General features: G+C 52.8%; 59 protein-coding genes, 2 pseudogenes and 1 riboswitch (2 of these 62 running past the window's edge). Of the genes and pseudogenes, 42 read left to right on the top strand and 19 right to left on the bottom strand.

What is annotated here, in order from left to right:
• Positions 1-872, top strand: the 3' portion of a protein-coding gene (locus tag J3482_RS00980) for a YheC/YheD family protein (protein ID WP_206921934.1). It extends 262 nt beyond the left edge of the window; the window shows 872 of its 1134 coding nt (coding positions 263-1134); the start codon falls outside the window, past its left edge; it ends in the stop codon at positions 870-872.
• A gap of 57 nt (positions 873-929) precedes the next feature.
• Positions 930-2039, top strand: coding sequence for a M24 family metallopeptidase (locus J3482_RS00975; protein WP_206921933.1), 1110 nt, complete (start codon positions 930-932; stop codon positions 2037-2039).
• Between the two features lie 12 nt (positions 2040-2051).
• Here the strand turns inward: J3482_RS00975 and J3482_RS00970 are convergent, their stop codons facing one another.
• From J3482_RS00970 to J3482_RS00960, 3 genes are read right to left on the bottom strand one after another with little or no spacing between them, the layout of a single operon-like run.
• Positions 2052-2372 (bottom strand): DUF1811 family protein, encoded by a 321-nt coding sequence (locus tag J3482_RS00970; protein WP_021297100.1) that lies wholly within the window; start codon positions 2370-2372, stop codon positions 2052-2054.
• Positions 2373-2397: 25 nt separating this feature from the next.
• Entirely contained in the window at positions 2398-2868 is a 471-nt protein-coding gene (locus J3482_RS00965) for a sporulation membrane protein YtrI (protein WP_146822448.1), read from the bottom strand.
• Positions 2865-3197, bottom strand: a complete 333-nt coding sequence (locus J3482_RS00960) for a YtrH family sporulation protein (RefSeq protein ID WP_223204086.1) — start codon at positions 3195-3197, stop codon at positions 2865-2867. The genes J3482_RS00965 and J3482_RS00960 overlap by 4 nt, the downstream gene beginning before the upstream one ends.
• A gap of 49 nt (positions 3198-3246) precedes the next feature.
• Here J3482_RS00960 and J3482_RS00955 point away from each other — a divergent pair, with 49 nt between their 5' ends.
• The 3 genes from J3482_RS00955 to J3482_RS00945 all read left to right on the top strand — a co-directional run bounded on the left by J3482_RS00955 (position 3247) and on the right by J3482_RS00945 (position 7620).
• Complete coding sequence (locus J3482_RS00955; protein WP_206916331.1) at positions 3247-3576, top strand: hypothetical protein; 330 nt, start codon at positions 3247-3249, stop codon at positions 3574-3576.
• 175 nt (positions 3577-3751) lie between these two features.
• Complete coding sequence (locus J3482_RS00950) at positions 3752-6895, top strand: DEAD/DEAH box helicase (protein WP_206921932.1); 3144 nt, start codon at positions 3752-3754, stop codon at positions 6893-6895.
• Complete coding sequence (locus J3482_RS00945) at positions 6892-7620, top strand: SWIM zinc finger family protein (protein WP_146822451.1); 729 nt, start codon at positions 6892-6894, stop codon at positions 7618-7620. The genes J3482_RS00950 and J3482_RS00945 overlap by 4 nt, the downstream gene beginning before the upstream one ends.
• Here J3482_RS00945 and J3482_RS00940 read toward each other — a convergent pair.
• Positions 7617-7817 carry a hypothetical protein gene (locus tag J3482_RS00940; RefSeq protein ID WP_146822452.1) on the bottom strand — a complete coding sequence of 67 codons (201 nt, stop codon included), beginning with the start codon at positions 7815-7817 and terminating at the stop codon, positions 7617-7619. The genes J3482_RS00945 and J3482_RS00940 overlap by 4 nt on opposite strands.
• A 102-nt stretch (positions 7818-7919) precedes the next feature.
• Positions 7920-8828: a LysR substrate-binding domain-containing protein gene (locus J3482_RS00935; RefSeq protein WP_146822453.1), complete on the bottom strand. Its 909-nt coding sequence runs from the start codon at positions 8826-8828 to the stop codon at positions 7920-7922.
• Between the two features lie 133 nt (positions 8829-8961).
• Here J3482_RS00935 and J3482_RS00930 point away from each other — a divergent pair, with 133 nt between their 5' ends.
• From J3482_RS00930 to J3482_RS00920, 3 genes are all read left to right on the top strand, one after another.
• Complete coding sequence (locus tag J3482_RS00930; protein WP_146822454.1) at positions 8962-10077, top strand: TDT family transporter; 1116 nt, start codon at positions 8962-8964, stop codon at positions 10075-10077.
• A 78-nt stretch (positions 10078-10155) separates the two neighbouring features.
• Positions 10156-10473: an iron-sulfur cluster biosynthesis family protein gene (locus J3482_RS00925; RefSeq protein ID WP_206921931.1), complete on the top strand. Its 318-nt coding sequence runs from the start codon at positions 10156-10158 to the stop codon at positions 10471-10473.
• Positions 10474-11005: 532 nt separating this feature from the next.
• On the top strand, positions 11006-11737 hold the full coding sequence (locus tag J3482_RS00920) for an MFS transporter (RefSeq protein ID WP_146822456.1): 732 nt from the start codon (positions 11006-11008) through the stop codon (positions 11735-11737).
• 65 nt (positions 11738-11802) lie between these two features.
• Here J3482_RS00920 and J3482_RS00915 read toward each other — a convergent pair whose 3' ends face one another.
• Positions 11803-12723 carry a carotenoid biosynthesis protein gene (locus J3482_RS00915; RefSeq protein ID WP_146822457.1) on the bottom strand — a complete coding sequence of 307 codons (921 nt, stop codon included), beginning with the start codon at positions 12721-12723 and terminating at the stop codon, positions 11803-11805.
• Positions 12724-12880: 157 nt separating this feature from the next.
• Between J3482_RS00915 and J3482_RS00910 the strand changes: the two genes are divergently transcribed.
• On the top strand, positions 12881-13486 hold the full coding sequence (locus tag J3482_RS00910; RefSeq protein ID WP_188332208.1) for a TetR/AcrR family transcriptional regulator: 606 nt from the start codon (positions 12881-12883) through the stop codon (positions 13484-13486).
• A gap of 11 nt (positions 13487-13497) precedes the next feature.
• Here the strand turns inward: J3482_RS00910 and J3482_RS00905 are convergent, their stop codons facing one another.
• Complete coding sequence (locus J3482_RS00905) at positions 13498-14760, bottom strand: cytochrome P450 (protein ID WP_146822459.1); 1263 nt, start codon at positions 14758-14760, stop codon at positions 13498-13500.
• A gap of 77 nt (positions 14761-14837) precedes the next feature.
• A complete protein-coding gene (locus J3482_RS00900) occupies positions 14838-15440 on the bottom strand; it encodes a TetR/AcrR family transcriptional regulator (protein WP_146822460.1) in 603 nt (200 codons plus the stop codon).
• A gap of 171 nt (positions 15441-15611) precedes the next feature.
• Between J3482_RS00900 and J3482_RS00895 the strand changes: the two genes are divergently transcribed.
• The 12 genes from J3482_RS00895 to J3482_RS00855 all read left to right on the top strand — a co-directional run bounded on the left by J3482_RS00895 (position 15612) and on the right by J3482_RS00855 (position 23201).
• Positions 15612-16229, top strand: coding sequence for a TetR/AcrR family transcriptional regulator (locus J3482_RS00895; RefSeq protein WP_206921930.1), 618 nt, complete (start codon positions 15612-15614; stop codon positions 16227-16229).
• A 117-nt stretch (positions 16230-16346) separates the two neighbouring features.
• Positions 16347-16658, top strand: coding sequence for an SDR family NAD(P)-dependent oxidoreductase (locus J3482_RS21750; RefSeq protein WP_369123476.1), 312 nt, complete (start codon positions 16347-16349; stop codon positions 16656-16658).
• Entirely contained in the window at positions 16570-16914 is a 345-nt protein-coding gene (locus tag J3482_RS00890; protein WP_223204088.1) for an SDR family NAD(P)-dependent oxidoreductase, read from the top strand. The genes J3482_RS21750 and J3482_RS00890 overlap by 89 nt, the downstream gene beginning before the upstream one ends.
• A gap of 135 nt (positions 16915-17049) precedes the next feature.
• Positions 17050-18300: a DNA polymerase Y subunit UmuC family protein gene (locus J3482_RS00885; RefSeq protein ID WP_206921929.1), complete on the top strand. Its 1251-nt coding sequence runs from the start codon at positions 17050-17052 to the stop codon at positions 18298-18300.
• Positions 18301-18304: 4 nt separating this feature from the next.
• Positions 18305-18547, top strand: coding sequence for a DUF6504 family protein (locus J3482_RS00880; protein ID WP_146822463.1), 243 nt, complete (start codon positions 18305-18307; stop codon positions 18545-18547).
• Positions 18548-18560: 13 nt separating this feature from the next.
• Complete coding sequence (locus J3482_RS20770) at positions 18561-19169, top strand: PHP domain-containing protein (protein ID WP_223204089.1); 609 nt, start codon at positions 18561-18563, stop codon at positions 19167-19169.
• Between the two features lie 9 nt (positions 19170-19178).
• Positions 19179-20015, top strand: a complete 837-nt coding sequence (locus tag J3482_RS20765) for a helix-hairpin-helix domain-containing protein (RefSeq protein WP_328702629.1) — start codon at positions 19179-19181, stop codon at positions 20013-20015.
• Positions 20016-20067: 52 nt separating this feature from the next.
• Entirely contained in the window at positions 20068-20448 is a 381-nt protein-coding gene (locus J3482_RS20760; protein ID WP_223204090.1) for an OB-fold nucleic acid binding domain-containing protein, read from the top strand.
• Positions 20449-20604: 156 nt separating this feature from the next.
• Positions 20605-21666 carry a phospholipase D-like domain-containing protein gene (locus J3482_RS00870; protein ID WP_328702628.1) on the top strand — a complete coding sequence of 354 codons (1062 nt, stop codon included), beginning with the start codon at positions 20605-20607 and terminating at the stop codon, positions 21664-21666.
• Complete coding sequence (locus J3482_RS00865; RefSeq protein ID WP_146822464.1) at positions 21657-22220, top strand: phosphatase PAP2 family protein; 564 nt, start codon at positions 21657-21659, stop codon at positions 22218-22220. Before J3482_RS00870 ends, J3482_RS00865 begins: the two co-directional genes overlap by 10 nt.
• A gap of 101 nt (positions 22221-22321) precedes the next feature.
• A complete protein-coding gene (locus J3482_RS00860) occupies positions 22322-22663 on the top strand; it encodes a cupredoxin domain-containing protein (protein ID WP_223204091.1) in 342 nt (113 codons plus the stop codon).
• 82 nt (positions 22664-22745) lie between these two features.
• A complete protein-coding gene (locus J3482_RS00855) occupies positions 22746-23201 on the top strand; it encodes an OsmC family protein (RefSeq protein WP_021295903.1) in 456 nt (151 codons plus the stop codon).
• Here J3482_RS00855 and J3482_RS00850 read toward each other — a convergent pair.
• On the bottom strand, positions 23198-23542 hold the full coding sequence (locus tag J3482_RS00850; RefSeq protein WP_146822523.1) for a histidine triad nucleotide-binding protein: 345 nt from the start codon (positions 23540-23542) through the stop codon (positions 23198-23200). The two genes, J3482_RS00855 and J3482_RS00850, sit on opposite strands and share 4 nt — an antisense overlap.
• Before the next feature lie 110 nt (positions 23543-23652).
• Between J3482_RS00850 and J3482_RS00845 the strand changes: the two genes are divergently transcribed.
• Complete coding sequence (locus tag J3482_RS00845; RefSeq protein ID WP_146822465.1) at positions 23653-24588, top strand: aminotransferase class IV; 936 nt, start codon at positions 23653-23655, stop codon at positions 24586-24588.
• 412 nt (positions 24589-25000) lie between these two features.
• Positions 25001-26962 (top strand): TOMM precursor leader peptide-binding protein, encoded by a 1962-nt coding sequence (locus J3482_RS00840; protein WP_206921928.1) that lies wholly within the window; start codon positions 25001-25003, stop codon positions 26960-26962.
• An 80-nt stretch (positions 26963-27042) separates the two neighbouring features.
• Here the strand turns inward: J3482_RS00840 and J3482_RS21205 are convergent, their stop codons facing one another.
• Positions 27043-27168 carry a hypothetical protein gene (locus J3482_RS21205; protein ID WP_262927003.1) on the bottom strand — a complete coding sequence of 42 codons (126 nt, stop codon included), beginning with the start codon at positions 27166-27168 and terminating at the stop codon, positions 27043-27045.
• 453 nt (positions 27169-27621) lie between these two features.
• Between J3482_RS21205 and J3482_RS00835 the strand changes: the two are divergent.
• A pseudogene (locus tag J3482_RS00835) lies at positions 27622-28143 on the top strand (cupin domain-containing protein); the annotation flags it as partial.
• A gap of 249 nt (positions 28144-28392) precedes the next feature.
• On the opposite strand, the pseudogene J3482_RS00830 reads toward J3482_RS00835, so the two are convergent.
• Positions 28393-28527, bottom strand: a pseudogene (locus J3482_RS00830) (LysR family transcriptional regulator); the annotation flags it as partial.
• Positions 28528-28651: 124 nt separating this feature from the next.
• Between J3482_RS00830 and J3482_RS20755 the strand changes: the two are divergent.
• Complete coding sequence (locus J3482_RS20755; protein ID WP_236017724.1) at positions 28652-28900, top strand: hypothetical protein; 249 nt, start codon at positions 28652-28654, stop codon at positions 28898-28900.
• 17 nt (positions 28901-28917) lie between these two features.
• The gene (locus J3482_RS00825) at positions 28918-29619 is read left to right on the top strand and encodes a cupin domain-containing protein (protein ID WP_236017723.1); all 702 of its coding nucleotides are present in this window, start codon (positions 28918-28920) and stop codon (positions 29617-29619) included.
• Positions 29620-29666: 47 nt separating this feature from the next.
• Here J3482_RS00825 and J3482_RS00820 read toward each other — a convergent pair whose 3' ends face one another.
• From J3482_RS00820 to J3482_RS00800, 5 genes are all read right to left on the bottom strand, one after another.
• Entirely contained in the window at positions 29667-29960 is a 294-nt protein-coding gene (locus J3482_RS00820; RefSeq protein ID WP_206921927.1) for a hypothetical protein, read from the bottom strand.
• A 263-nt stretch (positions 29961-30223) separates the two neighbouring features.
• The gene (locus J3482_RS00815) at positions 30224-31096 is read right to left on the bottom strand and encodes an aldose epimerase family protein (RefSeq protein ID WP_206921926.1); all 873 of its coding nucleotides are present in this window, start codon (positions 31094-31096) and stop codon (positions 30224-30226) included.
• A gap of 442 nt (positions 31097-31538) precedes the next feature.
• Entirely contained in the window at positions 31539-32150 is a 612-nt protein-coding gene (locus J3482_RS00810; RefSeq protein WP_328702623.1) for a DUF1003 domain-containing protein, read from the bottom strand.
• 201 nt (positions 32151-32351) lie between these two features.
• Positions 32352-32518: riboswitch (M-box (ykoK) riboswitch) on the bottom strand.
• 51 nt (positions 32519-32569) lie between these two features.
• On the bottom strand, positions 32570-33388 hold the full coding sequence (locus tag J3482_RS00805) for an MBL fold metallo-hydrolase (protein ID WP_146822471.1): 819 nt from the start codon (positions 33386-33388) through the stop codon (positions 32570-32572).
• Positions 33389-33460: 72 nt separating this feature from the next.
• Positions 33461-34693, bottom strand: a complete 1233-nt coding sequence (locus J3482_RS00800; RefSeq protein ID WP_206921925.1) for a glycosyltransferase — start codon at positions 34691-34693, stop codon at positions 33461-33463.
• A 245-nt stretch (positions 34694-34938) separates the two neighbouring features.
• On the opposite strand from J3482_RS00800, the gene J3482_RS00795 reads away from it, so the two are divergent.
• From J3482_RS00795 to J3482_RS00785, 3 genes are all read left to right on the top strand, one after another.
• On the top strand, positions 34939-37344 hold the full coding sequence (locus tag J3482_RS00795) for a 3-hydroxyacyl-CoA dehydrogenase/enoyl-CoA hydratase family protein (protein ID WP_206921924.1): 2406 nt from the start codon (positions 34939-34941) through the stop codon (positions 37342-37344).
• A 38-nt stretch (positions 37345-37382) separates the two neighbouring features.
• The gene (locus J3482_RS00790; protein WP_206921923.1) at positions 37383-38564 is read left to right on the top strand and encodes an acetyl-CoA C-acetyltransferase; all 1182 of its coding nucleotides are present in this window, start codon (positions 37383-37385) and stop codon (positions 38562-38564) included.
• 107 nt (positions 38565-38671) lie between these two features.
• Complete coding sequence (locus tag J3482_RS00785) at positions 38672-40444, top strand: acyl-CoA dehydrogenase FadE (protein WP_236017722.1); 1773 nt, start codon at positions 38672-38674, stop codon at positions 40442-40444.
• Between the two features lie 274 nt (positions 40445-40718).
• Here J3482_RS00785 and J3482_RS00780 read toward each other — a convergent pair whose 3' ends face one another.
• Positions 40719-41567 carry a deoxyribonuclease IV gene (locus J3482_RS00780; RefSeq protein ID WP_223204092.1) on the bottom strand — a complete coding sequence of 283 codons (849 nt, stop codon included), beginning with the start codon at positions 41565-41567 and terminating at the stop codon, positions 40719-40721.
• A gap of 173 nt (positions 41568-41740) precedes the next feature.
• On the opposite strand from J3482_RS00780, the gene J3482_RS00775 reads away from it, so the two are divergent.
• Both J3482_RS00775 and J3482_RS00770 read left to right on the top strand, forming a co-directional pair.
• The gene (locus J3482_RS00775; RefSeq protein WP_206921922.1) at positions 41741-43759 is read left to right on the top strand and encodes a peptidoglycan D,D-transpeptidase FtsI family protein; all 2019 of its coding nucleotides are present in this window, start codon (positions 41741-41743) and stop codon (positions 43757-43759) included.
• Positions 43760-43826: 67 nt separating this feature from the next.
• Positions 43827-45122: an MFS transporter gene (locus tag J3482_RS00770; protein ID WP_146822477.1), complete on the top strand. Its 1296-nt coding sequence runs from the start codon at positions 43827-43829 to the stop codon at positions 45120-45122.
• Positions 45123-45283: 161 nt separating this feature from the next.
• On the opposite strand, the gene fdxA is transcribed toward J3482_RS00770, so the two are convergent.
• Positions 45284-45520 (bottom strand): 4Fe-4S ferredoxin, encoded by a 237-nt coding sequence (fdxA, locus tag J3482_RS00765; protein WP_021295877.1) that lies wholly within the window; start codon positions 45518-45520, stop codon positions 45284-45286.
• Between the two features lie 96 nt (positions 45521-45616).
• The gene (locus J3482_RS00760; protein WP_188332210.1) at positions 45617-46627 is read right to left on the bottom strand and encodes a phosphatase PAP2 family protein; all 1011 of its coding nucleotides are present in this window, start codon (positions 46625-46627) and stop codon (positions 45617-45619) included.
• A 115-nt stretch (positions 46628-46742) separates the two neighbouring features.
• On the opposite strand from J3482_RS00760, the gene yfmF reads away from it, so the two are divergent.
• From yfmF to J3482_RS00705, 11 genes are all read left to right on the top strand, one after another.
• The gene (gene yfmF, locus J3482_RS00755) at positions 46743-48032 is read left to right on the top strand and encodes an EF-P 5-aminopentanol modification-associated protein YfmF (RefSeq protein WP_223204093.1); all 1290 of its coding nucleotides are present in this window, start codon (positions 46743-46745) and stop codon (positions 48030-48032) included.
• Positions 48029-49327 carry an EF-P 5-aminopentanol modification-associated protein YfmH gene (yfmH, locus tag J3482_RS00750; RefSeq protein WP_206921921.1) on the top strand — a complete coding sequence of 433 codons (1299 nt, stop codon included), beginning with the start codon at positions 48029-48031 and terminating at the stop codon, positions 49325-49327. Before yfmF ends, yfmH begins: the two co-directional genes overlap by 4 nt.
• A 168-nt stretch (positions 49328-49495) precedes the next feature.
• Positions 49496-50422, top strand: coding sequence for an MBL fold metallo-hydrolase (locus J3482_RS00745; RefSeq protein ID WP_146822480.1), 927 nt, complete (start codon positions 49496-49498; stop codon positions 50420-50422).
• 200 nt (positions 50423-50622) lie between these two features.
• Positions 50623-51696, top strand: coding sequence for a threonine synthase (gene thrC / locus J3482_RS00740; protein ID WP_206921920.1), 1074 nt, complete (start codon positions 50623-50625; stop codon positions 51694-51696).
• Positions 51693-52637: a homoserine kinase gene (thrB, locus tag J3482_RS00735; RefSeq protein WP_206921919.1), complete on the top strand. Its 945-nt coding sequence runs from the start codon at positions 51693-51695 to the stop codon at positions 52635-52637. Before thrC ends, thrB begins: the two co-directional genes overlap by 4 nt.
• A 113-nt stretch (positions 52638-52750) precedes the next feature.
• Complete coding sequence (locus J3482_RS00730) at positions 52751-53704, top strand: phosphotransferase (protein WP_206921918.1); 954 nt, start codon at positions 52751-52753, stop codon at positions 53702-53704.
• Between the two features lie 141 nt (positions 53705-53845).
• On the top strand, positions 53846-54244 hold the full coding sequence (locus J3482_RS00725) for a hotdog fold thioesterase (RefSeq protein ID WP_146822484.1): 399 nt from the start codon (positions 53846-53848) through the stop codon (positions 54242-54244).
• Positions 54245-54277: 33 nt separating this feature from the next.
• Positions 54278-54697 (top strand): acyl-CoA thioesterase, encoded by a 420-nt coding sequence (locus J3482_RS00720; protein WP_146822485.1) that lies wholly within the window; start codon positions 54278-54280, stop codon positions 54695-54697.
• The gene (locus J3482_RS00715; RefSeq protein ID WP_206921917.1) at positions 54687-55499 is read left to right on the top strand and encodes an SDR family NAD(P)-dependent oxidoreductase; all 813 of its coding nucleotides are present in this window, start codon (positions 54687-54689) and stop codon (positions 55497-55499) included. Before J3482_RS00720 ends, J3482_RS00715 begins: the two co-directional genes overlap by 11 nt.
• A gap of 14 nt (positions 55500-55513) precedes the next feature.
• The gene (locus J3482_RS00710; RefSeq protein ID WP_146822487.1) at positions 55514-56638 is read left to right on the top strand and encodes an NAD(P)/FAD-dependent oxidoreductase; all 1125 of its coding nucleotides are present in this window, start codon (positions 55514-55516) and stop codon (positions 56636-56638) included.
• A 265-nt stretch (positions 56639-56903) separates the two neighbouring features.
• A protein-coding gene (locus J3482_RS00705; protein ID WP_206921916.1) for an amidase family protein crosses the window boundary here: on the top strand, positions 56904-57671 show its 5' portion. Its footprint extends 507 nt past the window's final position; the window shows 768 of its 1275 coding nt (coding positions 1-768); it begins with the start codon at positions 56904-56906; its stop codon lies off the right edge, out of view.

The following is a 57671-nucleotide window of genomic DNA, read 5'->3' as shown; positions in this document are numbered from 1 at the left end:
AAGTACACCGCAAGGCATACAAAAAAGTCCTTGCGAGTGCGCAAAAACAAGGCTGCGTAGTCTTTAATCCCAAGCTTCCTGCGAAAGATGAATTGCTCCAATTGCTCACAGCGGTCGATAACGTTTCGGAAGGGCGCTTGTCGCGCGGGCTTGTTCCTGCATCGTACTTGCACGTGGATATCCGACAAATTAAGCATTTGCTGAGAAAGACAGAACAGTCGATGTGGTTGAAGCCAATACATGGGTCCGGTGGACGGAACATGTTATTGATTCAGCCGCTTTGTGATGGGCGATATCACGTGCGAGGAGACCGATTTTTTGATCGACATGTGTCGACCCAGTGGCGGGAGTCGGAATTGGTGCGCCACGTACAGCAAGCGTTGCGACGGCGGGATTACCTTCTACAAGAAGATATTGATTTGCTTCAGACGCCCGATGGACGGCGAGTTGACTTTCGCGTCACGCTGGCGCGTGGAGGCACGGGTGAATGGGAAATTACTGCCATCACGGCGCGTTATGCTCGTGCCGGAGGTGCACTCACAAACTTTCACGCAGGCGGCTCGATTCAGTCGTTGACCGAGGAGAACGAGGGGACGGCACAAGCGCTTCGGGAGTTGGGGTGCACTCGGCAGGAACTGACGCAAATCGCGAATTGTGCGAAAGAGGCCGCAGAGCGTATTTCCGCGGCATACCCTTTGGTTGGCGTCTTGGGGATTGATGTGGGGGTGCGGCGGCAGGATAAGGCGATGTACGTGTATGATTGCAATAGTCGCCCAGGGCGCGACATTTTAACGGATGCTGAAATTGCGAGGACGATGCGACAAATCGCGCATTTCGCTCAATTTTTACAGAGCCAGGGCAAGCGGGTATAGAGCTTTCCTGTATAATGAATGTGTGAATAGCGGCGATGCCGCAAAGGAGGCTCTGTGATGGCGACGGAGAGTTTGTATGAAGGACGCCGGGCGAGGCTTGCGGCGGATTTGCGTGAGCGCGCGGTGGATGCTGTGGTGCTCACACACCCTGCATGTTTCTACTATTTCATCGGCAGTTTTGTGGAGACTGGCGAGCGCGCGGCAGGGTTGATTGTGTCGCAGGACGGATTGGCGAGACTCATCGCGCATGAGATGTTTCAAATGCCATTTGAGACGGCTGGTGTGCCGATTTCTTTTTGGAAGGACGGCGAGTCTGCTTATCCGCTGTTTGCCCAGTACCTTCGCTTGGACAAGGGTACGGTGGCCATCGACGGCACGTGGCAGGCGCGTCATGTGATTGGCTTGCAGGCAGCACTGCCGAAGGACGTTCGCACGGTCAATGGTGATGCATTTATCGAGCGTGCGCGTGTGCGCAAGGACGAGGATGAGTTGAAGGCACTTGCGCACGCATCGTGGCAGGCTGACGAGGTGGTTCAGCAGTTGCGTGAACATCTCAAACCTGGGCTCACAGAGCGGGCGGTGTCGCGAAAAGTCAGCGAATTGTGGCAAGCGGTTGGCGCCGAGGGTGAGTCGTTTCCATCTATTATCGGGATCGGGAAAAACGGTGCGGAGCCGCATCACGAGCCAGATGACTCCGTTCTCTTTGGTGGGACGACCCTGATTGTCGACACAGGCGGTATCTATCAACATTACTGCAGTGATATCACGCGTACCTATATTCTCGGCGAACCGAGTGAAGAGATTGTCACCGTGTATAACCTTGTACTCGAAGCGAATCTCGCGGGGATTGCGGCGGCGAAGCCAGGTGTCACACTTGGCGAGGTGGATGATATCGTTCGCGCTGTGATTGTGAGGGGCGGATATGGTCAGTATTTTACGCACCGGACGGGGCACGGGGTCGGACTGGATATTCACGAAGCCCCGTATGTGATATCAGGTAATGAACAGGTTCTTGAACCAGGCATGGTGATGAGTATTGAACCTGGGATTTACTTGCCCGGAAAGTTTGGGGTGCGCATTGAGGATTTGATTGTCATTACGGAGGATGGCGCTAAGCCGTTGAATCATGCCCCAAAAACGCTGGATGCCGTCACGGTGCGCATATAATTTGTTATCGGTTTACGAGAAGTCGTCATCGTATTCGTCGAGGCGAGCGATGGGGATAGCGGTGGTTTCCCCGGTGGACTGACGAATGCCCCACGCCATTACGCCTTCGAGCCCTGTGACGGTCAATCGGTCGTACTCTTCCGCGATGCGGTAGGTGCGGCCGATTTCGATATGGGCGGTAGGGAGAATTTCGTAGCTTTTAGCCAAGTACCACTTTGTCATGTGAATCTCGTACTCTGTCCAGTTTTCCTCGTCAAACGCGCGTTGCCCTTTGCGTTGAAGTTCCTTCATCTCGGCCTGCAATTGTTCTTTGGTCATGTCGCTGTATAACACATTGGAACCCTCCTCGCGCAGGCAGTCATTCTTGTAACTGCCCATTGACGCGTACGTATAACTCATCGTTTGTAATTATAACAAGTGTGACGTGGAGCCGAAACTTCCGGTTCTCGACTGTGATTGATTGTGGGTCGATGATGCGGTTGGGGAGGTCCGGGTGATCTAATAGGATTTGTAGGGATCTGCCTTGAAGAAATGCGAGATTTTTCTGCACGCGCGATTTAATTGCCGTTTGCACGGGGACGTCGTCAGGGGTGTCGCAGTCGACGCGAATACTGCTGAGTATGGCTTCGGCATTGGGGTTTTGCACTTGTTCCGAGAGCAGCGTGTTTTCTGTTTCGAGCGCTTCATTTTCCTGTTGCTGTTCCAATAGCTGTTCGTGCATCGTCTTTAAATCGTGTCCAGCGTAAAGTGTCACACCTGTGGCTCCGAAGATCATTCCGATGATGAGCGCACCAAGGGTTTGTTTGACGCCGGATGACCGTATCATCATTTTTCCCCTCCGATGACCCATTGAATAATCACGTAGCCCACCTGACAGCCGATAAATGCGGCTACTAAGTAGAGAAATGTCCTGGCGATAGGCATAAAGGAAAAGTCAAACACGCCTCGGTGAATGACGCGCAACGTGTCCATGGTTCCACCTAGGGCGGCTGCCAGTGCCCAGATTTTCAAGTCGTCGGACAGAGTATTCATGGTTTGGAACGGATTGTGATGTGTGATAACTGCAGATAGGCCACCGAGTAGTGAGCCCCCGATGACCATGCCCATTGATACAAAGAAATCGAGAATACAGTTGCCGATGACGCCGGAAAACAGCATGCCAGTCCCCTCCGCATTGCTCGTCTACTCAAACATACGGGACAACGTGGTGGCATATGCGAAGAATGTGCTGTACCGCATATTCGTGTGTTTGTCGAAAGAGACTAACGCTATCGACAGCGATGTCGATGTACGTACAAAATCTGAGTGGAAAGCGGGGTTGATGCGGATGATGAAGGCAGAGAAGTCACCGAAGCGCAATCGAATGATTGACCAGTCGAAACGGACAATCATCGACGAAGAGACGCCTGATGATTTTTGTTATGAGGGTGGAACGTGTCGCGCAACAGGTGTGTCAGGCGTCACCGCTGGGGACCTTCGCACACTCGCGGCAAACGATAACCCGGATGATCTCGAGGGGGAACCGTATAAGCTGTAATGATGTTTGTGCGTGGCAGCATCCATTGGCAGAGGGCAATGCGCTCTCTGCCTCTTTGCTGTAAAAAACAGGAGAATGGATGCGGGTGTTTTCGTTCCTTGGTACCTAATGTTAAGATGGAAGAACAGTCATTTTTCAGTGACGTGGCTTTTACACATCGAGGAACCTGATAGGAATGAGCGGTGAGGACATGGACGACAACCAAAGAGCGACGTTACCCTTTTGCCTGGAATTCCTGGTCAGAGATACGGGCGACCAAGAAGATAAAGCTGTGTTCTCGTGGTCTGACGAATTGGCGCAGTCGGATGAAGCGCACTTGCGGGCAGCCGTCGAGCGCTTGCTTCTGCATGGATACATCACGGAATTTCATGAGGATACACGTACATTACACCTGAATGCGGCGGCACTCATTCAGTTGCTGACGAATTTGCGCGAGATGGATGAATCGTTGTTGACCCGTGCACCTTCGTCAGCAAAGGGCAGGTTGTTTCAGCAAGCTGTGGCGGCACTGAGTTTGGCCGAGGAAATTGTCCGCACGCGGGATATTTTTGCGGGAGCTTTCGTCGCGTCGTTCACCGTGGAGGCGTGTTTGCAGGTGCTACGGGAAGCTGCATCGGCGGCGGATGACGTGATGCCACAATGGGGTTCAGGCAATGGCACGTTTGTCGGAATGTGGGTGCCAGCGTGGTCAATTCCGGAGTTCTGTAGTCTGCGTTTGTCCATCTTGTCCGGTGTTCAGGGGTCATTGGATGGTTCTGCGACGCTGTCGCCAGATGCGTTGTTGTATTCGACGCTGGACTGGTGGATGTTAGTGTGCGTCGATACGCTTGTTCGCAAGCAGCTATTTGACGTCGCGGATGCAACGACTTCCAGCGGTCAGTCTTACCGCGTGATGTACCGTGGGGAAGCCGATGTCATTGAAGCGTGGTGTGTTGCTTTGAAGGGCGCGGTTGGGAAGACGTTTCCTGGTGATGGTTGGTTAGTTGCGCGGACGATGCGTCAGGCGTTGCAGAATTCCGGCTGGAAGGCGTCGAACATGGATGATTATTCGGGACGGAATTTTTACACGCTATCTTTTCAACTCATTCCGCCGCCGGTCGATTCGACGGTTGCAGATTGGCGATTAATCTATCGGGTGAAGCATCGGTATTTTGGTTGGACCAAACCGCTTGCAGATTGGTGGCGGCAGCCGGAGCGCGTGTGGATGGTTGGTCAAGACATGCTGGTGGAGCCCGATGTGTGGATGCTGCCGTTGTTGCGCGAAGCAGCAAAGGTCAGCCGTGAAATTCGCCAGTCTTTCGCGCTGTCAGCGCCTAGTGGATGCGAAATCGCTGCCGATGACGTCTACACGTTTTTGACGGAATCCGTGCCCAGCTTGCGGGCGCTCGGCTTTTCCATTGATGCGCCCAATGTCTTGCGAGAGAATGGCTCAAGTGTGCGCGTTCGAGTTCGTGTGAAGCGTCCCAAGTCCGAATCCAGACGCATGAATGGCATTTCGCAACAGTGGTTTGACGCGAATCGGCTGGTTGATTTTGATTGGTCGGTGGTGATTGACAACCAGGAGATCTCTCGTGAGGAATTTGCCAAACTCGTCGCAAATCAGACGCCGTTTGTCCAAGTAGAAGGGTCTTGGCGGCTGATTCCAGTCGATGAAATCCTGCGGCAGGTGGAGGAACTCGGGGGAATCGACAAGCCATTATCGACGCGCGTGTTAGATTTGTCCCGGGCCATTCTCATGTCGTCGGAGACGGCACAAGTGCCAGTTCAAGTGGAGTATCAGGAAGAGGCATTGCCTATCGAACATGTCATTCAGGTACTGACCCATGCATCAAATCCGCCGCTCGTGACCACGCCACCGACGTTTCGTGGTGAACTGCGCCATTATCAGCAGTTTGGATTCTCGTGGCTGATGCATTTGCGATCCATCGGTTGTGGCGCGTGCCTGGCAGACGACATGGGATTGGGTAAGACGGTACAGGTACTCGCATATCTTTTGGCGCTTCGGGAACGCGGGGAACAGCAAGGCACGCATTTGCTCATCTGTCCGACGTCGCTGTTGCCAAATTGGCGCGCAGAACTTGCAAAGTTTGCGCCGGACTTGTCGGTGTATGTGCATCACGGAAGTCATCGCGATTTATCTCCCCACGTACGGGCGGGTGAATCCGGTGTTCATCTGGTGATGACCACCTATGCCACACTTGTTCGCGACGTCGAGTTGCTCAAGGAGTTGAACGTGGACGCCTTAATCGTCGACGAGGCGCAGAATATCAAAAACGTCGATACGAAGCAGGCGCAGGCCATCCGGATGATTCAGGCGAATCATCGAATTGCACTGACGGGAACGCCAATTGAGAATCGACTGGAGGAACTGTGGGCGCTGATGGACTTTCTGAACCCTGGCTATCTCGGGTCTCCGTCGTGGTTCCGCAAGACCCTCATTGAAGGCACCTTGCAAAACCCCAGTGGCGATACAGCGACCAAGTTGCAAGTGCTCTTGCGACCTGTGCTGTTGCGGCGGAGAAAATCTGATCCGGAAATTCAAACCGAACTGCCAGAAAAATGGGAGGTCAGCGAACGGGCTTTGCTCACAGCCGAGCAAGCGGCCATGTACCAAGCGATGGTCGACCAACTGTTTACGGAAATTACGCCGCTGCAAGGCGGGGGGATGTCGCGTCGCGGGCAGATTCTCGCGACCCTCGTCCGCCTCAAGCAAATTTGCGATCACCCTTGTCTCGTCGCCGGCGGCCGACCTTCTGTCCAACGATCCGGCAAGCTCCGCCAGCTGCTGGAACTGTTGCAGACGGTCGTCGATGAGGGCGAGAGTGCATTGGTTTTCACGCAGTTCCGGGATATGGGCGAAATCTTGTGCGATACCATCGAAGCGTCATTGGGCGTGCGCCCGCAATTTCTACACGGTGGATTATCAGCGGCGACACGTGGCAAAATCGTCGATGACTTTCAGCAAGGGAAGGACCCGTCTCCGGTTTTGATCTTGTCTCTTCGCGCGGGTGGCGTCGGTCTCAACCTCACGCGCGCGAACCACGTTTTCCACTTTGACCGCTGGTGGAATCCTGCGGTCGAAGATCAGGCGACGGATCGCGCTTACCGCATTGGTCAGACGAAAGACGTGCAAGTGCACAAGATGATTTGTACTGGAACGCTTGAGGAACGGATTGACGATTTAATCACGAGTAAGCGCGAACTCTCACAGGCCATCGTCGGCGGCACAAATGAATGGGTCACGGAACTCGACGACGACGCGTTGCGTGAATTGTTTACGCTGAGTGAGCAGAACATCTGGGAGGAGGAAGAAGCGTGAATGTGAAGTCAAAAGGGCGCGCCTCTGTCGTTGAAAACGCATGGAAAGTAGTCCTTAAAGAAGCGGATAAATCGCGTGCTCGCAAGGGAAAACAGGATGCAAAATCCGGGGCGGTTTCGAATGTGCGCACACATGACGGCGGGATTGTGGCCTCCGTGAAAACGACTGGCCCGGAGCGCGGCACTTTTCAAGTGTTCCTTCCGTGGCTGGCCGATTACACGGGGCATCGTCTCGATGTCGCCAAATGGTTGGCTCGTCGCCCGGATTGGATTGCGGCGCATTTCACTGGAAGTTGGGATCTCGATTTTGTTCAGTTCGTGACGGATAATCAATTGAACTTGTTCCCGGATGAGACCACTTGGCAGAAGATTGAGCATGAGAGCAAGTGCACGTGCAGCGATTGGCAGCCGGTTTGTGCACACGTCTTGGCGCTCTTGTATCACTTGCTTGCCAGCGCTGATGCCAATCCGCTGAACATTTTTCAGTTCGTCGGTTTATCGGTGGACGAATTATTAGATGAGGCGCATCGCGAGAGTGCCCGGATGGTCATGGCGGAGCAATCAGAGGAGCGTGATGTGTCACTGACGGCGCACAGCTTGGACGATACCCAGGAAGCGTCGGCGCGGCGGGATTTGCGTGCGCTGATTGCACACGTGGAACCAGTCGCGCCGAACGGGCGTCTCGTTCCACAATTTATTGTCGAACGAGTGGGGGATGGCCGTTAACCGACATGAGCTTCATCGGTCGGTATTGCGGCGTGCTGCTCGGTGGTGTGGACAGATGGTTGTGAATTGGATGTTTCCCTCGGCGGTGTTGTTTGCATCGCCGAGGGCTGGGACTGCTCTACGGCCAGCGCTTGCTTGGCGAATAGTCCAAGTATGACGGCGAGTAAAATGATAGTGATAATAAACCCGATTGCCACGCGTATCCCCGTCCTTTGAATTGGCCTCTTACCTATATAGACGACAGATGTCTACAAAATGTTTCATGTTGTTTCAAATTTTTTCGGGATTTCTACACATTTTTACGCCTGGCCTATGTTCTGCAATTTTGGAGATTCCTCGATGAGGAACTCAGTGAACAATTGAATCGATTTTGGATAGAAATCGGATTTTCTTTGAACCATCGAAAATTGTCTGGTTATCGGACGCTTAGAAAATGGAATGATTTTAAGTGTTTGACAGGTTAGCTCCTTGCGTATCGTCCAGGTGGACAATAGGGTGATTCCGAGCCCTGCTTCTACCGATTCTTTAATGACTTGCGTGCTCCCGTATTCAATCATGGCGCTCGGGTGTATCCCGAACTCCTGAAATACCCTATCCGTCACTTCCCGCGTCCCAGACCCCTGTTCCCGGACAATCCAGCATTCTCGTTCAAGAGCCGCTGCGGTCGCCTGGGTGGCCGCTGCAAGCGGGTGGGAACTGGACGCGACGACGACGACGGTGTCCTCAGCAAACGCGGTGACTTCCACGCTCCCTTCGTGTCCCGCGTGCCCTTCCACAATGCCAATATCTAATTCTCCTCTGGAAACCTGTTCAACGACCGTGTGCGTGTTGGCGATTGTAATCGTCGGATCAATTTTTGGATATTGGCTTCGAAAGCGGGCGATGATGTGGGGGAGAACGTACTCGCCAAAAGTGAAACTGGCGCCAATCGCGAGTGTACCACTGGCCTCCTCTTTTAAGTCCTGAATTAAGCGAGTCATGTGACTGTACAAGCTGAGAATCTCCCTTGCATGGTGGTAAGCCACCTCACCGGCCCTGTTGAGGTGAACGTACTTGTTGGTTCTATCCAACAGTTTGATATCCAGGCGCTGTTCAAGCGCCTGGATATGTTGACTGATGGCGGGCTGACTGATGTGAAGCTTTTCCGCTGCCCGCGTGAAACTCTGTTCATCTGCGACAGTGACAAATGCAAGTAGTTGTTGATCCACCTTCACCGACCTCCTGATACCAACTAGATAATATGATAATAATATGGTTATCGTCATAATTGCAATTATGTATTTTACTTATCTTAAGAGAAGGAATACGATGTTCATGAAATGAATGACGGAGGTGAGCGTGGTGAGTGTCATTCGGCAATTTGGACCGAATTGGTTTACAACAGTCATGGGTGTGGGCATTGTTGCCGTATTAACTTATACGTCCCCATTTCCAATTCCACTCGGGCACAGTATAGGGATCGTGTTGTTTGGACTTCTGAATGTGATTTTTGTATTGGCGTTTCTCTTTTGGCTGTTTCGCTGGATCTTTCACACGGATGAGGCGATGAACGACTTTCGTCATCCGGCACGCGCGCTGTTTTATGGTGCGTTTGCCATGGGAATTAACGTGGTTGGCAATGATTATCTACTGATTGGCGCACACATCTTCAACAGCAGTGTGGCCATTGAGGTAAGCAAAGTGATCTGGGTAGCGGGTACAGTGGTTTCCATTTTTACGGTTATCGTCGTCCCGTATTTGTTGTTTGTTGAACATCAAGTAGAGCAACATCAAACCTTAGCGACGTGGTTGATTCCTGTCGTTCCACCGATTGTAGCGGCTGCTACTGGCACGAATCTCATTCCATTTTGGGGCGGTGCAACGGCACAGTTTACTATCACGGCGTTAATCCTGGCGATGTTTGGTACGACGTTCTTTCTCTTTATCATGATTAGCGCGCTCGTCTATTCGAGATTGGTGTATCACAAGCGACTAAGTGGAGAGGCGGCACCTAGCCTTTGGGTAGAGATTGGCCCAATCGGAATGTCGATGGCGACATTTAGTACATTGCCAATCAAGACGAATGCGATATTGGGTCCATATGCCAACCTGTTGCACGCACTTGGAATGGTATTCTCGATGGCGCTTTGGGGGATTGGTATCTGGTGGATTATCATTTCAGCAATGCATTCCATACTGCATCTGAGCAAACGTGGCGAGGGGCTGCCATTTCACATGGGATGGTGGAGTTACGTCTTCCCGATTGGCAGCTTTACCAACGGTACTTATGCCCTTGTTCATCTTGTGAATTATCCATTTTATACAATCGCCGGATTTGCCCAGCTCATCATTCTTTGGATCTGTTTTGTCGTGGTGTTTATCCGAACGGCTATCGGGGTGTGGAAAGGGAGTTTGCTTCAATGGAGAGCATCCCATATGAATCAGAAGCGACTTTTGAACGGAAAGACCACGGCATAACTCGCAAGTCCGTAGAGAAAAATGCGCGACGCCTATGGGCGCAATGTCATCCCGCCAGCTTGCGTGAGGAGGGAATTGATGATGATGATGCTGTTAACTGAGCGTTGTAATCAACAATTGTCAAAAGTGCAACTTGCCAAGGATTCGTACATCAGACTGTCCGCCGAGTATGAAGGCGGGGGATGTGGTTGTTCGGTTGCCGTGCAAATGAAAGTTGACGAGCGCGCCCTGGAAGATGAATGTAGCGTAGCGAATGGTATTTCCTTTCTTATGGATAAACATTCTCAAGCGGTGTTGGGAGATAGCGTGTTTGAGTTGGATTTCAAAGATCACTTGGGCTATCTTTTGAAAACCCCAAATGAAACGTTAGCGTATGGGATTCGGTTGGAGCAATAGGGATGGTGTGTGGTATGAAACCATTCAGCAATGGCATTCCATACGGAGTCACGGGGGATAGGGGAACTATGAACCACCCACATTGGGAGTTTGATTCTATTTGTCCGAAGTGCGGCCACGTTACACGCGTTTGTTCGCCGGTGGGGGAACTGGTCGTACGTGTACATTGTAATCATTGCGAACATGGCTATGATTACACACACGTGATTCGAGAATATGAAGAAGTGGAAGAAGTACTGCGACAGCATGATTCGTGATGGTGTTTTGATTCGCGGCCTCATCTATAGATTATCCGGACTCATTTACAATATCAATCGATTTGTAATGGCGTCACTTCGATTAGGCCATTGCATCGTCTTTACCCCTACTGTTTTCACGAACAGTGGGGGTATTTGTTTGTAGTGACAGATGATCTATCGACAATGGGGTTTTCACAGGCTATTGTTGGATTATGTATTTTTCATTTGTTCGAAAACACGTACGATTCGGTTATTTAGAAAGATGAACCAGACATTGAGGTGGGGGTGTTTGTGTGGAGCCCACCGTAGCTGCTAGCGAGGAATACAGGCGCGCAGTTGAGCATACGGGATTGCTCGCGCCCATTCGCTCATCGCGAAATTTTGCCGCTTTGTGGCTGGGACAAACGCTCTCGCAGTTTGGCGATGCCGTGTTGTGGGTGACGTTGCCACTGGCTGTATTTCATACAGCGAATGCGAACGCCACGTTGCAATTGGGTATTATTATGGGCTTATTTATGTTGCCGCAAGTGGTGCTCTTGCTGTTCACTGGATGGTTGGCGGATAGAGTTTCTCGGATTCGCACGATGATGACGACGGATGTCATCCGTTGTCTATTGGTTTCCACACTTGCAGTGTTGTATATGTCTGGTTTGCTGGATATGCGGGTCCTCGCTATTTTCGTGCTCGCTTATGGCGTCATGGAGGCGGTTACGTTCTTTTTTCTGTCATTTGTCGATACCACGCCGATGCTGATGGTATTGATGGCGATTGCCAACGCGGGCTCGATGCTGTTTGGCGTCGTCTGGGAAGGGAGTATGCAAGAACTGGTTCATCCGGAAGCATACGGACGTGCCGCCAGTCTCGACTATTTTGGTTCATGGGTCTTGCTCCCTGTTGGCAATGTGTTGACTGGCTGGCTTGCGGCGCAAGTGGGAGGGATTCACGCGGTCTGGGCTGAGTCCGCGTTCATGTTGTTGATTGTTGTTATCACGATGTCTGTGCCTGCTGTGCGAAAGTTCGATTAAGGACGCTAAAGGGCCTGTTTTTGGGGGCGCTTTGTCCCCCCGTACAACAGGTCCTTTTCTCGGTTTTAGACACTTAGCCGGTCATTTTGTTCTTGGTCCGCGCCAATGACAGGGGCGATGCGATGTGCTCTCGTGCGCGATTTGAGTAGTGTCACAAGCGATAGGTATGTCGCAAACAACATCGTAAAGAGCATGACGGTGGTTGCGGACTGGTAGATGCCTGTCACACTGAACGTTTGTCCCACGGCGTTGGTGACGGTTTGATGGGTGTGGAGCAACAAGTAGGACTCCAAATAACTCAGTGCCGTCGTTCCATACATGATGATGGGCATCACCCAGAAACCAGTGACCTGTTGTTGGCGAATCGTCTGCGGCCGCAGGTGCAAGATGATGGCAAACGCTTGGAAGATAATCCAGACCGTGAGGAACCAACCCAGATAATTGGTGAGTGGCACCCCGTTAAATCCTCCGCCATTCTCCCAAATCCATTGGTGACCTACAGTCGAGCTGATGGGATCCATGACGATATCCCACATGACCATAATGAATGCCGCAGTGATGGGTTGGACAATCATGCCGCCGATTGTGGCCGTGCGCTCGTCGCCCTGTTCAAGAATGGCGGAAGCGACGCACCAGGCTACATATCCGTAGGCGAAGTACGCAATGCCAATGGTGATAGGGACCTGAAAGAGAAACGGCGTTCCACTATGTGTGTAGTGATAATGGCCAAACGGGAAGCCGGAGGCGATGCTCAAATTCTCCATGGCGTTGCCAACCAGTTCCGTGATGACGAATAGCATGATGATATTGATTGCTCCGTAACGGCGCCCGCCGTGCCAGAAGACAAAGATGAGGCCAAGCAATATGAGAACTAGGGAACTCGCTTGCCCGACGATGGGTTGAAGAAGGACTGTGGCGCCCGTTAATATGGCTACAATCCAGAGTCCGACGTCCGCTCGCGATCCAGATGGCGTCTTTGTATTCATTGCATTCCCTCCACTCGCAGGATTAAAATGGACTATACAGTCCGTTTGTTCAATTTATATTATCGGACTCATGGGTCCACATGTCAAGAGGAGTCTTGCGTTCAGTGGACAGGTGAGATACGCTTTTTACGTGTTTTTGCCAGAGGAGGTCGCGGGTATGAGTGAGCATGAAGGCGGGAACAAAAAGTCGCGGAGTCGTTCGGATGCGCGTCGCAATAGTGAGCGCGTGCGGGAAGCGGCGCTGCAGGTGCTCGCCCAACAAGGCAGCGACGCTACCATTCTGGATGTGGCCCGGCAAGCGGGTGTGGGGAAAGCGACCGTGTACCGAAATTTCCCGACCAAGGCGGCTATCCTTGCTTTTGCTGTGGAGCACCACGGACAATGGCTGGTGGAACGGCTCAATCGCGCGATTGAGGCCGATGGCGGATGGACGGGGTTTCAGGCACTCGTCAGCGATACCATGCTGCGGATTCGCAGAGAGCCGATTCTTCTGGAGGCTCTTCGCCCTTCTGATTCGGAGGCAGCAAAACCGGCAGTGGCGCGTACGATCAACGAACGTTTGGCGTATCTCATTCAAACGCTGCGGGACGAAGGACATGTGCGAGCAGATGTGACCGTGGCTGACTTAGGCCTATTGGTCATCGGCACGTCGCAATACCTTGCAGATACATCCGCCGGAACCGAGGAATGCCTGCGCGCGGCTGAACTCGTTTGTAATGCGCTTCGCGAGCATCATACGCCCCCGGCGGACGCTGGTCAGTAAGTGCTAATCATTTACTGTGCCCAGGTCACCTGTATAGGAAATGATTTTACCCCGTAGACAAACCCACTGATAATCGGTGTGAGATCCGTCGGCACTGCGGATACTTCGTCGATTTGTGAAAGCATCGCTACGATGGCGATTTTAGCTTCGAGTTTCGCAAGTGGCGCGCCTAAACAGAAATGTATCCCATGTCCAAAAGCCATATGATGATTCGGTGAGCGTGTTGGGATGAACGTGTCAGGATTTTCAAATATGCGGGCATCGCGGTTCGCTGCGCCGAGCCAAACCACAACGCGCTCCCCCTTTGAAAACGTTTGTCCGCCGACTTCTATATCTTCTGTCACGATGCGGTTTGTCGCTTGCACAGGTGAGTAGTAACGCAGGGTTTCTTCGATGACGCCATCTATGAGCCCCGGGTTCTCGCGAAGCATCGCAAATGTCTCAGGGTGTTCGAGAAGGCACCTCCAGGCGTTGACGATGAGATTGGTCGTCGTTTCGTTCCCCGCTGCCAGGAGGAGTACGCAAAAACTAAGCAGTTCTTCCAGTGACAGCGATTCATTTTCAATTTGTGCTGAAATGAGGGCGCTGATAAGGGTGCCGTCGTCCTTACCACGATGGAGCTGGACGATGTTTCGGAAATACTCGTCGAGTTCTTTGCGGCCAGCCGCCCTGCGCGTCATTAAATCCATCATCGTTTCAGGTCGCAAATCGGATGGCCCTTCGACCAGCAAATCAGACCATCGCTTGAACTTGTCACGGTCTTCCGGCGGTACGCCCAACATCTCCGCGATGACAATCACTGGGAGGGGGTAGGCGAGGGCTGCGACGAGATCGACTTCGGAGGATTTTCCTTGCGTCTCTTGTTTCATGGCGGCGAGTAAGTTGTGGGTGATTGTTTCAATGCGCGGTTGGAACGAGGCGATGGCCTTCGGTGTGAACGCGAGATTGATGAGACGGCGAAGTTGTGTGTGGCGAGGCGGATCGAGATTGAGAATACTCGGCGCATAGTTTCCTAGCGCGTTTTGGCCGTCTACAGTTCGTTGAGAAGAGAAGTGGGCGTGGTTCTTTAGGACAAACTGTGCTTCTTCGTAGCCAAATACATCCCAGGATTGACTGCTTTCATCGCGCAGGACTGTGCCCTGGGATAGGCAGGTCCGGTACCAGGGGAACGGATTTAACCGTTGCTCCCGGGTGCGAAGGGCCGGGCGGACGAAACCAGTCATCAAATTTTGGACATTTGGGGCATGACTCGATTCATGGTTCATGGATTCCATAGGAGTCTCTCCTTGTGTAGGCAGATTCTTGTTATGAAATGAATCGGTGATTGCTGGACAGTCGGGCCGCCTGTTCGTCAAGAATTTGCCGGCGGTTGTAAAATGCGCAATACGATGTCGGCATCCGGGAAGTGCCGCTTGGCGTTCTCGCTGCCTTGGATGCCCATGATACAGAGACCATTCAAAAAGGCGAGCAAGGCGACGAATAGTTGTTGCGGATTGCCCGGTGCAATCACGCCAGTTTGCTGTCCTTCGGCAATCAGTGATTGCAGTAACGAACGGAACGCCTCCGCCTGCTCTTCTAGCTCTGCGCGCAGTGCGCTCGGGAGTGCATCGTCATGCAGTGTTAACACAGATAGACGGAACAGCTCGATATGAGTGTCGTTGATATCGAGCAATTCGTTGATGAGATACCGGAGTTTATCCATCGCAGACCCATCCATGGTCCGCACGTTCTCAAACGCTTCGAGGTGGCTCGCGCGGTTCAGCAGTTCCGCATAAATTGCTTCTTTTGAAGGAAAGTAGCGATATGCGAGACCCTGACTGACGTTTGCGGCTTCAGCGATATCCGCCATGGTGGCAGACCAGCCTTTGCGTGCAAACACACTGCGCGCGCCGGATAGGATGTTGAGCCGCTGCATCTCACGTGCGTCGTCGTGCGGTTTTTCAGAAGCTGCCATGTTGTCGTCACTCCGTGAATGAATGGTTTATTCATTTTTGTTGCCCTGAGTATCGCATATGTTTATCAATCTGGCAATCCGCATTGACACACAGAGGCGGATGCCTGAAAATAGAATGAGCATTCTTTCTTAATTCGATGTATGAAACAGATTGTCCGATGGAGGGATAGTGTGTTCGAGAAATATAAAAAATCCCAAAAAGCTGTTCTTGAGACGGCACTTAGACTGTTGAGTGAGAACGACTTGCAGGCCACGTCAATGTCTATGATTTCTAGCGAATCCGGTGTTTCGATGGGAAGTATCTACAACAGCTTCACTGGCAAAGAGGATATTGTCAATGAGCTTTTTACAAGTATCGTCGAGTTTCAAACTGAAATTGTACTGAAGGACTTCTATGACGGATCTGCGATTCACGAACGGTTCGCGAAGGTGTGGAGAAAGGTGTTTGAGACGAGTGTAGACTATCCAGATGCGTTTCAGTTTATCGAGCGATACTCTCTCTCGCCGTATATCCGTGACGCATCTAAGAAGGCCGCTTATCAGAGTAATTGGTGCGGCCCTTTGTCTCAACTATATGCCGAGGCGATTCAGAAGGGTCTTTTTATCGCGGGCGAGCCACGTCTGATGGTGCAAATGCACTGGGGAACGGTGGTGTACTTGGTAAAAGGGTATTTGCAAGGCAACTTGGAACTCTCGCCTGAGGTGGTCAGGATGACGATTTGCTCCTGTTGGAACTCTGTGAGTACGCCTGAGGGGTTTAACTGGTTGGTGGAAAAGGGGGTGGTATGAATCAGGAGATGCTATGAATGGTGAGAAAGATCCACACTGGCCCAACCAGGTGGATATTCTTTACCTAAATTAGAATGAGCATTCACTACATTCTGTGGTTGCCGCACGTGGAATGCGATGCGGATTAAACTTTTTATGTGGAGGTTGTCATTGATGAATCGGAAAATCGCGTTAGTCACCGGGGCAACAAGTGGTATTGGAAAAGCGACTGCAGCAGAATTGGCCCGAAGAGGCGCTAAGGTGTACGTAGGTGGAAGGCGTGAGGAAGCAGGGCAACAAGTCGTGCGTGACATTCGTGCTGCTGGTGGGATAGCCGTTTTTACCCGTGTGGATGTTACGAGTGAGGAACAAATTCATCGTCTCCTCGATTGTTGGTCTTCGCGGCTTTGCTGCAAGCGGGGCCTATGCTGCATCGAAATACGCACTTGAGGGACTCAGCAAGTCTGCGGCGCTCGATTATGCGAGTCAAGGCATTCGGATTAACACGGTGGCGCCAGGACCTACGAGCACGGACATACTTGGAGAAGAGCGTGAATTGGCGATACGCAGACTCTCAGAGATGAGCCCAAGTAAGCGGATTGGTACGCCGGAGGAAATTGCAAAAGGCATCGCTTGGCTGCTCTCGGACGAAGCCGCATATGTCACGGGAGCTACGTTGGTCATGGATGGTGGAATGAGTGCCTGATTTTGAGCATAGACGCCACAGGTCAGGTTCCAAAGGTGGATAACTTTACCACGCCGAAAATGCGAACATATGTTTGTATGCGCCGCGAGACTTTGCATATAATGAAACAGAACGTATGTTCTGGTGGTGTGACAGATGAGATATACGCTATTTGGACAGGGCGAGGGGATGTGCGTCGATAGGCGTGGTATTCCTGATGCAGTGGCCCATTGTGCGTATGTGGCGGTAGATAAGACGGATATCGTCACAGATGCGTCAGTGTCGGCGCTCAAAGCTGGTGTGCAAGTCGGGGGGGCATTGAAAACGGCCCAGTCCGTCGTGTGCGATTTGGTCGTCTTTGCACATCCGGATAAACCCACTGATCAGATGCGGCAGGTGTATCAGATACTTTGGAATGCCTCTCCGTTTGTGAGGACTCTTGCGCATAGTGGATTTGTCGTTCAAGTGCCGACAGAAAGACCACCGCTTGCGGAAGTACGGGAAATTTTGTTGGCCATTGATGAAATTTTACACGCGGAACAGAGATTTCGCGTGGGGATGGCAGAGAACCCGTTTTTAGCGGAGGCGTTGGTGGCGTGGAGTCGCATGGAGCGGGTGCCGGGGGCGCGCTATTATCGCGTGCGGCAACAGCAGCTTATCCTTTCGCCAGGCGTGGCTAGGATGCTTGAGGCAGGGGGCGAGGTGGATACTTCGTGGGTGTCGCAAATGCCCATTGCGGCACTTGGGTATATCCCGCCAACACAACGCGAGCAACTGCGACAACTCGGCGTTCATCGTCTGCAGGACTTGGCTGATGTGTCTGATGAATTGCTGTTTGCGCGCTTCGGAAAAGAAGCTTGGCTGTGGAGGCAGGCACTCCAACAAGTACCGGGTGGGCGCATCCAAGTCAATTACCCGCCGTTGGAGCAGCGCATGTCTTGGCGAGCACCGCTGGGCGAAGAAGCGAGCATAGAAGTGGTAGAGTTGCTGATGGAGTCAATGGCCGCACAACTGTGTAGTGAACTGCAGCGCGTGGCAGCTGGCGCGCTTTTAGTGGGGATGCGTTGGCAAACCGAGATGGCGGGCGGCAGTTACGAGTATGCGGCGAGAACCCCCATATATCAGCCTTTTTCCTTGCTTGCTGGATTGGAAGTCGGGCGGTTGCAGATGGTGGGGCAACGGATTGAATTGATTGATCTCTATGTGTCTGAATTGCGGCCATTGGAGTCTGTGCAGGCGGGGTTTGTCTTGTATGAAGACGCGTTTTACCCCCTGCCGCAAGTGGATAGGGCGAGTTTGGAAGATGTGCGCGAGGTGTTGCTCCATAAATTCCCGAAAAAGCTGCATATCGGCGCGAGACCGACGTTTCGCGAACAGCGGTTGAATGCCATCTTAGGGGGCGGATGATGCGATGAGCCGCATTGTGCGGCAACCGATTGCCGTTTGTCGGTGGCAGGCGGATGACCCTGTGGCTTTTGTCCATCGCGGGGAAGTACACACCATTGTCGAGATTCTCGACAGATGGGTCGAGATGGGCGACTGGTGGCAAGGCGAGGGGGAGCGGAAGCTGCTATGCGTGTGGACTGACCATAACGCGTTATTTGAACTCGAGTGCACGAAACAATCGTGGTTTGTCTATAAAGTGTGGGATTAGGCGGGATGGAATGATGTTTGTTCACTTGCACTGCCATTCTCCATATTCGTTTTTGAATGGTGTCTCATCGACTGAAGCGCTCGTCGCGCAGGCGGCCTTGTACCAGATGCCAGCGTTGGCCTTGACAGATCACAATACGATTGCGGGTCTTCCGGAATTTCATAAATGGGCCGCCGTATATGGGATAAAACCGATTTCTGGGGCGGAGTTGACGCTCGCGGACGGGACGCACCTCACGGTGCTCGCGGAGACGCGGCAGGGCTATCGCAATTTGTGCGAGTTGCTGACCTTGGCGCACGCCGGGGAGGGGCGGCGGCGGACGCCATATATCGAGGAAGAGATTTTGTTTCGTCTCGGCGACGGCCTACTGGTTCTCTCCGGTGGGCGCCACAGCCGGATTCAGCAACTTCTTCACAGGCGCGACGAGGTGATGGCATATGTCTACGAGAAGTATGGGCGCGACAAAGTGGCTCGCGTGGCGACGTATCAGACGTTTCGCGGCAGGTCAGCTGTGCGTGAAATTGGCGCCGCACTCGCATTGCCTACTCCGTTGCTCGATACGCTAGCCAAACGCGTACCATGGTCGGCGCATGCAGATGAGTCTGGATGCGCTCATAGATAATGTGCCAGAATTGATGGATTACGCACAACACCGGCAAAAGTTTCTCCGTTCATCGCGCGCCGCCATGGCAATGAGCAGATTACCTACCTGCATCCGAAGTTGGAACCGATTCTTGGCAAGACGTATGAGGTCGTGCTGTTTCAGGAGCAGGTGATTGCGACTGCGATTGCCGCATTTACACCAGGCGAAGCAGATGAGTTGCGACGTGTGATGAGCCACGCGCGCAATCACACTGAGATGGAGCAGATTGGCCGGAAATTTATGTACAAAGCGGAACAGAATGGGGTGACGCCTGAGGTTGCTAGCATTATTTTTTCGTACATTCAAAGTTACGCGAGTTATGGTTTCTGTGAGGCCCACGCAGCGGCTTTCGCGACTACTGCTTATAAGACGGCATATTTGGTGAAGCATTATCCGGCGCAGTTTTATGCGTCTGTCCTCAATCAGTATCCGATGGGCTATTATCCAGTTCATGTCGTCTGTGCAGAAGCTCGGCGGCGGGGGGTATCAATGTTGCCTGTGGATATCAACGAAAGTGAATGGTCGTGTACTACGCCGGATGACCAGAGTATCAGATTAGGTTTTCGGCTGATGAAACGCGCGTCCGCACAGATGGTGGTGGCGCTTGTCGAAGAGCGGATGAAGGTTGGCCGGTTTATGGGAGTCGCGGATTTCCTGATGCGGGTGCCTGTGGCGGATCGGCTGCAGGTAGAACACCTGATTCGCGTTGGCGCATTTGATGTGCTTGAGGGCACAGACAGACGCTCGTTGTTGTGGCGTGTTCCTGGGTGGCTGGCAATGCGCGAAACGCGTGATTTGCCCCCTACTCGCGCAGATGCCTGTTGAAGCGAAAGGAACATCGCCCAGGAATGCAGCGGGGGACCCGCTTGCTAGCCGCTTGGTCGATGAATACAATTTACTAGGCGTTGGTGTCTCTGGACACTGGTTGGAACTGATTCGCCGAGATTTGACACAACAAGGGTATGTCACCACAGCGCAAGTGCTTGCCGCGCCGGAAGGTGCACGAGTGGTTGTGGCAGGTCTGGCAGTTCGACCACATCGACCGCCAACGAAGAGCGGTCGCACAGTGGTCTTTTTCACATTGGAAGATGAGACAAATTTACTGGATGCGACAATGTTCGAATCGGTATATCATAGCGAAGGTGCGGTATTGTTCACGCCCTATGGCCGCTTGCTTGGGCTGGAAGGCGTGGTACAGCGACGAGGCGGGGCTCGTGCACAACTGCTCGTTGAGCATATTTGGCCGTTGCCGCGATGATGGGACGAATATCGTTGCGCACAAGACAGGTAAGCTTCAACTTCATCAGTTTTTCATTTTTGGATAATTAAAGGATAGTAAAAAGGTTTTTGCCTATCATTTCAGGAATCCATATGACAAAATCATGCAACTGACGTGTTGCGCATTTTGTCAGAGGTGAATCATTTGCAGATATTTCGGGGTGTGAAACGGTTTTTCTTCGCGATGGTGCTGTGTATTGGTACGGTCGTCACGAGTGGCTGTACAAGCCCTACGGACGCTCAGGATGTGCAGCAGGTGTTGCCCGCGCCGGTGACTGCGAGAGGCGGAATGCAGCTCGTGTGGGGGCCGGATGTCAAGAAAGCGGCGTTAAAGTTGATTCAAAACAGTCACCGCGAGGTCTATTTGGATATGTACGAGTTGTCGGACAAGGATATCATTCAGGCACTTGTGGCTGCCCGTAAACGCAATGTCGATGTGCGCGTCGTGCTCGACGCCACAGAACCGCATTCGACCAGTGTGGGCTATCCCAGTTTGCGTGCCGCCGGTGTGACAGTGCGAGAAATTTCAATTAAACAGGGAATTGACCACGTCAAAATGCTCACGACAGATGCAGGCACGCTGATTGGCGGCATGAACTTTGGGACTAATAGTTGGAACAACAATGATGCTTCAGTTTTGATTCCCCATGCAAACCGTGAGTTTCAAACGATGTTTTTGTGGGATTTCAGCCGGGCCGCTGGTGAGGCAATCGAAGCTCCGACTCTGCCACCGCCGCTAATTATCGATGGCAGCATTGAGTCTGCACTCGTGCAGGCCATTCAGTCTGCGCGCCAAACCATCGATATGGAGGCGTTCGACTTGTCGGACAAGACGTTGATTCAGGCGCTTGGCGCAGCGCTTGCGCGTGGGGTGGCCGTGACGATTTTGGTTGATCCGACTCAGTCCTACAATCGAAGCACTGTCGACACATTGCGCGATGCGGGGGCGATGGTGCGTTATTACCGCCCATATGATGGGGAATTGATGCACGCGAAAATTCTCGATGTCGATCACGGCGCGACCTTCATCATCGGCAGCGCCAATTTTAGCCACCAAGCGTTTACGTACAATCACGAGGCGGATTTGGAACTGCATGATGTTTTGCCGTTCGACGCGTCACTTAGGGAGGATTTGCAGACACAGATGGGTAGAGGATCAGATTATCCGATGAAAGCGGCGAATCGTTCATGGGGTTGACGGATTGGCTCTGGCGCGGATTCAGCCTGGCGGACGCAGTGGTGACGCGACGGTTGGAAAAATTGTGGATTACGGCGCCATGGCTAAACGCACTCATGATTATTGCGGCAAAGTACACGCCTATCGTCATGTTGGCCATTCTCGTCATCGCTGCTGCGAATATCGTTGAGGTGACCACGGCAGAAGTCGCCTTTGTTTCCGTAGCCTCATCGATTGTTGCGGCCCTTCTGATTCGTGCCTTGCACGAACCTGTCAGCCGCTTGACGAATCGTCCGCGCCCATTTGACACGGAACCGTTTGAACCTTTGCTGGAACACGAACGAGGGGAGTCGTTTCCGAGCAATCACGCGGGCGGATCGATGGCATTGGCTTGTGGTGCCCTGCATCTGCCGTTTTACCCATGGTTTCTTCTCGTACTTGCTATTCTACTTTGCTTCTCTCGAATTTACTGTGGTTTACATCATTTGAGCGATGTTTTGGTCGGCGCGCTTGGCGGTGCGACTTGTGGCGCGGTGTGCGCGTTTGCAGGATACGCCGCTGTAGCACATGCGTAGAGATAGGGAAAGGCGCACCAATGTGTTCATCCGTGTGTATGATTCTATCTTGTCAAAGCCACGCTAACGACATGACTTACAGACGAGACGGAGGTATTAGGGTGCGCCTAACCCGCTTGTGTAGCGTCGCGTTGTTGACGATATTCTTCCCATTCTCCGCCGCCTATGCGCAAACGGTGCAAGTGACGCTGAGAGACGGTTCCATTCAACCAGGTACGATTCAGTCTACAAGGGGGCAAGAAGTGCATGTATTGGTCCAGAATCGTGGATTGAATGTACATAATTTTGTGCTCCCAGCATTTTATGTGTTTACACAGAATTTACAGCCAGGACAGCGTGTTGACGTGCGATTTACACCAGATAAAACGGGGGCATTTCAATATTATTCGGACAAGTCAGGGGTTCCCGAGCCAGGGATGTTCGGGACCATTCAGGTAAGATGACGTTTTTCTAACAAGCATGGCCCTCCTTGGATGACGACAATTCAAATGCGCGATACAATACATAGCGAGGGGGGTGTCGTGTTTGGAAATGAAGGTTACAAGTAAATGGCTCGGCCAGCGTCACTTTCAGGCGGACGGGCCATCTGGAAATACAGTGTATATGGACGCGCGCCGTGAAGAAGGCGGGACAGGACAGGGTAATCGTCCAATGGAGCTTTTGTTGATGGGGATTGTCGGCTGTACGGGAATCGACATTGCAATGATTCTTGAGCGGATGCGCCTGAAACTTGAAGGAATGGAAATCGACGCTTCCGGCATACGTCGAGATGAATATCCCCAAGCTTTCACGGAAATTCATTTGACATATCGCCTGACGGGGGAAGTCCCACCTGCTAAAGCATGGCGTGCCATCCGATTAAGCGAGGAAAAATACTGTTCCGCTATCGGCTCTGTCAACGCCAATGTCATTCCACATTTGATTCTAAACGGCACTGAGGTGCCACCGCTCGATGTCGTGCAGGATGGCCTTCCAGATTAACCTGGAGGCCACCCGAGTTGCCGACCGCCGACGATATGGTAGTGCAAGTGCTGCACCGTTTGTTGACCGTATCGGCCGATGTTGGTCACGACGCGATATCCGTCCTGGTCAATCTCCAACGCTTTGGCGATGGTCGGGATGGTCGCGTGTAACCGCCCAATCATTAGAGCGTCATCCGGCGTAACGGCCTGGGCCGAATCGACATGCTGTTTCGGAATGACCAGCACATGAACCGGGGCTTGCGGTCGAATGTCGCGGAAAGCTAGTACGTCATCGTCCTCATATACCTTGTCTGAAGGTATTTCACCGGCGATGAGTTTGCAAAACAAACAGTCTGCCATACTCCCAGTTCCCTTCCCAATTTCCACTGATATCGGACAACCTATTCAGCATACTTCCCTTTGATACTTTATAATGATATCAACTTTCCGTCAAAGTGGGGGGATTTCGTATGCCGGTTGTCGGCTATTATAACGGTCAATATGTCAATCCAAGTGAGGCCGCGATTGCGATTGACGAACGCGGTCACGAATTTGGAGACGGAATCTACGAAGTGATTCGGGTGTATGGGGGCCAGCCGTTTTTGCTGGAATGGCACATCGAACGGCTTCAAAACAGTCTGAATGCGATTCGTATCCCGTCGCCCTATGATGCGAATGGATATAGGGAACTTATTCACAACCTGCTTGAGCACAGTGGAGAAACAGAAGCGTCTATCTACCTCCAAATCACGCGCGGCAGTGCAGTTCGCAATCACTTGTTCCCCGCAGCGGAAATCACACCAAACGTCAGTGCGGTCGTCCGACCTGTGCTGGTTAAAGGCGAGCAAACGCCTGGCAAGCTCTTGATGCAACCCGATGAGCGCTGGGCCAATGTCTACATCAAGACCTTGAATCTGCTACCGAATATCATCGCAAAACAGACCGCGCACGATGCAGGCGCAGATGAGGCACTGTTGGTGCGGGATGGAAAGATGATCGAATCGGCGAGCTCGAACCTTTGGTTTGTCCGCGGCGGGGAACTGATTACAGCACCTACGGACAGATATATTTTGCCGGGCATCACACGTCGCTTTGTGCTCGAACTGGCGAGCGAACTTGGTATTCCCGTACGCGAAGAGAAATTGTCGGTCACTGAACTTTCTTCTATTGATGCTATTTTTATTACAGGGACGCTTTCTGAAATTTTCGCAATCGACACGGTGTTGTCGCATCCAGATTTGCCCGTTTCTGTACCGTTGCAAGACGTTGCGCCGCATCCGATTGTGGTTACCCCAGATACATGTAAGACGGAATGGACGGCGAAAAACTTCGACGTGGTGAATCGGTTGAAGGAAGCATTTTCGCAACAGATTGACGAACTGCGCAAGGCTTCCGTTTCGGCGTGATACGTGATAAATGAATGTGAAATAAAGGCGCGTGGGTGATAGACCTGCGCGCCTTTGTCAGTGCGAGTATTTGGGATAGAAGTATTTGGGATAGAAGTATTTGGGATAGAAGTATTTGGGATAGAAGTATTTGGGATAGAAGTATTTGGGATAGAAGTATTTGGGATAGAAGCACCGCCACAGAATGGGATACTGGGCGGTGCCCTTGGATATGGGTGGTGCAGTTGCACCGAGTAGGAGTTTATGTAGGTTGTCTATAAAATATTCACTTCAACCGTAAATCACTTCAATCGTAAAAGCGATGGGGTGGTCTTGCTTCGATTGTTCTATACGTAGGAACGTACGAATATATGTTGACTGATGAGGTGTGCACGAAAATAAAGTGACTGATACTTCATTTGCGGAGGCTAAAATGAAGATTGTTCTATTTCACGACGGTTCCGTTTTGGGGAAACAAATCATTGACACCTGGTGCGAAAAGTACAGTCAAACGAGTGAATTTCATATGGTGCACAACGGTTCACTGGATGATCTAGAAAAACTCCGCCCAAAACTTGTCATTTTGGCCTCGGATATGACTTCTGGATTTGAGCATTTGGTCCTGGAAAAGTGTAGGGATTTACAACTTAGTGTCTTATCGGTGCTAGGTAGGGGAGCGACCGTTTTCGTGGGACCGCTAGAAACGCCAGAAATACCTGGTTGCGTGACTTGTTTACAATTGCGGTGGGAAAATACTTTTGATCACAGTCTTCTAAAAATGTTTCAAGGAGTAGAGAGTATTGAGGAGCCGCTCGCGATGTCCCCATCTGACTTGCTCAAGTTGGGCGATATCGTGGCCGATGAGATACAGACTATTGTGCTGGCATCTTCTCATGAGCCAATTTGCAAAGGGCAAGTCGGGCTGTATGAACAAGCCGAAGGCATTGAGTGGGTGCCCCTGATTCCAAATCACGAATGCCCTCGATGTAACCTGATACCAGACGACCATCCTTCTCTTGCTCAGGTGGAATTCGTTTCCCATCCTGTGAACGATATAGAAGCATTGAGAGTTGCACCGGTGGATTATCAACGATTAGAAACATTGTTCGTGCATCCTAAAATAGGATATATTTCCAACACACATACATTTTCGAATGAAGGCCGTTACGTTGAGGCAGGTGCTTATATCTATACGCCTAGTGGGGCTGAAATTGCTGGGTATGGATCCGGTTTGACGAGCATTGACGCCAAGCAATCTGCCATGCTCGAAGTGTTGGAGCGCAGTTGTGGATTTCAGGCTGTGAATCGACGACCTATCATCTTTGATAAATATTCAGAATTGAACAACGACGCTGTGCATCCATTAAAGTTTGGGCTGCACACAGATGCGTGGTTGCAGTCGTCGTCCTACTATGAACCTTTTGCTGAGGAGAAGCCGTATTCCTGGATTTGGGCATACTCGACTAAACGTCAGTTGCCTGTCCTGATTCCTGAGCAGATGGCCTATTATGGACCTACGGCGGATGCGTTGCGTTTTGTGAAGGAGACGTCGAATGGCTGTGCAATGGGGGGGACTATGGAAGAAGCGACGTTACATGGAACGTTCGAAGTGATTGAACGCGATGGGTTTTTGAACATGTGGTACGCAAAGATGCCGTTACCTGAGCTAAGGCTAGGAAACCATTGCCCACCGAAAATCGCAAAGGCCTTTCGCCATTTAGTGGACAGCGGATATGAGGTTCGCCTATTTAATATGTCACATGATCTTAGCATACCAACCATTTGTGCTGTGGCAGTCAACAAAGCGAACGACTACCCGAAAGTTGTCAGTGGCTCAGCGTGTCATTTAAACCCTTATCAGGCTGTCTATGGTGCGCTCCGGGAATTGACGGTTCAAGTGCTCAACCTGCAGCGAACGTCGGAAGAGCGGCGCAAAGAGGCGCTTTCCATGTTTCTGGATTCGACGAAAATCAAGGATATTCTCGATCACGTCGCGGTCGCCGGTCTCCCCGAAGCCTCCCCGCGATGGGCTTTCCTTTTAAGGCCTGAAAATCGAACGCGGGCCCAGTCGGTCGAAGATGTATATCAGGATGTCGCTCGGCGATACCAACTGCATTCACGCGACATTCGACGAATTCTCAATGCGGTACTTGACGATTTGCACGACCGAGGATTTGACGTGATTGTGTTGAATCAGACCAGCCCGGAAGTATCTTACGCCGGATTGCATGTTGTGAAAGTCTTTATACCGGGAATGACACCCATTACGTTTGGCTATGGCGCTCAAAGAGTTCGAGGGCTTAGAAGGCTATTCGAATTGCCACAGAGAATGGGATACGCCAAACGGGCGCTGACGGAAGATGACTTAAATCAGGATTGTCATCCGTTTTCGTAATGCTAAAAGGCGTCCGTATAGGACGCCTGTATCGATTTGAATCTATGGTGATGTTTTAATGGCTTTGTTGCTGTTTAGGATTAGTACGCGCCTGCACAGCTGCTGCCTGCACCATAACCAACAGCTGGAACAAACAGGAAGAACAAAACGAAGATGATCAAGAACACAACAGCCCATTGCGTATATCCACCAAAAGCTCCGTACATGGAAATTCCTCCTTGTGATTGATCCCTTATGTGGGAGTCATTGTGTCACCAGTTTTGTTCTTAGTATGCGCCTGCACAGCTGCAGCTGGTCGCTGCACCGTAACCAACGGCTGGCACTAGCAAGAAGAACAGAACAAAGATGATCAAGAACACAACAGCCCATCGGGTATATCCGCCAAATGTCCCGTACATGAATCTCCCTCCTTATCGTCGGTGTCTGTTTAGATTTATGACTAGAGGGTTGTCCTATCGTAGGGCATATGACTCAGCACATTCGCCCATTTTGCCAGATTTACGTATTAAACTGCTTTGCAGCATGCCTTATCTAGGCGATGAACCAGAATCGCATGAGCAGATTCTCTTCTTCTGGATGATTTTTTGGAGCAACTGTGGGAAATCGGCATATGATACGCCAGATGCGGCAAATGCCTATTTTTTCAGAGGGAAGGTTGCATAATGGTCTCGTATATGGACTTTACATCGCCAAATGTCCAATTTAAATACGATTTGAAGAACAACCCCTTTTTTATTAAGGACTGTCAGAATCTAATTAACTTGCTTTCCATAAAGGAATTAAATACGTTAGGTAATGTTTCGTTATTGGATATATTTTTGAGTAAATCGAATGTAGTGGAGCCGCATACGCACCAAAACGCTTCAGAATTGGTTTATTGTATTTCTGGATCAGCACTCGTATCCATCATCAATCCGTTTACTAAGCAGTTACTCAACATCCCCATTAAACCAGGCCAGGTGGCAAACGTCCCACAAGGTTGGTGGCACTATGAGATTGCCAGGGTTGACAATACGCACTTACTCGCGATATTTGATGCGCCAATTCCGCAATTTATCGGCGGATCGGACGTATTGAGACTGACGCCTCCAGAAGTGCTGGCACATACCTATGGTTTACAAGAGTCACTTATCAGAGAAGCACTCGCTCCAATTACGCATACCACCTTTATCGGCCCCCCCACATATTGAGGAAATGTGAAGCAGGATATCCCACAAAACAAAACACACCCCGATTCACCGAATGACGGAAAATCGGGGGTGTGTTGATGGTGTGGCTCCGTCAGGCAGTAGATTTATGGTGAATTTCATAAATATAGGTACGCTGCTTGGAGTCTAGCGATTTATACGTGCGCACAATGTTTGACCAACTTCTTTAGCTGTTTGAACGAATTGTTCTATGAACGGAGACGGGCTGTGCCTCTGCCAACCGACACCCATCTCGCGCTCAAGTTGCTGAATCTGTTGGCTGAGCGGTGGTTGGGTGATATTGAGCCGCAAGGCCGCTCTGCGAAAATTTAATTCCTCTGCCACGGCTACGAAATATTCCAAATGTCTTAGTTCCATGGCCAACACCCCATTTTGCTGCGAATGATTCGCGTTGCGACTAACTGATAGTACAGATTTATATTAGACGCAACATTCTGCCATGTCATAGCATGGAAGAGAAAGCATGTAAGGAGGGATTCAGATGACGACAGTTTCTCAGCGCCCATCCGGGCAACTGACTGTTGGTGAAGTTCGCGAAAACTGGGCAGGGGATGCGAAATTATACGAGTATTCGAAGGCGGCAGACCACTTGGCTCTGGCGCGATTACGCCCATCACACCGACAGAATTTCCCGCAAGTCTTTACAACACGGGAAACACGCGAATTGTCCAGCTTGACCTCTCTGCTGACTTACGAACTGACTACCCGGCGACTAGTCCAGCACTCCTAGCGAATTTTGTTCGTATTTTGGCTGGTGACGAAATCACAACCAAGCCAAATGCGACAAGCGAATTATACTATGTCATCTCAGGTGAAGGACATACTGAGGTAGGCGGGGAACGGTTGGATTGGCGTGCCGGGGATTTCTTTACATTGCCCGCAAAATCAGTGAGTCGGCATTTCGCGCGGCAGGACGCTACGTTTTACTATGTGCACGACAATCCGATTCTTAGCTATCTTGGTGTTACGGCGGCGGAGCCTCGGTTTCGCCCTACGCTGTTTGCAGGGGATGTCGTGCGTGAAGAACTTCGCAAGGTGATGTCTGCACCAGGGGCGACGAACAAGAATCGGGTGTCTGTTTTATTGAACAACGCTGCGTTTGATCAGACGCTTACCATTACGCATACGTTGTGGGCGATGTTTGGCATCGTGTCAGCGGGAGAAGTACAGTATCCACACAGTCACAAATCTGTTGCGCTAGACTTCGTCGTCGACTGTAAACCAGGGGTTTATACACTCTTGGGCGAGCATATTGATAGGAAGACCAAACAGATTATTGATCCCATTCGAGTTGACTGGGAGCCTGGGAAAGCGTTTGTAACCCCACCAGGCATGTGGCATTCGCATCATAACGAATCGAATGAGCCAGCTTACATTTTACCAGTTCAGGACGCGGGCCTGCAGACGTATCTGCGCACGTTGGATATTCAATTTACATTCCGTGTTTAATGGCTAATTCCTTGACACGGGTCGTTAATTTTTGTGTGCGTAACTTGTCAGTCTGTGAGACTACGCTGACCATCTAACGCCTGAAGCAATGCGAGGAAATCTGTGCTACCAATTGAAAAACAGCCCCCACTGATGGGGCTGTTTTTCTGCGGCAGCCGCTCTACTTGTTTTCGTGGATGCTCAAACACATTTTTTCGATGATAATGTCCAGCGACGTCAAAATCGAAGTGATCACGTGTAATGTCGTCTAAGTCGGTTGTGGAATAGAGAATTCCCTCTTTTCCGAATACAGGATCAACTGAAATTTCCCTAGTGGATTGACGATGTAACTGCCTCGACATGCGATTTCGTACGACTGGAAGCCATAATGTTGAATCATTTGGTTGATTCGCCAGGGCAAATTTGGGACGATTGTCTCTATGAGGAGATAAGGTTAGATGATGGCCGATTTGGCTATCCGAAGTCGACTGTATGACGTTGTGAAGTAGCCAAGCTGCCACTGCTGCTGAGTCAGTGGTAGTTTGGCTTACTTCACATACTACATATGTCCGACGAATTGGATAGATGTAAGTACATGAATTCTATCAGCGCTATCGCAGTTCCGTTACGCTTTGTTTCCGTAGCGGATGGTAAGAAATGTTTTCAGCGTTTGGTGCGGTTCGAGGTGAATGAGGCCTTCGCCGGTATTCATGGCGTAGGTTCGGGCCATCCACGGTTCGACGCACACGAAGTCCTTGCCTTGAACCGACCAGATTTGGATGTTGGTGAAGACGTCGCCGTATTCTAGCGTGATTGGCTGGTCGTACTCTGGCGGCTGGAAGGAAATTTGGCGGCGTTTGGTGTTGAGCAGTGCGACTGATTCGACGAGCGGCGCGAGATTGATACGGCCCTCGTATGGTTTTTCTAACATGTCGTTGTAATCGAGATACGATGTGGCGTCTGTGTCGTAGGCGAGATTCTTCTCTTTGGTTGCAAAGTACGGGTGAAACCCTGCGTACATCGGCATTTTGGCATCGCTGTGATTGATGTATTTTTGCTCGATGACTAGTTCGTTGCCTGTCAGGATGTATTCGAAAACGAGCTCGAAATCGAATGGATATGCGGCTTTTGTTTCCTCATCGCTACGCAGTCGCAGGGTCACTGAGGCTTTTTCCTCGTCGGCTTTCATATCGATGACATCCCACGCTTTATTTCTCGCGACTCCGTGGTTGTTCATTTTATACACGACACCGTTTAACTCATACTGTCCGTCAATAAACTGGCCACAGACGGGGAACAAGACGGGGTTGCCGCCGCGAATATTGGTGGATTCATCATAAAATGTCGCTTTGTCGAGATAAAACAGATTGATGCCATGGACGCCAAAACTGGTGACAATGCCACCGCGTTGTGGGCAAATGTGTACCCATGAACGGTTCTTTTCATTTTTCAATTCGACCATCTTAAATTGATCAGTGAACTCTCTGACGTTGTACATCGCTTCTACTCCTTTGCACTTTCTGTATAGGACGCCCTTATGTACGTTTGGATGCGGAATTTACCGTTGATGCATATCAAACGTAGTGTACCGCGACGAGGGAGGGATGACAATTTTGGGTGGGCTAGGGTCAAGTGGATGAACAGAAAAGATTGCTTAGAATACTTAATCATTTAATACGACATGGTGGGACACGTCCGGTCCTTTGGGAGCACCGCCGTGCCCACAGGGCCACCACCCAGTTCTGTGCTGGCACAGTGCATAGCAAGGCAATAACACGCTGAAAGGGGTATCTCTCAAGCCCTTTGCGATGACTTTGAGATAACCCCTTTCACAAACGATGAATGCATTTTCTCGAATCGGTGATTTGTGCTGCCGGGTTTGCTCTTCATCAATTGACTCTTCATCAATGGTCCGCTGACCTCCGTCTCGGAACGTTAGTTTAGGACGAACGCGTGTGATGTTCGTCTAGTTTTGCCTCGATGGACGAAAGGAGCGCCCGAATTTCTCGAAACTCGTTTCGGATGTTTTCTAAATTCTGTACGTTGTTGCCTTCAATGCGATGTAAGTGTTTCTGGATGTCGTCGACTTCTTTTTCCGCTTTGTAGTTAATGGCGAAGTTGATGACGGACTCGTGTTTGTCTCTAACGGCTTGCCGATTCTGGCTCATCATAATTACAGGTGCCTGAAAGGCAGCGAGAAATGACAGACATAAGTTCAGTAAGATAAACGGTGGCTCATCGAAGTGTAAGGGCTTGGTGAAAGGTAGCGTGTTCCAAATCATCCACGCGACCAAAAATGCGCCAAAATAGATAATGAAGGTCCAGCTTCCGCCAAACCGTGCGATGCTGTCCGCAAGGCGATCGGAAAATGTCGTCTTGACTAAATATTCATCATCAATGCGGCTGATAATACTTTTTTCGTAATCGTCAACCAATCGGTCGATGCGTTCCACATCGTCTCGATTCATTGGAATATCGAAGCCCTCAATCATTGTCTCGTCGTCATAGGCATCATGTCGCGCATAGAATACTTTCTCTTTGTTCATGGCCATCGGATTTGCCCTCCCTTTCAGTGGCAGGTTGACCCATGCCACGTTGTAATAAGTTGTCGTGTCTGGTTGACTTCAACATTCGACAATTAGGTTCTGGGTCCACACTGACCACCTCCGTTTCGGGACAATAAAAAACCCCCTGGTTTATGAAGCCGCAGGGGGTGTTGGACGCACATACGCAAATAGACGCAGAACATTCATCACAATCCCCCTAGTTGAGCTTTGGCACTGTACGACAGTAGGGTTTGCACCCAGCCACATTAAGTAGGGCCTTAGTCCGGCGATACCTGTTCAACCCATTGGCGTGTTTCCACGTTTCCGGGCAGTGGCATGTATTCGTATAGGAGCCTCGCCTAACGAGGATTACAAAGCGACACTAGCACTTTACAATGATTCAGTCAATAGTTGATTGCAAGATGTTACGCACGGTTGCAGAATGCGTCAAAATCATTCGCCAATTGATGGAGTCCTTCGATGAGTTCGTCGCCATACATCGGCAGCCCGTGTCCGGTGATGGCAGACTCGGGTTCTAGTCCGGCGAGTTGTTTCATGGAAGTATATGCAGCTTCCCAGTCAGGTGTGAAATACGCTGGCGGGCCGTGAATTTCCCGCTTTTGCGTGAAGACGTCATAGAGCGATGTCTGCTCTACCGTCGTAAATGCGTCTCCGGCAATCAAGGTTTTATCTGACTCGCGGTAGAGTGAGATATGACCTGGCGTGTGTCCGGGCGTGTGGATAAAGCGCCATCCGGGGAGGGTCGGGATAGCGCCGTCCGCAGGTAGCGCCTGAACGCGGTCATCTAAATCGATGCCTTGGTTCGGAAACGTGGGGGACAGTTTGGCGACAAGGCCGCTCGCCGCATTGGGGTTGGCAGGGGGGTAATCTTGTTGGCCTTGCAAAAACGGCAGTTCCTTCGGATGCGCATAGACCGGCATGTTCCATGAGGTGAGGAGGGGGAGGATGGAGCCGACGTGATCGAAATGGCCATGCGTCAGGATAAGGGCATCTGGCCGTGCATCTGGGCCAAAGTGTCGCTTGGCAAAACCGATGATTTCGTCTGCCGAATTCGGAACGCCTGCGTCAATGAGCGTAAATCGCCCTGAGTCATAAGGGTGAGTGACATATAAGACGTTGACAATTTGATTCGGCAGACAGAGAACGTCGTCTGCCACTCGAATGGCGTGGCCACTGGTCAGTGATGTCAAGGGGATCATTCGATGCTCAAATTGATTTTCCATCGTTCATCGCACATCCTGTAGGTTCATTTTGATACATTTAGACTCTCCAGCACAGGATTGTACATCCAAAGATTATCGGCTTTTCCATCCTGCCGGCTCGCTGCGCTGATAAGGCCGTCCTTTCCATGCATCTGTGTGACCTTGCCAAAAGCGGCGGGCTGAGTCGATGGTCATCAGTGTGTAGAGGAAGCCGTCGAGCGGCAGTAAAGCGGCCTTCCACAGGTCGACTTTGTACCATCGTAACATGGGGACAAAGCTTATGGACATGAGCAGCCATGCGCACAGGTTGGTCGCGGCAGCAATCGACCAACCTACCACATGGATGGAAGTGCCAAGGAGACAGACGGATGCAATCCCGAAGACCACAGGGCAGGCGTACAGCACAAGCATTCCCACGACCGTACCGATGAGCAGCCAAGTGGAATAGTGCAATTGGACGAACGCAGACCTTGCGACCATGTTCCAGATGTCTGCCAGTTTTGGATAGGCGCGTAGGCTGATGACGTCGTCGCCGAGGCCGAGCCACAGGGAACCGTTGCGTGATTGAATCAGTTGGGCGAGGGAGCAGTCGTCAATCAACGCGCCACCAATCGGGGCCAGACCGTCATCTTGGCGGACGAGTTTGTGCCGAACCAGGATGCTGCCACCAGCCGCAGCGGCTGTCTGCCGGTGCGGCGAACCGACCCAGCGAAACGGGTACAGTTTCGCAAAAAAGTAGACGAAGGCAGGGATGAGCAGCGTCTCCCAAAAGCTCTCGATGCGGAGGCGAACCATGAGGGAGACGAGATCAGACGACGGGTGTGACAGCGCCTTCCGGACGAGGGATTCGACTGAGTGCGCTGGGTGCAGAATGTCCGCGTCGGTAAACAGGATAAACTCTGCGTCGTGCGGGGCGTGCCGGAGCCCGCATTGCTGCGCCCAGACTTTCCCCACAAACCCGGGTGGAAGCGCATCGGCAGAGATGATGGTCAATCGCTCGGGATGACTGGAAGCCTGCGCAATGTTGCGGGCGATTGTAGCGGTGCCGTCCTCACTGTGATCATCCACCAGAATGACGGAGAACGGACCGTCATAGGATTGTTCGAGCAGCGCAGGCAACGTCTGCGGTAGCATGTCTGCTTCGTTGCGCGCAGGAACGATGGCACAGACGCCTGGCCACGTATCGGGGGGATTGGAAACGACAATCTCACGATTTTTTTGTGTGCTAAGCCGCAATGACATTCTCCAGAAGCCGCCTCGAAACAACAATAGCCACAACCACGCTAACAAAGCCATTACGCCAATGATACCAGCCGCAAGCCACATGCCTATCACCTGACCCATTACGGTTTTCTGTCAAACTTTCTCGTATAAAGAAATAAACATAAGGATGTAATATGTCCAACTTCATTCTGCACGAAGACAAAGAAATATGCACGAGGAGGATGACTTGTGATCCGGATGACGGCAAACGATCTCTATACATTCGTATCGTCGTCTGCTAACATATCATCATAAACCTACCGACTGGTCGGTTAGTCAGTCATCGGTGGACGAAGGGAGATGTCACCGTGAGCTTACACGTACAAAAGGCCGCCGTATTGGGGGCTGGTGTCATGGGCGCGCAAATTGCCGCGCATTTGGCAAACGTCGGAATTCCTGTGATGTTGCTCGACATTGTGCCCCATCAGTTGTCGCCCGAGGAAGCGGCAAAGGGGCTGACGCTGCAGGATAGGCAGGTGCGCAATCGGCTGGCGGAAAAAGGCCTCGCTGCAGCGCGCAAGGCGAAGCCCGCCGCATTTTATGACGCAGCTGACGAGGCGCTCATTATGATTGGCAACATGGAAGACGATTTGGCACAGCTCAAGGATTGCGACTGGGTTATCGAGGCGGTGGTAGAGCGGCTTGATATCAAGCGCGAAGTGCTTGCCAAGTTGGCGGCTGTTTTGCCCGAGCACGCGATTGTATCGACCAACACCTCAGGTATCTCTCTGGCCGAAATGGTCGAAGGTTTTGATTCTTCGTTTAGAAAGCGGTTTCTTGGAACGCATTTCTTTAATCCGCCCCGCTATATGAAGTTGCTCGAAATTATTCCAGGGCCCGAAACGGATGCACAACTCGTTTCCGAGATGAAGCAATTCGCCGAACGGCGGTTGGGGAAAGGGGTCGTCATCGCGAAGGATACGCCCAACTTCATCGCCAATCGAATTGGTACCTACGGGTTACTTGTGACGCTGCAGGCGATGGAGCGGTACGGTCTTGGCGTTGACGAAGTCGATGCGTTGACTGGACCGGTCTTAGGACGGCCAAAGAGCGCGACGTTTCGGACGTTGGACTTAGTCGGCATTGATACTTTTGTTCATGTCGCGAAGAACGTTTTGCATTCGGTGACCGACGCTGAGGAGAAAAAAAGTTTTGAAGTGCCCGATTACATTGAGACGATGGTGGCCAACCGTTGGCTCGGTGAAAAGACGGGCCAGGGGTTTTTCAAACGAGAGAAAACGGATAAGGGAAGGGAAATTCTTGCGCTCGATCTCGCCACGATGACGTACCGCCCCCGTCGCAAGATTTCTTCTGCGTCTTTCGAGGCTGCGAAAAATGCGAAGAGTTTGAAAGACAAATTGCAAGCGCTCGTCTATGGCAAAGATGTGGCGTCGCAGTTTGTCTGGGACGTCGTGAAGCGGACACTGCTGTACACTGCAGCTCGGCAGTTTGACATCGCCGATGACATTGTAGCCGTCGACGAGGCCATGAAGTGGGGCTTCAACTGGACGCTTGGCCCATACGAAATGTGGGATGCAATTGGCGTGGAAAAATCGGTCGCTCGCATGCGCGACGAAGGAGAAGTGATTCCAACTTTTGTCGAGCAACTGTTGGCTGCGGGACAATCGAGTTTCTACGGATCTCGCGAACCGGGATGGCGTTCCTTTTACGTGGGGAACGGCGAATATCGCACACTTGAGACGCCAAGGGAGAAGTGGTCCCTCGCCGATACGAAGGCGAAAAACGGCGTGATTCACCAGAACAGTGGCGCCAGCCTTATCGATATTGGGGATGGCATTGTCTGTCTCGAGATGCATTCGCTGAATCAGGCGATTGGCAGTGAAATGGTATCGATGATGGCGTTTGCAGCCAAAGAGGTCGAGCGGAACTGGGATGGCTTGGTGATTTACAACGAGGCGAAAAATTTCTGCGTGGGTGCCAACCTGATGCTGATGTTGATGGAAGCGCAGGACGAGAACTGGGATGAGCTGGACTTTACCATCCGGCAGTTTCAGGGCGCTGGCATGGCGCTCAAATACCTGCCGAAGCCGGTTGTCGCCGCGCCGCACGCCATGGCGCTAGGTGGTGGGGCTGAGCTGTGTTTCCCAGCCGACAGGGTGCAGGCGCATGCCGAAACGTACATCGGCCTCGTCGAGGTCGGTGTTGGCCTCATTCCTGGAGGCGGTGGAACGAAGGAAATGCTGCTTCGCGCGATGGAAAATGTCCCACCAGGCGTCGATATTCGGCCTGACCCTTACATTGCGAAAGCGCTTGAAACGATTGCCATGGCGAAGGTGTCGACCAGCGCGAAGGACGCCAAGCGCCTTGGGTATTTGCGTGCGGCCGATGGCATCAGCCTAAATCGCGACTATCAACTTTACGATGCCAAACAGGTAGCCTTGTCGCTCGCACGGACGGGTTACTTGCCGCGCCAGCCGCAGAGGGTGCGCGTCATTGGCCGCGACGGAGCTGCGCTATTAAAGACCGGTGTCAACAACTTGTTGCACGGTGGTTTCATTTCTAATCACGACGCGCGCATCGCCAATCAGCTCATTCGCGTATTGACGGGCGGCGACGTGCCGCGGGGGACTGAGGTGACGGAAGCATATTTGCTTGATCTCGAGCGCGAAGCGTTTCTCAGCCTGATTGGCGAACCCAAGTCGCAACAGCGGATGCTTCACATGTTGACCAAGGGCAAGCCGCTTCGCAATTGACGGGTCACGTAGACGGTTTTTGTAAAGGAGGAACTCGTGTGAAGGAAGCAGTCATTGTCGCTGCGGCGCGGACGCCAATTGGAAAGGCGGGCAAGGGTAGTTTGCGCCACACCCGGCCTGACGATTTGGGTGCGCTCGTCATTGAGGAATTGCTCAAGCGCGCACCGCAAGTCGCGAAGGAGGAAATTGAAGACGTCGTGATGGGGTGCGCGATGCCAGAGGCGGAGCAGGGGATGAACGTCGGGCGCATCGTGGCGTTACGCGCTGGACTGCCGACGAGCGTGCCTGGCATCACGGTCAACCGTTTTTGCAGTTCTGGGCTACAGGCCATTTCCATGGCAGCGCAACAGATTATGACTGGCATGGCCGATGTCGTTATTGCGGGTGGCGTCGAGTCGATGAGTATGGTTCCGATGGTCGGTTTTAATCTGTCCCCGAATCCAACGCTCGTCGAGCAAATGCCTTCGGCTTATATGAGTATGGGCCACACGGCGGAACGCGTGGCGGCGCGCTTCGGCGTCACCCGCGAAGACCAGGATCAGTTTGCCGTCCGCAGTCACGCGCGCGCGGCGGCTGCTATCGATGGCGGCAAGTTTAAAGATGAAATCGTACCTGTGCCCATAGAGCGGGTTTCCTTTGATTCATCTGGCCGAGTGGTGCGCGAGACGGTGTTGTTTGATACCGACGAAGGGGTCCGTCGCGACACGTCCATGGCGGCGCTGGCGAAACTTCGTCCGGCGTTTGCTCTCAACGGGACGGTGACAGCGGGCAATTCGTCGCAGACCAACGACGGGGCAGCGGCTGTGCTTCTGATGTCCGCGGATAGAGCCGCGCAATTGGGGCTTAAGCCATTGGCGGCCTTCCGCAGTTTCGCTGTTGCCGGGGTTGATCCCGACATCATGGGCGTCGGCCCGGTCGCCGCGGTACCAAAAGCCCTTCGCCTCGCGGGTTTGACGAAGTCCGACCTCGACCTTATCGAACTGAACGAAGCATTTGCCGCACAGGCGATTCAGGTCATTCGCGGTCTCGAATTGGACGACGAAAGGGTCAACGTCAACGGCGGCGCGATTGCGTTGGGTCATCCACTGGGCTGCACTGGTGCACGCCTGACAGTTAGCCTTGTGTATGAAATGATGCGGCGTCAGGCTCGCTACGGCTTGGTGACGATGTGTATCGGCGGTGGCATGGGCGCGGCAGGTATCTTTGAGCGCCTCGCATAACGCGCGGCGTCTGCGGTAACCTGGGCGCCCCGCGTAACTTGGAATGCTTCGCGCCACCTGCGTCGTTTGAGCGGGTGCCGCGCGAGACGAGGATAGGAGGAATTGACATGAGTACGAATGTGTCCCGAACTGCAGCGCGAGGTGCGTTTTATTTGATTGAGAACACAGACCCGCAAAATGTGTTTACGCCGGAAGATTTGTCACAGGAACATCAGATGATTATTGAGACGACGCGTGCGTTCGTCGAGCACGAAATATTGCCTGTGCAAGAACAGTTGGAGCACCAGGACTGGGCGCTCACGGTGAAACTCCTGCGCAAGGCAGGCGATTTGGGACTTCTTGCCGCCGATGTACCAGAAGCGTATGAGGGCCTTGGCGCCGACAAGGCGACGAGCGCGTTGATTTCGGAGTATTTGTCGCGGGGCGGATCATTTGCGTTAAGCCACGGTGCCCATGTCGGCATCGGCTCCCTCCCCATTGTGTTCTTTGGCACGGAAGCTCAGAAGCAAAAGTATTTGCCGAAACTCGCTAGCGGCGAGTGGCTGTCGGCGTACGCCTTGACGGAACCGGGGTCTGGATCTGACGCACTCGGTGCCAAGACCACCGCGACGTTGAGCGCCGATGGCCAGTATTACATCCTCAACGGCACGAAGCAATTTATCACCAATGCCGGATTTGCCGACATCTTCGTCGTCTACGCCAAAATCGATGGCGACAAATTTTCCGCCTTTATTGTGGAGAAGGACTTCCCGGGCGTTTCGACGGGGGTCGAAGAGAAGAAGATGGGCATTAAAGCGTCCTCGACGCGCCAACTGATTCTCGAAGACGCCAAAGTGCCTGTCGAAAATCTGCTCGGTGAAATTGGGCGAGGGCACGTCATTGCTTTCAACATTCTCAATATTGGCCGCTACAAACTCGCCGTGGGCGCCGTGGGCGCAATGAAGGCCGCTCTCGAGCACGCGGTTGTGTACGGCAACAGCCGCAAACAGTTCGGTAAGCCCATCACTAGTTTCCCGCTCATCCAGCAGAAAATTGCCGAGATGAATACACTGGCATTCGTGACCGAGAGCGCTAATTACCGCGCGACAGGCGACATCGATGTCTCACTTGAATCGGTGGACACCAGCGACGGCCACGCCGTGGCGGATGCCATTGCGGAATACGCACTCGAGTGTTCTGTACTCAAGGTCTTCGGCTCGGAGGCGCTCGACAAAGTCGTCGACGAAGGCGTGCAGATTTTCGGCGGCGCAGGATTTATCCAGGATTACGGCATGGAACGGATGTATCGCGACGCGCGCATCAATCGAATTTTTGAAGGGACCAACGAGATCAACCGCATGCTCATTCCAAACACGCTCCTGCGCAAAGCCATGAAGGGCGAATTGCCGCTCCTCCAGAAGGCGCAGGAACTGCAGGCCGAATTGATGCAATTGACGCCGCCATCTGGCGACTGGGATACGCTTGAGCGCGAGACCTACATGCTCGAGATGATGAAGAAAATCTTTCTCTTCGTCGGCGGCGTGGCGGTGCAGACGTATCAAACGAAGCTCAAAGATGAGCAGGAGGCTTTAGCTGCCATCGCGGACATCGCGATTCAGATCTACGTGCTGGAAAGCGCCATTCTACGCACGAAGAAAGCCATTGCGGCCGGCCACGACGCCGAGAACAAAATTGACATGACCGTGGCATTTTCCGATAAGGCTTACGCTATGGTCGAACAGACGGCGAAAACGTTGCTCGCTTCCATCGCGGAAGGGGATATGTTGCGGACGCAGCTGTCGATGTTGCGCAAACTGACGCGTGTGCAACCCGTGAACACGGTGGCGATTCACCGTCGAATTGCACAGCGCGTGATTGCGGCGGAAAAGTACCAGGCGTAACGGGGAGCGATGCGTGGATGGACGTTTGCAAGGGAGGGCCCTATGAGCCCTCCTTTTGGTTGGGGCGGACGGCGGGATTGAGGGATGGCAGGCTGGGCTGGGGAACTGGGGCGCGCGGTCTCTGAGGTGCTTCGGGCAACAATAAGGTCCCAAATGAACCTTATTTCTGACGCTACCGCCATTGCTGCCTAGGCAGAGCAATAAGGTCGAAAATCTGCGCTATTCGCGCCCCACCTCAATCCGGCTGTCCCACGCGCCGGCCGCCCACTTCAGCTCACTCCTCGTGTCGATTCAACAGCATGTCAATCTCCTCTTTGTACTTGCCGGCTGGCGTCTCGAGGATTTGGGGGATGCCGCGAAGCGCTTCGTGGTGTACGATGCGCTTGATGGCTTCGAGGCCGAGGCTGCCTTCGCCGATGTTTGCGTGGCGGTCTTTGCGCGACGCAAACGGGTTCTTCGAGTCGTTGATATGGGCGACTTTCAAACGGTCGAGGCCAATGGTTTTGTCAAACTGCTCGAGGAAGTTGTCGAAGTCGCTGACCACGTCATAGCCGAAGCTGTAATTATGGCAGGTGTCGATACAGACGGCGAGCTTGTCCTCATGGGTGACGCCGTCGATGATTTGCGCAATCTCTTCGAGGCTGTTGCCGACTTTCGATCCATCGCCCGCCATGGTCTCCAAGCAGAGGTACAAGTTTTCGTCGCCGGTGAGAATCTCGTTGAGCCCGTCGATGATTTGCCGGATGGCAAATGCTTCGCCTTCCCCCACGTGAGAGCCTGGGTGCATTACGATGTACTTGAATCCCAAGTACTCGACGCGCCCGATTTCTTCGCGCAGTACGTCGAGGCCGTATTGACGCGTTTCCGGTTTCGGGCTTGCCAAGTTGACCAGGTAGGAGAGGTGGACGACCGGATCGACAATGTGATGCGTCCGCATCAAATCCAGCGCCTCGTCGCGGTGGAAGTTTTCAATGGGGCGAGCTTTCCCGCCGCGATTGCTGCGCGTATAAATCATAAAGGTGTTCGCGTCGTACGAAATCGTTTCTTGTACGGCTGCGAGTAATCCGGTTTTGGCAATTGATACGTTGGCGCCAAGCAGTATTTCGTCGTGTTCCCCTTTCACAGGACATCCCTCCACATCTTTTGCAATGGTAGCACACCCCATTTGTCGTTCATAGCATTCCACCGTGCGGCGAAGCGCTATTTGTGAGCGCGTCTTTTGGCGTTCTTTTGTGTACATGAATGCCGTTTTTGCTGGGAAAGCTGGGAAAAGATTCGTGGTTGGGGGGTTGCTTCGTGCGATGGGAAGAGAATCCACACGGCTCGCGGCTGGTCTGGGTGTATGCCATGGTCGTGGCGGCCATCCTCGGTCTTATCCTTCGCTTAGGCTACCTCGATGTGGTTTGTGGAAAATCGTTTCGGGCGCAAGTGGGGAAGACCTTGTCTACGCGGTTGGGCGTATTGCCGACACGCGGGTGGATTTATGACAAGGATATGCACGTGCTCGCCTACAACTCGCCGTCGGTGAGCGTGGTGCTGAGCAAGTTTGGGGTTCATCCCGATATGTACCCGCAGCTCGCCCAACGACTGGCGCCGGTTCTTCATATGCACCCTGAGGCATTGCTGCAGAAAATGGAGCAGAATGCGGCGGACAAGGAAGTTTCGTTGTTTGAGAACGCATCGAAGGCGCAAATTGCGTACATTGCCGAGCATCAGTCCAAATTGCCGGGGATTCACTGTGTGGAAGATGTGCGGCGGGTGTATCCGTTTGGAAGTCTCGGGGGGCACCTGATAGGTTACATTCAACCGCAACCTGCCAGCGAGGCGGAGATGTACCGAAAGGCGAAATATCTGCCAGAGCAAAGGGTGGGTATCACGGGTGTGGAGCGTCAGTATGAGTCGATTCTGCAAGGGAAACCGGGCTATCGGACGTGGCAGGTAAACAGTGCAGGCGTACCCATCAAGGCCTTTGGCCTGAACCCATCACCGACACCTGGGCAGAGTCTTCGCTTGACGCTGGATGCGGCCCTCCAAGCGAAGGCGCAAACGCTCGTCATGAACCAACTGGAAGCGGTCCGCAACGCGCATCATATCGACCCCACGGACGCCGAAGCCGTAATGCTCGACGCCAAGACGGGTGGGGTCTTGGCGATGGTCAGTTACCCGTATTACAACCCAAATTGGTTTATTCAAAGCACGGAATATCAAAAACACCGGTCGTACATCGAAAATACCCGGTTGACCCCAATTATCAACCACACGCTGACGAGCCCGCGGTATCCCGGCAGTACGGTCAAGCCAGTCAATTTGTTGGCGGCGATGAACAGTGGGGTGATTACGCCGTATACGCGGATTCAAGATAATGGAAAGTTGATGGTCGGGACCTATGAGGCACACGACTGGATGCCTGGCGGGCACGGGTCGGTCGACGTGGCGACGGCGATTCAGACGTCGTGTGACACCTATATGTATCAGGTCGGCATGTGGATGGCTAATTGGTACGGCGGTCTCCCGCGCGGGGCGTCGCTGAGTAGTTGGAATCAGCGGGATCGGATTCGTGGGTTGAATCAGATGTTGGACTGGGAGTGGAAGTTTGGACTGGGCCCCAAGACGGGTATCGATTTGCCGGGTGAAGCGAGTGGGCGGTTTTACGCGAACGACTCTGTACATCATTCGATTGTTCGCTATGACTTAGTGGCCTCGGAGCAGGCGTTGAAACAACAACACCGGGTGCCCAATGCCGGACTTCTTTACGACAATGCTTTTGCGGCGATTGGGCAAATGCAAGAATTCACACCGCTGCAATTGGCCGTGTACGCGATGACCATCGCGAATGACGGCGTACGGTACAAGCCGCACGTACTGGATGCGGTGCTGTCAGCCGACGGCAAGCGCGTCATTCGCCAAGCGCAGCCAGAGGTCGTCAGTCGCGTGCACATTCCGGCGGACCAGTTGCGCGCCGTGAAGTATGGGATGTACAAGGTGACCCATCAGCCGGGCGGTACGGCGTATCGCGCATTTCAAGGCGCACCGTATTCCGTCGCAGGTAAAACGGGAACTGCAGAAGTCAGTCAATGGGGAAAAAAGACCGATATTTCCCTGTTTATTGCGTACGCACCCGTGGTCCACCCGGAGGTCGCCTTGGCCGTGATGGTGCCGGGCGGAGGTGAGTCGAGTGACGTTGCGGTACCACTCGCGCGAAAATTGCTTGACGCCTATTTTGCACAACAGCGGCAAACGCCAAAGGAGAAGGCGCGCGCCTTGGCCAATTGGTTCGGCTCTCCCGCAGCCCGCTGCACGCAATTTGGTCCGTGAGGACTGTCTGGTCGATTCTCGGGCAAGCTATCCGCATACCGTGTAATCTTCGGCAGGAGGTGAACATATGAGCAAACACGGTTCCCACCTACCGAGAATGGCATGGTGGTTGTTGGTCGTCAGTGGTTTGTTCCACTTGTCGATTAGTCTTTCGAATACGTTTGTTAATATTTTCGTATTTAAGGTCGATCACAGCTTTACCGCCATTGCCTGGTACAATCTTCCGATTTTCCTCTTGTTGCCGTTCACCTTTGTGTTGGCAGCTGTTGTTGCGCAACACACGTCGACGGCGATGGCGCTGCGCATTGGAATTGGGCTGCACGCGCTGTTTTACGCAGTCACGCTGATTGTCGGCGAAAGAGCGGCTCGAATGCCGTTCGCACTGGGTATTTTAATGGGGCTCGCGGCAGGTTTTTATTGGCTCGCATTTGACGTGTTAAGCGTTGAGTATACAGATAAGGGCGGTCACGAGCCGTTTTTTGGGACACACGGGGTCATTACATCGATGGCGAGCGTCGTCGCACCCCCCATCGCGGGCGTCTTAATCAGTCGGGAAGACGTGTTTCTCGGCGGGTTGAGTGGCTATCATATCGTGTTTGGGATTTCCTTCGTCTTGTTTCTAGGTGCGACATTTTTTAGCTTTCATTTGCGCAGTGACCCCCTTCCGCGCCTTCATTTAATCCGCGGCGTACAAGCATTGCGCAAGTCGTCGTGGCTTAGGTTGATGGCCGCTTCCTCCATTTATGGTCTGCGCGAAGGCGTATTTATGTTCCTGATTGGCTTGCTGGTCTATGTCGCCACCGGCAGCGAGATGAAATTAGGCGTATTTCTGCTTCTACAGGGAGGACTTTCCTTCTTGGCGTTTTATTTGGCGGGGCGGCTTTCGGCAACATATCGATCCCGCCTCATAGGCATCGGCAGCATCGGCATGAGCGTGGCAGCGGTGTTGTTTCTGTTTCCGATTCACACGCCAACTATCGTCATTTACGGCAGCCTGACGGCGGCGGCGCTTCCGTTTTTCATGGTGCCACTGCAGGGGTATGTGTACGACGGCATCGACGAAAGCGTCAGCGATGACACACCCGCTACGACGTTCATTATCGTTCGCGAGTGGTTTGAGAACTTGGGACGGGTGATTGGCGTCGTGCTGTTCTTGACGTTGTGCGTCAACGAGTCGCCGAATCACCTGGGTAAGTTGCAGGGCTTATCGTTTGCGCTCGGCCTTGTGCAACTTGGCGCCTGGGCCGTTCTTCTTCCGAATATCCGTAAATCGCGTCCGCAGACGCCAAAGGGGAAGCGCCGAGCGCAGTTGGCTGAAGGTGAGCGTAAGACGGCGAATAAACGACTTAATCCCATGTCGTGACGCGGTTGTAGACCAGCGCTGCAGTTGGGGAGCGCTGTGCGGTTCAGCGTCATGTTCTGGATAGGATTCGTGTTGTGCATATGATAGGGGATGTAAGAAATGTTAAAAAAGGGATGCCGTGTATACGGACATCCCTTTTGTAGATAAAAACGAAAGCACAACTACTTTTGGAAGAAGGCACGATTCTTTTCGATGTACTCGTGTTCCTCTTCTGGCAGAAAATCTTCCTGGAAAATAGCAGACACCGGACACACGGCTTCGCAGGCGCCGCAGTCGATGCAAAGGTCAGGGTCAATATAGAACTGGTCTTCACCCTCGTGGATGGCATCCACAGGACAGGTTTCAACGCAGTCCCCGTGCTTGGCACCCACGCAAGCGGAGGCGATAACAAATGCCAACGGAAACTCCTCCTTACAAGCCATCGCTATTTCTATACTTTTTATATCATATACCAATGATTCTACGTGGTGCAAGCACTACCTGATGAGCATGCTTCAGACCCACTCGGATACGCCATCGTGAATATGGGTGGGGCGGTCTCGATAGGCCGTATGTGCCAACATGCGTTCACGCGATTCCTCCCACCAAGTAGTCAGCGCGGGCGCTAGCTCGGACACTGCAACGGCGAGTGCGGCACCTGCAATCAAATCAACGCCGTAGTGTACGCGCAGGTACATCGTTGAAAGAATGATGAGCGCGATGTCGACCGCATAAAACCAGAACAGTTTGTGGGCGTGTCGCCATGCATGAATGAGCATGACTATCGCCAGCCCCGTGTGCAAACTGGGGAAGCAGTCACGGCTGAGAAATGGACCTTCGCCATCCACGAGTTTCAGCAGCGGGCCGATACTGTGTTGGTAATGTGTCGTAAACTCTGGGCCGATGGCCGGTACGAAAAAATATGTGCTATATCCGATATAAAACGCCAAGAGGGCTGCGGTGACGTATTCGCGTAACGCCTGCTCACTACGGCACCCCATGATGAAGACCGTCAAATACGTCATGATGAACCAGGATGCGTACGCTCCGCAGAACAACAGCGTCAGTGGCAAACACGTCACTCGGTCAAACCAGTGTGAAGGTGTCGCGCCAAATAGCTGTGTGTCGAGATGAAGCAGGAGCGCATCGTGGTCATACGGGTTAAACACGGCGATGTAAAAATTGATAATATCAAAGACGACAAGCACCGCGAGGAAACTTAAAGCGACGCGGGCGTATCGATGGAGCCCGCTGGCGACGGAGTCGGTTTGCCTGCGCGTCATATACACACAGCCAGCAAAGGCCAACGCGAACGCGACATAAAACCAAGTGACCCCTCGCAACAAGACGGTCAAGATATTGGACCCCAAGGGATTGGCGATGGCTGTAAAGCCAAGGACGTGCTGAATTCTCTCTGGGCATGCGACAAATACGGCGAACAGCGCAAGGAGCATGAAAATGCTCGCGATTTCATACACTTCTAGGCGCGCAAGGCGGCGCACCCACTGTAATCGATACTCTGACATCACACACACCTGAAAGATGACATTCATTCTTGAAGCTTACGCTCAACTATACCACATCCAGGCTGTCTTGTTTGGGTATAATGTGGAAGATGACCCTTACGTGGGAGTTGGTATTTTGGCGAATTTTATAACGCGACAAGCTGGGCGTATTAATGTCCATTTTTTACCGCACACGCGGTTTCGCACCAAAGATTTAACCATCCGTCTCCATATACCGCAGCGGCGGGAGTACGTCACGCCGATGGCGATGCTTCCATATATGTGGATGAATGGAACGAAATCGAAACCGTCAACCCGAGATCTGATGATGGCCGCGGATGAACTGTATGGTACGGTCGTCCGATCCGGCCTCGGAAAACGCGGGGAGTATCAAATTATGGAGGTATCGGCGAACATTCCGGACGTTCGCGCCATCACGCGAGATCACGTGGTTGAACAGGCACTTGCGTTGGTCTGCGAAGTATTGCTGAATCACGAGGCGAAAACAGCAGCGTTTTCCGACGACGCTGTGCGTCAGGAAATCGATTTGCACCGCCGTCGCATCGAGGCGACGCGCGATGACAAGATGGGTTATGCCCTGCAGCGTTGTCTTGCTGAAGTCGCGCGCGGTACAGCGGCAGCATTGCCGCGTCTGGGCTATTTGGAAGATCTCGAAGCGATGAACGCAGATGTGTTGTTTGACTGCTACCAAACACTTCTGAAGGAAGCCGAGGTACACGTGTATTTGGTTGGACCGTATCAAGACGCAGACGCCTTGTCTGAGCAGATTATCGGACAACTATCGCAGGTAATTGGCGAAGGTGGTATGCGTTCGCAGTTGCAAGTGGAGCCGCTCAGGACAGGCGTTGAAACGTCGTTCCGCCATGTCACAGAGCACCAAGACGTGGCACAGGCGCAATTGGATATTGGGTATCGCACAGGGCTTAACTTTTCGTCTGACGACTATCCGGCGATGTTGATGATGAACGGTGTGCTCGGCGGCTTCGCGCACTCGAAGCTGTTTTTGAACGTGCGCGAAAAGCACTCTCTCGCGTATTCCGTGTGGTCGCATTTTGATGCGATGACGGGAAGCCTTGCCGTGATGACTGGCATCGAGCCGAAGCAGTACGAGAAGGCTTTACAGATTATCGAGGAGCAAGTTGCCGCGATACAGGCGGGAAACATCACCGACGAGGAGATGGCGTTCACGTTTCGCGGCTTGCAAAACCAATATACAGTATTGCTCGACCAACCATCGTCACTCACTAGTTGGCATTACAATGGCGTCCTTTGCGGGCAACAGCGGGAAATTGAGACGCTGCTCGACCAGTTGCAGCGCGTTACGAAAGATGACGTCGTCGCTGCCGCCAAGCGGCTGGAGCCCAATACCATCTACTTTTTGACCGGCGAGGGGGATGCACAATGACCGGTGAGCGCGCAGCGAAGGCGGCATTGGGAATTGAGGTCATTGCCAAGACACTGGACAATGGACTTCGCGTCTATCTCATTCCGAAAGCTGATTTTCGGCAGACGTTTGCAATGTTTGCCACGAAATACGGATCTATCGACAACGAGTTCAAGTTGGATGGCAAACCCGTACGCGTGCCGGACGGCATTGCGCACTTTTTAGAGCACAAGATGTTTGAAGACGATGAACAGGAAGTGTTCTCCCAATTTGCAGAGCATGGAGCGTCCGTGAACGCGTTTACCACCTTTGATGAGACCGCCTATTACTTCTCGGGTACTTCTGATCTTCGGGAAAATATCGACACGCTGTTGAATTTCGTCCAAAAAATCTACCTGACAGACGAAAATGTGGAAAAAGAAAAGGGCATCATTGCGCAGGAAATTCGCATGGGTGACGATAACCCCGACCGGCGCGTGTTCATGGAGTTGCTCAGCGCGATGTATGCGGCGCATCCGGTGCGCATCGATATCGCCGGGAGCGTCGAGTCGATTTACCAAATTGACCGGGAGACGTTGCTAACGTGCTATCATACGTTTTATCACCCGAGTAATATGGTGCTCGTCGTCGTGGGTGGATTCAATCCAGTTGAGGTGATGGATTGGATTGAAAAGAATCAAGCGCGTAAAACTTTTTCCCCGCCTGTTGCGGTGGAGCGAGTATATCCGACTGAACCGGCGTTACCGCGCACGGAAGCCGTCACGACGAGATTGCCCGTATCGTTGTCGCGGTGTTTAATCGGTTGGAAGGACACCGTTGGCACCTTGTCGGAAGGGGCGTTACTACATCGCGAACTGTTGACAGGGATTGTACTGGATGCGCTATTTGGAAAGACGACCAAATTCTACGGAGAACTGCTTCGCGATGGGCTCATCGACAAGGCATTTTCCTGGGAGTATGATTTGACGCCGCACTATGGCTATACCGTGATTGGCGGTAACGCGCCGCGGCCAGAGGAACTGGTGAAGCGGGTAAAGGCATATGTGGCTGACGCGGCTTCGCGTGGGATTACAGAGGAAGATTTTGAGCGGGCGCGCAAAAAGGCAATTGGTCGATTTTTGATGAGTTTAGACCAAGTGTCCTATATAGCTAGATCCTATGTCACGTATTGTCTGCGCGACGCCGATTTCTTGCAGACGGTCGACGTGCTGCAAACTCTGAAACTAGAGGATGCCAATGTGCGGTTGCGTGAGCATTTGCGCGAATCGCAGATGGTTGTGTCAACGGTGTTGCCGAAGTCTGAGACGGCTTCGTGATTTGTCACCACAGCGGTGGCGGCGCCGGGTGGGTGGACATTTGATGTGCGCAGCCCGGTGCCTTGCCATTTGAATGGTTGCCTGGGACAAGCTGAGTTGCCAGGTAGGCGTCACGAGATGTTGTTTGTTGAATATGCGTAAAGTTTATTTTTATAGGAGCGGTTGAACATGGTTTGGCTCACTGTTGTGATTGTGGTTGTACTGCTTGTCGCCGTGGTGGGTGCCATGTCGTTTCTGTTATATCGCAGAGCTACTAGTAATTGGCCGCATCCGCCCTACCGTACGCCAAGTGTGTCGCCAAATCCGGCGCAATGGGACGACAAAGGGTTGTATATTGCCTGGATTGGGCATTCGACTTTGCTGATTCGCATGGATGGCGTCAATATTTTGACAGACCCCGTCTTTTCTGAACGGGTTGGCGTTCATATTCCCTTTGTCACCATCGGTCCGCGTCGCCACGTCGCGCCGGCTTTGTCGATTGCGGATTGCCCAAAAGTGCAATTGGTACTGTTATCGCATGCACATATGGATCACGTCGATTTACCGAGTCTGCGCCATGTGATTCACGAGGGGACGGAAGTGGTTACAGCGAAGAAAACCTCCCGCCTCGTTCGGCGATTCAAGCCACAGAATGTCTATGAATTAGTCCCTGGTGAGACGATAGATTTAGCGTGCGGTGTGACGGTGACTGCATCGCGGGTGAAGCACTGGGGAAGTCGATTTCCGTGGAATCGGGATCAGGGGTACCAGGGCTACGTCATCCGGCGAAACCAGTGGTCGGTGTTCTTTGCTGGAGATACGGCGATGACGGAAGATGTCGCCCAAGTCGCGCAGTTTGCACCACAGGTCACTTGCATGCCGATAGGGGCCTATGCGCCGGAGACGTTTCAAGGTGCGCATTGTACGCCAGAGCAGGCGTGGGAGATGTTCTTGGCGACAAAAGCAGAGCACCTGATTCCAATTCATCACGATACGTTTGTACTCTCCAGGGAACCTTTGGACGAACCACTGAATCGACTGGTGCGTGCGGCAGCGGACAGGCGCCACCAAATCGCGCTGACGAAGCACGGGGAGACATTTGTGTTAAAGGAGTAAGTTTGGCGTCGATTACGGCATCACTTCCTGGAATTTAATTACAAAATCTTAGGATTGACGTTTTCTTGGCTTTCTATGAAAATTCTGTTGATAGGAATCTTTCAGCTATCGCGTTCTGGATAAGTAAGTTTGATGGTTCTCAAGAAGGCTCACCCCGGTGTTTTGTGACGTCGGCAGAGAATAAAGGAGTTCGACATAGGATGGTAGAGAATCGTTACGTTGGTTGGCCTGGACTATTATCTGCATATCGCGAATGGTTGCCTGTCGACGACCAGACGCCGCAATTGTCCTTGCATGAAGGGAATACGCCCTTGGTGTATGCAAGCAAACTCAGTGAGATGTTGGAGAATGACGTCTATCTCAAACTTGAGGGGGCGAATCCGACCGGGTCGTTTAAAGATAGAGGGATGGTCTTGGCCGTCGCCAAGGCGAAGGAAGCGGGCAAAGATACGGTCATTTGCGCCAGCACGGGCAATACGTCCGCGTCTGCAGCCGCGTTCGCCGCGCGGGCGGACATGCAAGCGGTGATTCTGATTCCGCATGGTTATGTGGCTTTGGGTAAATTGGCGCAAGCCGTTCAATATGGAGCTCGAATTGTCGCCATTCGCGGCAACTTCGACGAAGCGCTCGCGATTGTCCGCGAGATTGCCGATGGTCTTGGCATGGCCGTGGTAAATTCAGTGAATCCATACCGGCTGCAGGGGCAACAGACTGCGGCGTTTGAAATTTGCGACGTCTTAGGCACCGCACCTGATGCGCTGTTTATCCCGGTCGGCAATGCGGGGAATATTAGCGCGTATTGGATGGGGTTTGAGGCGTACGCGAAGGCTGGCAAGATTTCAAAGACGCCAAACATGTTTGGTTTCGAGGCCGAAGGCGCCGCAGCAATTGTCCGCAATCAACCGATTGAACACCCAGAGACATTTGCTACGGCTATTCGCATAGGGAAACCTGCGTCTTGGGACAAGGCCGTGCATGCGGCGAAGGCGTCCGGTGGCGCGATTGATTTTGTGACGGACGATGAAATCGCGCAGGCGTATCGGCTGATTGCGCGCGAGGGCCTGTTTGCGGAACCGGCTTCAGCCGCTAGTGTGGCAGGACTTATCAAGCGCCATCAACATGGTTTGCTGGGACGCGGACAGACACTTGTTTGTGTGCTCACTGGTAACGGCTTAAAAGATCCCGATAGCGCCATTCGCCTGGCGGGGGATGTGACAGAAGTCGTGGATAGTGACCAGCAGGCGGTCATCAAACTCCTGGAGCGCCGCGTATGAACCAGACTATCGAGGTGCGCGTGCCCGCGACCAGCGCCAATTTGGGGCCTGGGTTCGATTGCCTCGGATTGGCGCTGGATTTGTTCAATACGTTTCGAATGACCATCGGTGCACCGTTTGCCATCGAAGTCACGGGAGAATCCTCTGAGCGCCTGCCGCGGGGGGAGGAGAACGCCGTCGTCCAGGCAATGCGTTGCGTGTTTGAGGACGCCGAGATGCCGCTCGACGCATTGCCGACGTTTTCCCTGCACCTTGACAACCAGATTCCTGTCTCGTCGGGCCTTGGTTCCAGCGCGTCGGCGATTGTTGGCGGGATTGTGCTTGGCAACGCTGTGATTCAGCAAGTCGCGCCAAGCCGCGTTCGTTCACTGGCGAGGCTCCTAGAATTGGCGACGGAGATGGAAGGACACCCAGACAATGTCGCACCCGCGCTGTTTGGCGGATGTATTCTGGCGTTTCGCGACAAAATCGGCTTGCGCACGACGCCAGTTCCAATTCCGGAAGGTTTGCGGTTTGTCGCTGCGACACCGGATTTTGCGCTGTCTACGGAGGAGGCGCGAAAAGTGCTGCCGGCGATGTATCCGCGTGCAGAAGTTATTGACAACGTCGCTCAGTGCGCTCGGCTCATGTTGGCGTTATCCACGGATAATTTGGATTTACTGCGCGGCGGCCTTGTCGATCATTTGCATGAACCGTACCGGCGCCCTTTAGTGCCCGGGGCGCAGGAGGTCGCCGCAGCGGCTGTCGATGCGGGGGCGCTCGCTGTGACCATCAGTGGGGCCGGCCCCACTTTGTTGGCTTGGTGTCAGGCGGAGTCTGCGGTTACCATTGCGGATGAGATGACGTTAGCTTGGTTGAATGCAGGCATCCCTTGCCGCGCGTTGTCGCTGCGGCCGGCACAGACAATCACAGCGGCGCGCTGTCTAGATACGCCGACGTAATCCACGAAGCCATCCAGCGGATGCATCTCCTCTTTCGGGCGTGGTGTCCGTAACCGGATCCGGTTTTTTGGCATATGGTGTGAAGACATCGACCTACGAAGGAGCGGGTGTTCGTGGGGGATTTGCCAAATCGCCGACTGGAAGAGGTTTTAGAGGATACGTATGGGCTTTTGGTAAGGCAGATGACTTGGCACGATTCGCTTTACCTGAAGCGTGTGACTGCGAAGGTCGAGACGGGTTTTGGAGTGTTAAAATTAAAGCGATATACCGGGAGTGAGCAGGCGCTGCGCCAGTATTATCGACGGTATCTAGCCCTTGCCCGGACAGGGTTTACAGGACTGCCCAGGTGGTATCGGACGGTCGCGGGAAAACCTTATGTCGCTGTTCAGGACGAATGGTTTTATCTGATTGATTGGATTGAAGGACGGCCATTTCGGTTGTCTTCCACAGACGCCCGTCGCTTAGGTGAAGCACTTGCCGAGATGCACCACGTCCGGCCCGACACAGCGGATTTTGACAAGCCCCGGTGGCGGGAGAAGTTGCGGCAAGTTACCCAGGCGAGGCGCTTACTTCGAGGCGGCATCGCAGAGCGGTTGCCGAAGGACGCTCGCCGCTTTATCGAACAGCAGGAATCTTTGCTCGACGAGACTTTCCACCACGTTGCCGACAGCTTGGCAGATCATCATCGGCTTCTAAAATCCGGCGTTGTTCATGGCGACGTCACACTTCCAAATATCTTATTTGTCGACCACCGCGCCCGTTTTATCGATTGGGAGCGCCTCAATATCGGATTTCCGTTAGAAGAGCTGGCCAAAGCGGCGATGAATACGTGCCATTTTTCCATTCCACACGTTGAACATCTCCTGACGGGTTACGATTACGATTTGCTGGATTACAACCAAAAAGAGATTTTTTCTACGTTTTTCGAGATTCCACGGGAAGTCGTGTACTTGCTTTTGCGTGCCGCTCGCGGTCACAGGACAAAGCACGACGCATCTATGTGGACGTTTGTCCGTGATACATGGGATGCCCGCATAGCACTCATCCGCCATTTTGCAGTGCGCTGACGAAGAAATTCGCTGCGGCTTGGGCCGGCGAGCCGGAGGGCCCGTCCTTCTAGCCGCTGCACGTTTGCGTGAATGACGCGGACAAGCCTAAGTTCGCTAGTCAAAAACTATAGTACAATGTTGGAAAAGGAGCGTAGGCCAATGGATGAATTATTACATAACACATTAATGGAACATTTAGGAATGCAAGTTGTTGAGGCGACGCCGGATAAAGTGGTTATGACGATGCCCGTCGATTCGCGTACACACCAACCGATGGGGTTGCTGCACGGCGGGGCGAGTGTCGCATTGGCCGAGTCCGCAGCCAGTCTTGGGTCACTGCTCAACGTTAACACCGACAAGTTAACCGCAGTTGGTCTGGAGATCAACGCGAACCATATCCGGTCCGCCCGCGAAGGCATCGTCACTGCCGTCGCAACACCGGTTCATCGCGGCGCTACCACGATGGTGTGGGATATTCGGATTACCAATGAACGCAATCAACTGGTTTGTATCTCCCGTTGTACCGTCGCTATCATTGCCCGCAAACCGACGCGGTAGTTGTCAGACGAGTTTCAGACGGGGGTGGTTACAATGTTTTTTGAATCGACCATACGCGTGCGCTTTGGCGACACAGACATGTATGGACACGTCAACAACGCAAGCTATGCCACTTTTATGGAAGAAGCGCGCGTGCAGTTTATCGAGGCGCATTTTGAGAAGTTCTCGCTGCCCATCATATTGGCCAGCGCATCCTATAAGTTTCTCGCGCAAACGAGGTTTCCCGAGCACCGTGATATCATCTCCCGCATGTGGGTAACGAAAATAGGACATTCAAGCGCGGAATTGACCACGCATCTCTTGGCGCAGGATGGGACGCGTCTGTGTGAATGTGTCGTCACGGTCGTCCACTTTGATTACCATACACAACGACCAACACGATTGCCGGACGACGTGCGGCAGGTGTTTCAACAATATCTTCACGGCGAAGGGGAAATTCCATATGGCGAATGAGCATTCTGCAGTACCGGAGAGTTGGCTCTCTCCGGGGAATTTATTTTCGCTGGTCGGTAAACGTACGGTCGTCACGGGTGCGAGTCGGGGGATTGGGCGGGCGCTCGCGATAGGTCTCGCTGCAGTAGGCGCCGACGTGGTGTTGATGGGACGTGATGAGGTCGCTTTAGCCGAGGTGTCGGAAACGATTCATCAGTATTTTCCGAAGCGTCAGGTGTTTGCCTATGCGTGTGACTTGACAGATGTCGACGCTGTCACGGAGGTGGTCACAGCGATTCACGACACGGGCGCGGTAGACATTCTCGTCAACAACGCTGGTGTAAACATCCGCACGCCCGCACTCGATGTGACAAAGGAACAGTGGCAGACGATTATCGACACCGATTTGCGCGGTGCGTTTTTTCTAGCGCAGTCGTTTGGCCGCCAGATGGTCGGGCGTCAGCAGGGCAGTATCATCAACATCTCGTCTGTCGGTGGGCACGTGGCTTTGCGCACAGGGGTCGTCTACGCGGCGGCGAAAGCCGGAGTCATTCAGATGACGAAAGTGTTGGCCATGGAGTGGGGGAAACATGGTGTTCGCGTCAACGGTATCGGCCCGTGGTATTTTCGCACACCTCTTACGGAGAATTTATTGAACCAACCGGAATATCTAGCAGAGATTCTGGCGCGCACCCCGCTGAATCGCGTCGGTGAATTGCACGAGCTGATTGGACCGACCATCTTTTTGGCTTCGGACGCAGCGAGTTATGTGACGGGGCAAACACTTTTCGTCGATGGTGGTATGACGATTTACGGATTCTAGGGAGCGGATGAGCGATGACGACGGAAGTCGTAATGATTGGTGGCGGGATTGTCGGGGCTGCGGCAGCATATCAACTCGCGTGTGCCGATATTTCGGTGACGCTGGTGGATGCGGAGCACGATGGCAAGGCGACGGCGGCAGGCGCCGGAATTATCTCGCCTGCGTCGAGCATCAGTCCACCAGATGTATATTATCCACTGGCTTATGCGGCTGCGGCGCACTATCCAGCACTGCTTGCGCAACTCGCGGACGATGGTGAGCCTGACACAGGGTATGAAGTGGTCGGAGGCCTATTTCTGGCGGCGACAGAGGACGAGGCTCTGCGGTTGGATATCGTCGAGCGCTTGCTCTGGGAGCGGCGGCTGGCGGGTGCGCCGAATCTTGGCGACCTAGAGCGCCTAACCGGTGTACAAGCGAAGGCGTTATTTCCGGCGATTGGTGATTTGACCTCGGCTATCTACATGCCAGAAGCCGCTCGCTTGAATGGTCGGCTTCTGTGTGATGCACTGACCAACGCAGCCGTTCGCCGTGGTGCGTCGCGTCTTCACGGACAGGCGCGCGTGTGCACGAGCGGTGGAAAGGTGGTAGGTGTTCAGGTGGCTTCTGAGACGATTGCTGCCGATGTCGTCGTGGTTTGTGGTGGTGCATGGTCTAACGCTGTGGCTGGCGATGTCGGTGTAGACCTTCCGGTGGTGCCGCAAAAGGGGCAAATTCTTCACTTGGAGATGCCGCAATCCACTGGGAATTGGCCAATTCTTGTCGGGTTTCATTCACATTATATGCTGACTTTTCCGTCGCACCGCGTCGTGGTTGGTGCGACGCGGGAGACGGGGAGCGGTTATGACACGCGGATGACAGCCGCTGGCATGCAGGAGATTTTGCACGAGGCGCTGCGAATTGCGCCAGGGCTTGGTGGCGCCGAGATTGTTGATATGCGCGTTGGCTTGCGCCCCACGAGCCCTGATGGCTTGCCAATCTTAGGATCCATCCCGGGTATTGAAGGTTTATTTGTAGCGACCGGGCACGGGGCAAGCGGCCTGACGTTGGGTGCGTACTCAGGCATGCAAGTGGCCAATCTTGCTGTGGGACAGGAAGTACACGTCGATTTACAACCGTTCTCTGTGAATCGATTTGCTTGAATGGAGGAATTTGGGTTAGTTTGGATGACCAATACGAAGGTAGCAAACGGGCGTTCGGAAACCGCAGATAGTGCGGATTTGCCGAGTGCCTTTTTTACATGTGAATCACGTTAGATAATTTGACGAAAATAGAGCGTGGTCGCAATAATTCTTGTCAAAATGCACATTCTTGTGTGAATATATAGAACATAAACTGAGGATATGTCGGAATCCTGTGTTACGGTAGAGCCGTTCTGAGGTTGATGGATGACCGGAGGTGGCAAGGATGGGGTTGAAATTGTCGTGTCTGTCCATTGAACAACTCGCGCCACTCCTTGAAAAACAGGAAGTGTCACCGGTTGAAGTGGCGCAGTCCGTGGTTGCACAAACGATGGAAGCAGCAGAACGGTCCGAAGCGTCTGTGTGCAGTTATCAAACGTCCCTGTTGACAGCAGCAAAACAGGCAGAGCGAGAAATCGGGCTGGGTCAGTATCGGGGGCCGCTTCACGGCATACCGATGGATGTTCGGTTGGTTCATCATTGTAGTGCGCTGGTTGAGGCCAGTTCACACAGTTCCTCGATACGGGTTATGAAATCTGGCACACCTGACGCATTGACTGTGACAATGTTGCAATCGGCAGGTGCTGTGTGTGCAGATATGTCACCTGCCTCCCAGGCGACGGCTGTAAAGAACGGCATCACAATTGCCTCTACCAGTAAGGGTACTGTAGCAGATGATGCCATCGTGGAAATCGCTCGATATGGCTTGATTGACTTTCGACCCACACATGTTGGGCTCAGTCAACCAGGTGAGCGCTCCCTTGCTGGCGTATTGAATGATTTGCGATTTACCACGAGAACGGTGTGGGACGCCGCCGTGCTCTTATCCGGTTTGGTGGATTCGGACGTCAGGCAGTCTGCAGGATTTGCCTTGCACTCGAGCCTGTCTACATCCTTTGGACTTCATCTGCATGGGCTTACGATAGGCGTGGAGGAAGATTATTTTTTTGGACAGGTCGATGAACCAGTGGCATCGCGCGTTCGCGCTGCGATT

Origin of the sequence: Alicyclobacillus suci (genome assembly GCF_017329615.1) — a bacterium.
GTDB lineage: Bacteria > Bacillota > Bacilli > Alicyclobacillales > Alicyclobacillaceae > Alicyclobacillus > Alicyclobacillus suci.
The sequence above is the reverse complement of the archived record's forward strand: the minus strand, read 5'-3'. Positions and strand labels throughout refer to the sequence as shown.

Excerpts from the sequence above, each read along its gene's own strand:
- J3482_RS00725 (WP_146822484.1), top strand. The coding sequence starts at position 53,846 with ATGGATGAATTATTACATAACACATTAATGGAACATTTAGGAATGCAA.
- J3482_RS00760 (WP_188332210.1), bottom strand. The coding sequence starts at position 46,627 with ATGTCAGAGTATCGATTACAGTGGGTGCGCCGCCTTGCGCGCCTAGAA.
- J3482_RS00960 (WP_223204086.1), bottom strand. The coding sequence starts at position 3,197 with ATGCTGTTTTCCGGCGTCATCGGCAACTGTATTCTCGATTTCTTTGTA.
- J3482_RS20755 (WP_236017724.1), top strand. The coding sequence starts at position 28,652 with ATGACGACAGTTTCTCAGCGCCCATCCGGGCAACTGACTGTTGGTGAA.
- J3482_RS00810 (WP_328702623.1), bottom strand. The coding sequence starts at position 32,150 with ATGGCCATGAACAAAGAGAAAGTATTCTATGCGCGACATGATGCCTAT.
- J3482_RS00840 (WP_206921928.1), top strand. The coding sequence starts at position 25,001 with ATGAAGATTGTTCTATTTCACGACGGTTCCGTTTTGGGGAAACAAATC.
- J3482_RS00815 (WP_206921926.1), bottom strand. The coding sequence starts at position 31,096 with ATGTACAACGTCAGAGAGTTCACTGATCAATTTAAGATGGTCGAATTG.
- thrB (WP_206921919.1), top strand. The coding sequence starts at position 51,693 with ATGAACCAGACTATCGAGGTGCGCGTGCCCGCGACCAGCGCCAATTTG.
- thrC (WP_206921920.1), top strand. The coding sequence starts at position 50,623 with ATGGTAGAGAATCGTTACGTTGGTTGGCCTGGACTATTATCTGCATAT.
- J3482_RS00720 (WP_146822485.1), top strand. The coding sequence starts at position 54,278 with ATGTTTTTTGAATCGACCATACGCGTGCGCTTTGGCGACACAGACATG.
- J3482_RS00745 (WP_146822480.1), top strand. The coding sequence starts at position 49,496 with ATGGTTTGGCTCACTGTTGTGATTGTGGTTGTACTGCTTGTCGCCGTG.
- J3482_RS00880 (WP_146822463.1), top strand. The coding sequence starts at position 18,305 with ATGAGCCGCATTGTGCGGCAACCGATTGCCGTTTGTCGGTGGCAGGCG.
- J3482_RS00770 (WP_146822477.1), top strand. The coding sequence starts at position 43,827 with ATGAGCAAACACGGTTCCCACCTACCGAGAATGGCATGGTGGTTGTTG.
- J3482_RS00905 (WP_146822459.1), bottom strand. The coding sequence starts at position 14,760 with ATGGAATCCATGAACCATGAATCGAGTCATGCCCCAAATGTCCAAAAT.
- J3482_RS00710 (WP_146822487.1), top strand. The coding sequence starts at position 55,514 with ATGACGACGGAAGTCGTAATGATTGGTGGCGGGATTGTCGGGGCTGCG.
- J3482_RS00800 (WP_206921925.1), bottom strand. The coding sequence starts at position 34,693 with ATGTGGCTTGCGGCTGGTATCATTGGCGTAATGGCTTTGTTAGCGTGG.
- J3482_RS00925 (WP_206921931.1), top strand. The coding sequence starts at position 10,156 with ATGATGATGATGCTGTTAACTGAGCGTTGTAATCAACAATTGTCAAAA.
- J3482_RS00885 (WP_206921929.1), top strand. The coding sequence starts at position 17,050 with ATGAGATATACGCTATTTGGACAGGGCGAGGGGATGTGCGTCGATAGG.
- J3482_RS00915 (WP_146822457.1), bottom strand. The coding sequence starts at position 12,723 with ATGAATACAAAGACGCCATCTGGATCGCGAGCGGACGTCGGACTCTGG.
- J3482_RS00820 (WP_206921927.1), bottom strand. The coding sequence starts at position 29,960 with ATGTCGAGGCAGTTACATCGTCAATCCACTAGGGAAATTTCAGTTGAT.
- J3482_RS00975 (WP_206921933.1), top strand. The coding sequence starts at position 930 with ATGGCGACGGAGAGTTTGTATGAAGGACGCCGGGCGAGGCTTGCGGCG.
- J3482_RS00950 (WP_206921932.1), top strand. The coding sequence starts at position 3,752 with ATGAGCGGTGAGGACATGGACGACAACCAAAGAGCGACGTTACCCTTT.
- yfmH (WP_206921921.1), top strand. The coding sequence starts at position 48,029 with ATGACCGGTGAGCGCGCAGCGAAGGCGGCATTGGGAATTGAGGTCATT.
- J3482_RS00900 (WP_146822460.1), bottom strand. The coding sequence starts at position 15,440 with ATGGCAGCTTCTGAAAAACCGCACGACGACGCACGTGAGATGCAGCGG.
- J3482_RS21750 (WP_369123476.1), top strand. The coding sequence starts at position 16,347 with ATGCGGATTAAACTTTTTATGTGGAGGTTGTCATTGATGAATCGGAAA.
- J3482_RS00910 (WP_188332208.1), top strand. The coding sequence starts at position 12,881 with ATGAGTGAGCATGAAGGCGGGAACAAAAAGTCGCGGAGTCGTTCGGAT.
- J3482_RS00805 (WP_146822471.1), bottom strand. The coding sequence starts at position 33,388 with ATGGAAAATCAATTTGAGCATCGAATGATCCCCTTGACATCACTGACC.
- J3482_RS00715 (WP_206921917.1), top strand. The coding sequence starts at position 54,687 with ATGGCGAATGAGCATTCTGCAGTACCGGAGAGTTGGCTCTCTCCGGGG.
- J3482_RS00845 (WP_146822465.1), top strand. The coding sequence starts at position 23,653 with ATGCCGGTTGTCGGCTATTATAACGGTCAATATGTCAATCCAAGTGAG.
- J3482_RS21205 (WP_262927003.1), bottom strand. The coding sequence starts at position 27,168 with ATGTACGGAGCTTTTGGTGGATATACGCAATGGGCTGTTGTGTTCTTG.
- J3482_RS00850 (WP_146822523.1), bottom strand. The coding sequence starts at position 23,542 with ATGGCAGACTGTTTGTTTTGCAAACTCATCGCCGGTGAAATACCTTCA.
- J3482_RS00965 (WP_146822448.1), bottom strand. The coding sequence starts at position 2,868 with ATGATGATACGGTCATCCGGCGTCAAACAAACCCTTGGTGCGCTCATC.
- J3482_RS00785 (WP_236017722.1), top strand. The coding sequence starts at position 38,672 with ATGAGTACGAATGTGTCCCGAACTGCAGCGCGAGGTGCGTTTTATTTG.
- J3482_RS20770 (WP_223204089.1), top strand. The coding sequence starts at position 18,561 with ATGTTTGTTCACTTGCACTGCCATTCTCCATATTCGTTTTTGAATGGT.
- J3482_RS00865 (WP_146822464.1), top strand. The coding sequence starts at position 21,657 with ATGGGGTTGACGGATTGGCTCTGGCGCGGATTCAGCCTGGCGGACGCA.